Raw genomic sequence first — 57671 nt, 5'->3', positions numbered from 1 at the left:
CGCCACCACCTCGCTTCCCAGGCGAGCGCCGAAAATGGTCAGCGACGCAAAGCACAGTTGCAGCAGTAATGAACGCAACATGATGTCGCGGTTAAGCGCCAGCAGCCGACGCAGGTCGCCACGCCAGGCCTGACGCAGCATCAGCAGGGTGATACCGCGCAGGCGCATCACCCGCCACGCCAGCCACAGGCCGAGCAGCAGCGTGGCGTATTCGGCGATGGCGGTTGCCGCCGCTGCCCCCCGCACGTTCCAGCCCAGGCCCATCACCAGCCAGATATCCAGCACGATGTTCAGCAGGTTGCCGACGATCAGCAGGATCACCGGCGCACGCACGTACTGCACGCCGAGCAGCCAACCCAACAGCACCAGATTGGCCAGCGCCGCCGGGGCGCTCAGCCAGCGGATTTCAAGAAAACGCCGCGCCTGTTCCAGCACCTCGCCATCGCCACCGACGATCCGCAGCGCCAGTTCGATCAGCGGATAGCGCAGCAGGACGATCGCCACCCCGGCCAGCAGCGCCAGCACCAGCGGTTGCATAAAGGCGCGCGCCAGCGCCTGCGGGTTCTGTGCCCCCAGCGCCTGCGCCGCCAGACCGGTGGTGCTCATGCGCAGGAACAACAGCAGCATGAACAGGAAGCTGGTCGCCACCGCGCCGATCGCGACGCCCCCCAGGTAGATCGGGCTGTCGAGGTGGCCGATCACCGCGGTGTCCACCAACCCGAGCAGCGGTACGGTGATATTGGAGAAAATCATCGGCAGGGCCAGGCGCCACAGGGCTTTATCGGTGTCGCTGGTGAAGGCGGAAATCATGCGCATGATGAGACGTTCCCGTAGCAGTGGCGAAGGGCAAAATCAGAAACAAAAACGCCCCAAAACAGGGGCGATTGATACAAGAGGCGGCACTGAGAGGGCGGCGATTAAATCCAGTCGCCGTTGCGGATCACGCCGACCGCCAGCCCTTCGATAGTGAAATTCTGCTGACGCAGATCGACCACGATCGGTTGGAATTCGTTGTTCTCCGGCAGCAGCTCGACCACGTTGCCGTGTTTTTTCAGGCGCTTGACCGTCACTTCGTCTTCGATGCGCGCCACCACGACCTGGCCGTTGCGCACGTCTTGCGTTTTGTGCACCGCCAGCAGATCGCCGTCCAGAATGCCGATGTCGCGCATCGACATGCCGTTCACCCGCAGCAGGAAATCGGCGCTCGGTTTAAACAGGGAAGGATCCACCTGGTAGTGCCCTTCGATGTGCTGCTGCGCCAGCAGCGGCTCGCCGGCGGCGACGCGGCCAATCAGCGGCAGCCCTTCTTCTTCTTCCATCAACAGACGGATACCGCGCGAGGCACCGGAGACGATTTCGATCACGCCTTTGCGTGCCAGCGCCTTCAGGTGTTCTTCGGCGGCGTTAGGCGAACGGAACCCCAGACGCATCGCGATCTCGGCACGCGTTGGCGGCATGCCCGTTTGCGAAATATGATCGCGAATCAGATCGTAGACCTCTTGCTGTCTGGTAGTTAGTGCTTTCATTCCGCCCCCTGTTTGTTTATACAGTCTTGCTGTGAGTATATACAGGTAAGCGCGGATTGGGAACCGAAGAATAAATAAAAATCAGTCAGTAGGCGCCTTTCATCAGCCAAAATGCTGCCATAAGACCGTGCCCCAAACGAACAGTGCCAGCACGATCGCCAGTGACACCGCCGCCGATCCCATGTCCTTGGCCCGGCCGGACAGCTCGTGATGTTCGCTGCCGATGCGATCCACCACCGCCTCGATCGCGCTGTTCAGGATCTCGACGATCATCACCAGCGCTACCGATCCGATCAATAAAATGCGCGCTATCGCACCCACATCCAGCCAGACAGCCAGTATGATAGCCAGAAGGGTGACCACCAGTTCCTGGCGGAACGCCGCTTCGTGCTGCCAGGCGGCGGAAAGCCCTTTATAGGAATAGCCGGCGGCCTTGATGATGCGGGTCAGTCCGGTTGCTTGGTTTGCCATGTTTTCGTGCCTTTCTCAGAGGTCGGTCATAATAAAAAGAGTCTAGAACAGTCCGCGCTGACGGCTCTCGGTTTTCGAACACCACAGATCTGCTACCCGGTTTCTGGTATGCTTGCGGCGCATTGCTAACAAGAGGCTTCACGTTGTTATGTCAGGTTGGCGTAAAATTTATTATAAAATATTGAATTTACCACTTAAATTGTTGGTAAGAAGTAAGGTCATCCCTTCAGATCCGGTTACCGAGCTAGGGTTGGATCCCTCACGGCCGATTTTGTATGTTTTACCTTACAATTCCAAGGCGGATTTGCTGACGCTGCGCACCCAGTGCCTGGCGCAGGATCTGCCCGATCCGCTCAACTCGCTGGAGATCGACGGCACCGTGCTGCCGAGCTACGTGTTCATTCACGACGGCCCGCGCGTGTTCCGCTACTACACCCCGAAAGAAGAGTCGGTAAAGCTGTTCCACGACTATCTGGATCTGCATCGCAGCAATCCGGATCTCGACATTCAGATGCTGCCGGTTTCGGTCATGTTCGGCCGTTCGCCGGGCCGCGAAGGCCACGGCACGCCGCACCTGCGTCTGTTGAACGGCGTGCAGAAATTCTTCGCCGTACTGTGGCTTGGCCGCGACAGCTTCGTGCGTTTCTCCAACACCGTTTCGCTGCGCCGCATGGCGACCGAACACGGCACGGATAAAACCATCGCGCAGAAACTGGCGCGCGTGGCGCGCATGCACTTCTCGCGTCAGCGCCTGGCCGCGGTAGGCCCGAGCCTGCCGGCCCGTCAGGACCTGTTCAACAAGCTGTTGGCGTCCAAAGCGATCGAAAAAGCGGTCGAGGACGAAGCGCGCAGCAAGAAGATCTCGCACGAGAAAGCCCAACAGAACGCCATCGCGCTGATGGAAGAGATCGCCGCCGATTTCTCCTACGAAACCGTGCGCCTGTCCGACCGCGTGCTGAGCTGGACCTGGAACCGGCTGTATCAGGGCATCAACGTCACCAACGCCGAACGCGTGCGCCAGCTGGCGCAGGACGGCCACGAGATCGTCTACGTGCCCTGCCACCGCAGTCACATGGATTATCTGCTGCTGTCCTACGTGCTGTATCACCAGGGCCTGGTGCCGCCACACATCGCCGCCGGCATCAACCTCAACTTCTGGCCGGCCGGCCCGATCTTCCGTCGCCTGGGCGCGTTCTTCATCCGCCGCACCTTCAAGGGCAACAAGCTCTACTCGACGGTGTTCCGCGAATACCTCGGCGAGCTGTTCACCCGCGGCTACTCGGTGGAATACTTCGTGGAAGGCGGCCGTTCCCGCACCGGGCGTCTGCTGGAGCCGAAGACCGGCACCCTGTCGATGACCATCCAGGCGATGCTGCGCGGCGGCACCCGTCCGATCACGCTGGTGCCGATCTACATCGGTTACGAGCACGTGATGGAAGTGGGCACCTATGCCAAAGAGCTGCGCGGCGCCACCAAGGAAAAAGAGAGCCTGCTGCAAATGCTGCGCGGCCTGCGCAAGCTGCGCAATCTGGGCCAGGGTTACGTCAACTTCGGCGAACCGCTGCCATTGACGGCTTACCTCAACCAGAACGTGCCGCAGTGGCGCGAGTCGATCGATCCGATCGAAGCACAGCGCCCAAGCTGGCTGACGCCGACGGTCAACGATCTGGCCGGCCAGATCATGGTGCGCATCAACAACGCCGCCGCGGCCAACGCCATGAACCTGTGTTCCACCGCGCTACTGGCTTCGCGCCAGCGTTCGCTGACCCGCGAACAGCTGGTCGAACAGCTGGAGTGCTACCTGCAGTTGATGCGCAACGCGCCTTACGCGCGTGACGTCACTGTGCCGACGCAAACGCCGGACGAGCTGCTGGATCACGCGCTGAACATGAACAAGTTCGAGGTGGAAAAGGACAACATCGGCGACATCATCATCCTGCCGCGTGAGCAGGCAGTGCTGATGACCTATTACCGTAACAACATCCACCACTTGCTGGTGCTGCCGTCGCTGATCGCCAGCATCGTAATGCATCACCGCCGGGTGTCGCGCGCCGAGCTGCTGCGCCAGATCGGCATGATCTACCCGATGCTGAAAGCCGAGCTGTTCCTGCATAACGACAAGGAACAGCTGCCGGAGGTGCTGCGGCCGATGATTGACGAGCTGATCCGCCAACAGCTGATCTGCGACAAAGGCGACGAGCTGGTGCTGAACCCGGCGCGCATTCGCCCGCTGCAGCTGCTGGCCGCCGGGGTGCGCGAAACCCTGCAACGCTACGCCATCACCATGTCGATCCTCAGCGCCAACCCGAGCATCAACCGCGGCGCGCTGGAGAAAGAGAGCCGCATCATGGCGCAACGTCTGTCGGTGCTGCACGGCATCAACGCGCCGGAGTTCTTCGACAAGGCGGTGTTCTCCACCCTGGTGGCGACGCTGCGCGAAGAAGGCTATATCAACGACAGCGGCGATGCGATCCGCGAGCACACCCTCGAGGTGTACAACATGCTGAGCGATCTGATCACGCCGGAAATCAAGCTGACCATCGAAAGCGTCAACATGCCGGAAGAGACCAACGTCCTGCCGCAGGCCGATGCGGAAGAAGAGCAAGACGAGTGATTTCACCCGGCGCGGAAATACAAAAGGCACCCCACGGGGTGCCTTTTTTCTTGCGAAGAGGAATCGTTACGCCGGCAGATAGCTCAGCGCGATGCCGATGAACACCACCAGCCCGACATAGTTGTTCTGCAGGAAGGCCTTGAAGCAGGCCTCGCGCCCGCGCCCGGCGATCTGTTTCTGTTGGTGAATGAACAGCGCGCCCGCCAGCAGCAGCGACCAGTAAAACGCCCCGCCGAGCTGCGCCAGATAACCGACCCACACCAGCAGCAGCAGCGTCGCAAACTGCAGCAGCCCGACGATCAGCTTGTCATAACGGCCGAACAGAATAGCGGTGGATTTGATGCCGATCTTCAGGTCATCGTCGCGATCGACCATCGCATACAGCGTGTCGTAGGCCACCGTCCAGCAGATGTTGGCCAGCAGCAGCAGCCAGCAGCTGAGCGGCAGCGATTCGCTGACCGCCGCGTAGCCCATCGGAATGCCCCAGCCGAACGCGGCGCCCAGCACGAACTGCGGCAGGTTGGTCACCCGCTTCATGAACGGATATACCCAGGCCAGCGCCAGCGCCGCCAGCGACAGCCAGATGGTCATCGCATTGAGCGTCAACACCAGGCAGAACGAGATCAGCACCAGCACCGCGAACAATACCTTGGCCTCTTTCGCGCTCACCCGGCCGCTCGGCATCGGCCGCCCGGCGGTGCGTTTCACATAGCCGTCCACCGCGCGATCGGCGTAGTCATTCACCACGCAGCCGGCGGCGCGCATCAGGAACACGCCGAGCACGAACACCAGCAAAATCGACAGCGACGGCACGCCTTTCCCGGCCAGCCACAGCGCCCACAGCGTCGGCCACAGCAGCAACAGCGTGCCGATCGGTTTATCAATGCGCATCAAATGGCTGTAAGCCCGCCATTTACTTTGAGTCACGCTTCCCTCCAAGGTCTTGCTCTCCTCTTTTATGCAGGAACCGCTGAATACAGCGGTGAAGCCGGTAAAAACAGTTCGGTCAGCAACAGCGGTTTGCCCGCCAGCCGCAGCCGTGAACGGCGCGCCCACAGCGCATCCTGTCGGCCGATATGGATATAGTCGCGGGTCAGCTCGCCGCTGCTGAACAGGTAGCGCCCCAGCGGCAGCGTGCCCAGATCCACCAGCGCCTGGTCGGGGCCGGTCAGCGTATTTTCCGGGATCACCGTGCGCCCCAGCAGCCAGGGCTGGTTGTCGCCCAGCAGCACCACTTCGCGCAGCCAATAGCGCGGGCTGTCGGGCAGGTGGTTCGCCTCGTCGCCCAGCGCCTCGCGCGTGACGAAGCATTCGCGCTGCGGTTCGACGCGCACCTGGGCGCAATGGCGTTCAAATCGGCGGGTCATGGAGCCTAACTCCATCAGCCAGTCGCTGACGGCGGCGGGCGCCGGAGGATCCTGTTCGGATAACCACTCCAGCGGCGGCAGGATGGAATCCCTGATGCCAGACATTGCTTTACTCCTCGCCTGAACCGCAGCCGGTACGGCGCGCCAGACGATACAAACTGTTAACAGGCCCCCATTGTAGCGCAGAAATACGAAAGCGGCAGGCTGATTCGTGGCGAAAACGGCGGTGGCTTTCGTCGGAAAAATCGGGTTCCTGTCATCTTTTTGCCATCCGCGTTCTCTATCTTCGTTCCCCGGCACGATGACGATTCTGTGATCGCCTGCAAAGTTTCATCTTTGTCGCGTTGTTTTATCTACGCGCGTAGATACTCTGACACCGCAGCGTTGAATCGCCATGCGTCCGACATCATTTGTCGGCACACCTTTGTTGCCGGCACCAGGGAAACCATCTTTAACCGCGCCCCTCAAAGCGCAGAACAAAAGAGGATAGCACTGCCATGAGCGAAACAACGCTTGCCACTCCACAGACCGCCGACACGCTGGCGGCCGATGAACGCCTGGCAACCAAAGAGGGGCGCAGCCAATTTTGGCGCGCCACCTTCTCCTGCTGGCTCGGCACCGCCATGGAATACGTCGATTTCGCGCTGTACGGCCTGGCGGCCGGCATGGTGTTCGGCGACGTGTTCTTCCCCGAGGCCACGCCGCTGGTCGCCCTGCTGGCCAGCTTCGCCACCTACTCCGTCGGCTTCGTCGCACGGCCGATCGGTGCGCTGATGTTCGGCTGGATCGGTGACCGCAAAGGCCGCCGCGTGGTGCTGATCACCACAGTGGCGCTGATGGGCCTCTCCACCACGCTGATCGGCCTGATCCCGTCCTATGCGCAAATCGGCGTCTGGGCACCCACCTGCCTGGTGATCCTGCGCTTCGCGCAGGGGTTCGGCGCCGGTGCGGAACTGTCCGGCGGCGCGGTGATGCTGGCGGAATACGCGCCGGCCAAACGGCGCGGGCTGGTGGCGTCGATCATCGCCATCGGCTCCAACAGCGGCACTCTGCTGGCGTCGCTGGTATGGCTGCTGGTGCTGCAGTTGGACAAGGAAGACCTGATGAGCTGGGGCTGGCGCATTCCGTTCCTCGCCAGCATTCTGATCGCCGGCGCGGCGCTGTACCTGCGTCGCCACGTGCGGGAAACGCCGGTCTTCGAACGCGAGCTGCAGCAAAACCACCAGCGCATGCTGGACGCCGCCCAGGCCGCGCCGGATACGCGCAGCTACCTGCAGCGCACCAAGGCGTTCTGGGTGATGCTCGGCCTGCGCATCGGCGAAAACGGCCCTTCCTACCTGTGCCAGGGCTTTATCGTCGGCTACGTCGCCAAGGTGCTGATGGTCGATAAATCGGTGCCGGCGCTGGCGGTGCTGATCGCCTCGCTGTGCGGTTTTCTGGTGATCCCGCTGGCCGGTTGGCTGTCCGATCGCTTCGGCCGCCGCGTCACCTACCGCGGGTTCTGCCTGCTGCTGGTGCTATACGCTTTCCCGGCGTTCTGGCTGCTCGACAGCCGTGAACCGGCGATCGTCATCTCGGTGATCGTGGTCGGCATGTGCATCGCATCGCTGGGGATCTTCGGCGTGCAGGCGGCCTACGGCGTCGAACTGTTCGGCGTGAAGAACCGCTACTCCAAAATGGCGTTCGCCAAGGAACTCGGTTCGATCCTCTCCGGCGGCACCGCGCCGCTGATCGCCACCGCGCTGCTGTCCGGTTTCGGTCACTGGTGGCCTGTCGCCTGCTATTTTGTTGTAATGGCGGCCATCGGCTTAATCACCACCTTCTTTGCTCCCGAAACCCGCGGCCGCGATCTCAACCTGCCGCAGGATGCCGCGTAGCGAGAAGGCGAACAGGACCTCAATGTGGATAATCACTCCGCGCGACGCGTTACCCGCGCCGACGTGGCCCGCGTAGCGGGCACCTCCGTCGCCGTGGTCAGCTATGTGATCAACAACGGCCCACGCCCGGTGGCGGAAGCCACCCGGCTGCGCGTGCTGGCGGCGATCGAGCAGACCGGCTACCGGCCGAACGACATCGCGCGGGCGCTGGCTTCCGGCAGCACGCAAACCTACGGGCTGGTGGTGCCGGATATTTCCAACCCGTTCTTCGCCACGCTGGCGCGGGCGCTGCAGCAAGAGGCCTTCAGCCGCGGCCGCGTGCTGCTGCTAGGCGACGCCGGCGACGACCGGCAGCGCGAGTACGAGCTGATCAATAACCTGCTGCGCCGCCAGGTCGACGGCCTGCTGTATACCAGCGTCGATCGCCACCCGTGGTTCGATTTGATCCGTGCTTCCGGCACGCCCTGCGTAATGATAGACACCATCGACAGCCAAGCCGGCGTCTGCGCCATTCGCGTCGACGAGCGCGACGCCGCCTGCCAGGCGACCCGCCATCTGCTGCAGCACGGCTATCGCGACATCGGCATTTTTATCGGCCCGCTGACCATGCTCAACGCGCAGGATCGCCTTAACGGCTGGCGTGATGCGCTGCTGGAGGCGGGCATCGCGCCGCGCGACGAGTGGATTTTCGAGGTGCCCTACACCCGCCAGGGCGGTTACCAGGCCACCCAGCGTCTGGTGCAAGGCCCGCGCCCGCGCGCCGTTTTCACCTCTAACGAGCAACAGGCGCTTGGCTGCCTGTCGGCGCTGGCGGAGCATGGGCTGCGCGCGCCGGACGATCTGGCACTGATCTGTTTTAACGGCACGCAGCAATCCGAATTCAGCGTGCCGCCGCTCAGCGCGGTCGAGCAACCGATCGACGCCATGGCCAAGCGGGCCATCGCCATGCTGGCCGCCGGTGCCGCGCCCGCCGAGCTGCATGAATTCGCTTTTCAACTGCGCATCCGCCGTTCGTGCGGCTGTTAGCGGTTTTTCAGGACACCTTACTATGCGTTTAATCATTGATTGCGATCCCGGCAACGGGGTTCCCGGCGCCAACGTCGACGACGGCCTGGCGCTGGCCCTGGCGCTGGCGGCCAAACCGCAGCTACAGCTGGAGCTGATCAGCATCGTGGCCGGCAACACCCCGCGTGAAGTGGGCTTCGCCGTCGCCACCGACCTGCTGGCGCAGAGCGGCTATCAAGTCCCTGTCGCCCTCGGCGCGGCGCGCGCCCTGAGCGAGCCGCCGGAGCCGTGGCGCGCACATCTGGATCGCCCGATCGCCGATCCGAAGCTGGCGGCGCTGTGGCATGACCTGCCCGCGCCCCCGCTGGCCAATGCGCCCGCACCGGACGCCGCCATCGCCATCGGCGAACTGATCTGCCGGCATCCCGGCGAGATCACGCTGGCGGCGATCGGCCCGCTGACCAACGTTGCGCACGCCATGCAGCTTTACCCGCAGATGGCGCAGGCGGTGAAAGAGATCGTGATCATGGGTGGCGTGTTCAACGTCGACGGGTACATCAAGGACACCAATTTCGGTTTGGATCCGGAAGCGGCACGGCTGGTGTTGAACAGCGGCGCCGCTATCACGCTGGCACCGCTGGACGTCACCACCCAGACCATGCTGACCCAGGCGGATCTGGCCGCGTTGACCCAGCCGGATACCCCGCTGTGCCGCTACTTACGAACCACCACCCAGCCGTGGATCGACTATTCGCGCCATACGCGGCACCTGCCGGGCTGCTGGATCCATGATGCGTTGGTGATCGCCTGGCTGCTGGCGCCGCAACTGGTCACGACCGAGATGTTCCATGTGGATGTGGCGCTGGAAGGGGCGTTGACGCGCGGCAGCTCGCGCCGCTGGCGGCCGGACAGCCTGCGCCTGACGGTCGGCATGCCGCCGCTGCAGGGCAAGCCGGTGCGTGTCATGCAGCAGGTAGACAACGCCCATCTGTTGGCGTTGATCGGCGCAACGCTGGCCCGCGGATGAAAAAAGGTGCGCCAAAGCGCACCAATCATCGAGCCAGCATCGGCAGCGCCGGGTGTTACCCCTTGCCTTTAACGCTGCTGATAAACGTTTTACGCGCGGTGGTCGAGCCCAGTTTCTCGGCCTCATTCATCAGTTTCAGCGCCTTGTCGATATCGCCCGCCTTCACCGCCTGTTTGATGCCGTTATTGAAGTAACTTTCGGTATCGTTGAGCATCGGCTCCGCCGGTTTCTCCGGCGCCGGTGCAGCCACGGCGGCCGGTGCGGTCGAGCCCACCACCACCGGCGCCACGGTCGGCGCAGGCTGCAGCATGCCGATCATCACGTTGCCGGTACCCTGTTCAGCGGTGACCTTAAGCTTCAGCGTGCCGGTCGTCGCGTGGCCGGCGATCGGATCCGGGATATCCGGCACCGCGTTGCCCACGCCCTGCGCATAGGCCTTGGCCGGGTTGGTCAGCTGCGTGGTTTTCGTCAAATCCTGACGGGTGGTGTACACCAGCAGGTAAATCTGTTTTTGACCGAGCGCCGGGGTCAGTTTCAGCGTGCCTTCGAGGCGATCGGAGGACATCGCCCCCGGCGGCTGGTAAGGGAAGTAGCTGCTCGGATAATACGCCGCCGGGCGCAGATGCTCGTCCAGCACCAGCACGCTCGGCGCATACAGCGAATTGTTTTTGGCAAGGCTGCTCAGCGTCACTTCCAGCGAACCGCGATCGGCCGGCAGCGTATAGGCGGCGATCGCCCCCTGAATCTCGCCCTGATTGAGCTGCGGGCTGACGGCGTCGAGCTTCACCTCTTGCGACACCGGCGGCTGCAGCGGCTGCCACGGCAGGCTTTGCAGCGTGGCGGCGCTGATGGCCGGCGCGACGGAAACGTTGGCCGGCGTCTCGGCGTTGGCCGCCAAAGGCGCGCCGACGGTCAGCGCCAGCGACAGGCAGAGTGACAGCAGATTCTTTTTCATCGTTATATCCTCTTTCAGCGCCACGGCGGATCAGGCAAGAGATCCGGCCGTGGCGAATGCGGTTGGGGGAGAGCCTGCGGCCCTCCCCGTCCTGTCGTCGTTACCACCAAATTTCCATCTGGGCGCCGAAGGTGACTTCGTCATCCTTGCCGCGGCTGAAGGTATGCATGCTGGTGTCGTTGTAAGCGGTGCCTGCGTTATACCCGGTGTCGTCGCCGGTGGCGTAGCCCCACTTCTCATCCCACTTGGCGTAGGTGGCGAACAGACGGATGGCCGGACGCGACCAGATGCTGTTGCCCGCCTGCCACTGCTGCGCCAGGGTCACTTTATACTGGCCGTTGCGATCGCCGGTGCGCTGGGATTTGACGTTGTCATAGCCGGCTTCCAGCAGAGTGCTCATGATCGGCGTCCACTTGTACATCGGGCGCACACCCACGGTGTACCAGGTGGTGCCGTTGTTGTTGTCGCGGTCGATGTCCTGGAACATGGCGACATACATCAGCGCCCATTGATCGTTGAAGTCGATGGCGCCGTGATCCAGCACGCGGATCATCTTGCCGTTGTTATCGATGGTGGCGCCTTCGTTGCGGCCGTTATTCTGCGAGGTCATCGAGTCGGTGGCGTACTGCAGCACGAACTTGTTGTAACCGTTCAGGATGCTCTGCGTGTGTTCCGCGGTGAACATCCAGCCGTCTTTGCTGGCGCCGTCGGCCAGGCGATAGTTATCCTGCGCATTGGCGCGGCCGTAGTCCACGCCCAGCTCCAGGGTGCCGCCCGGGTTCAGCTCCAGGCCGGCCAGACGCAGGTCGAAAGTGTCGTTGACGGTCGGACGCTGTTTCCATTCGTTATCCAGGTAGCCGTAAGAACCACCGGATTCGGAGTTGCGGGTCACGGCGGCGGACAGCTTGCCGAAGCCCAGATCGATGTTTTCCAGACCGGCGCCCGGGCCGGAGATATCCCAGTAGTAGAAGTCGATCATGTGAACGTCATGACGCTGATAGAAGCGCTTACCGGCCCACAGCGTGGAGCCCGGCAGCCAGTCGATCAGGTTTTTACCCTGCACGTTGACTTCGCGGAAGCCCGGGGTCACGTCTTCCCAGTCGGAACGTTGCGAGACCGAATAGGCCAGGTTGGTGTCGAAATAGAAGCTCTTGTCGCCTTCTTTCCACACTTCCTGCCCCAGCTTCAGCTCGGCATAGGTTTCGCATTCGTTGCCGAGACGGTATTTGCTCGCGGCGCCGGTGGCCTTGAAGCACTGTTGCTCACCGCCGCTGCCGGTCCAGCCGATGCCGGAACGGGCATAACCGTGAAAATCTACGGCCAGCGCCTGAGTAGAGAGAACACCGGCGGCGACAGCCAGTGCCAGAGGAAGTTTGCGCAGAGTAGTCATCATTATTCTCCTGTTATACCGACTTTGATGCTTTAAACGCCCGGCTCCTGGTGCAGCCGTTTACATGCCGTACCGTCTTCACGGAACAGGTGGCAGCGGTGAGGCGGCAGGCCGATGGCGAATGTGGCACCTTCTTCTACCAGCACCACGTCATTCTGGCGGTACACCAGGTTTTGACGGATGGCCGGGATTTGGATGTGGATTTGCGTCTCGTTACCGAGCTGCTCCACCACCTGTACGTCGCCGGTAAGCCGCACTTCTGAGGCTTCGCCGGGCAGCAGATGTTCAGGGCGAATGCCCAGGGACAGGTTGGCGCCGGGTTGAACGCCCGCGCCTTCCACCGGCAGCCAGACCAGCTGGCGGTTGGGCAGTTCGACCTGCACCTGTTGCGGCTGCGCCGCGGTCACCTTGACCGGCAGGAAGTTCATCTTCGGCGAGCCGATAAATCCGGCGACGAAGCGGTTGGCCGGGTAGTGGTACAATTCCAGCGGCTTGCCGACCTGCGCCACGCGACCGGCGTCGAGCACCACGATCTTGTCGGCCAGCGTCATCGCTTCGACCTGATCGTGGGTGACGTAAATCATGGTGCGCTGCAGGCGCTTGTGCAGACGGGAGATCTCGATGCGCATCTGCACCCGCAGCGCGGCGTCGAGGTTGGACAGTGGTTCGTCGAGCAGGAACACGTCCGGCTCGGCCACCAGCGTGCGGCCGATCGCCACGCGCTGACGCTGCCCGCCGGACAGCGCCTTCGGCCGCCGATCGAGCAGGTGCGCCAGCTGCAGCACCTCAGAGACCTGGTTTACCCGTTGATTGATTTCCGCTTTCCTGGCGCCGGCCAGCTTCAGGCCGAACGACATGTTGTCCGCCACCGACAGGTGCGGATACAGCGCATAGGACTGGAACACCATGCCGATGCCGCGCTCGGAAGGCGGCACCTCATTCATGCGTTTCTCGCCGATCAGCAGCTCGCCGGAGGTGATATCCTCCAGCCCGGCGATCATGCGCAACAGCGTCGATTTACCGCAGCCCGACGGCCCGACAAACACCACAAACTCGCCGTCCTCGATGGTCAGATTGACGTCTTTGGAAATCACGGCCTCACCGAAGGCCTTATAAACGCTGCGCAGTGTCACGCTAGCCATGCGTTACTCCCCTGCTTTCGCAGTTAACATGTCGTGTGAAAATGGCGGAGGCAAAGCCCGCCAAAACCCATTGATGACCCTCTTGCTGCGCGCCGTGCTGCCATGCCAACGGCAAGGTCGCCTCAGACGGCGCGGCCGCCTGAGTATAAGGCTGCAGGTTTATCAGCGCTTCAAGGCATTGATCCTGATGGGTAATAAGTAAGCGCACCATGCCGTCCCGCTGGCTGACCGCATTCAATTCGCCGCGCTGGATGAGCGGCGAACGGCGCAGGGCCAACAGCGCCTGGCAGTAACGTAAGGTGGAGTGGCTGTCGTGCTGTTGGCGGCTGATGGCCAGCGCACGGTGTTCGATCGCCACCTGTTGATACCAGCTGATTTCGCCGGCGGTGACCTGTTCGGGGGCTTCATGCCACGGCATCGGCGTTTGCGCGCCGCGCGGATCCTGCAGCCCGGCGGCATGCGGCAGCCCCAGCTCTTCGCCCTGATACAGGCAGATCGGCGCCGGCAACATCGCCAAAAGCGTCAGAAAGGCGGCGGCAGAGCGCAAATCGCCCTGCCCCCAGCGGCTGACCACTCTTGGCTGATCGGCGTCGCCGGTGCTCCACAGGCTGTCCGCCAACGTGGCGCGGCGGGCGTGCAGCACCGCCACCAGCTTCTCCGCGCTAAACGGCATCACGTCCAGCGCCAATGCACCGTGGGCGAACCGCTGCGGCGCGACGGCATTGCGAACGCGGTTGGCTTCATCGGCGTACCACAGCGTCAGCCCTTCGCCCTTCACCGTCGCCTCGGCCTCCGGCACCAGCGTCTGCGGCAGCAACAGACCGTCGATCGACAGCGCTTTCAGGTACGGCAGCGCCGCCAGCATGCCATGCGCGTCGCCCACGCCGTCCCCGTTTCCGTCACGGAAACTGGCCGGATGGATCCGGTACAGGGTGGGCTGGGTGGCGATAGGCATTGACGACATAAATCCGGTATCCCTGCTGCGCGTGGCGTTGAAAATCAATGGGCCGATAGTGCGGGAGTCGCCGGAAAGGGTAATCATCCGTAACAGGATTTTTCATGGGGGAGGAGGCGGGAGGATGAGAGAACGACTGCGGCGATGAGAAGTTCCGCGCTTAAGGCAAATCTGTGATCCGGCTGGCAAAAAACGCCCCCCCATTTTGTGCCGGACGCCACAGAATAGAGCGCAACGTTAACTGGATCACACTCCTCATCTCAGGGGCGTAGAGGGGGGGAGGATGAGAATATGTCGCGTTGTGACCCACTATTACCGCGAAACGTCTCTCCTTGATTTATGTGCCCACAAAAAGAAGGACTGGATTATGACTCGCAGCATTACCCTCGCCCGCACGCTGGCGCTCTCGGCACTGGCCACCCTGGTGCTCTCTTCTTCCGCCTTCGCCAAGATCGAGGAAGGCAAGCTGGTTATCTGGATCAACGGCGACAAGGGCTATAACGGCCTGGCCGAAGTCGGCAAGAAATTCGAAAAAGACACCGGCATCAAGGTCACCGTCGAGCATCCGGACAAGCTGGAAGAAAAATACCCGCAGGTGGCCGCCACCGGCGACGGCCCTGACATCATCTTCTGGGCCCACGACCGCTTCGGCGGCTATGCGCAGTCCGGCCTGCTGGCCGAAATCCACCCGTCCAAAGCCTTCCAGGACAAGCTGTTCCCGTTCACCTGGGACGCCGTGCGTTATGACGGCAAGCTGATCGGCTACCCGATCGCCGTCGAAGCGCTGTCGCTGATTTACAACAAAGACCTGGTCAAACAGCCGCCGAAGACCTGGGAAGAGATCCCGGCGCTGGACAAGCAGCTGCGCGCCAACGGCAAGAGCGCCATCATGTGGAACCTGCAGGAACCCTACTTCACCTGGCCTATCATCGCCGCCGACGGCGGTTATGCCTTCAAGTATGAAAACGGCAAATACAACATCAAGGATGTCGGCGTCGCCAACGCCGGTTCGCAGGCCGGCCTGCAGTTCATCGTCGATCTGGTGAAAAACAAGCACATCAACGCCGATACCGATTACTCGATCGCCGAAGCCGCGTTCAACAAAGGCCAGACCGCGATGACCATCAACGGGCCGTGGGCCTGGAACAACATCGAGCAGAGCAAAATCAACTACGGCGTGACGCTGCTGCCGACCTTCAAAGGCAAACCGTCCAAGCCGTTCGTCGGCGTGCTGACCGCCGGCATCAACGCCGCCAGCCCGAATAAAGAGCTGGCGACCGAGTTCCTCGAGAACTACCTGCTGACCAACGAAGGGCTGGCGGACGTCAACAAAGACAAGCCGCTGGGCGCGGTGGCGCTGAAGTCCTATCAGGAAGCGCTGGCCAAAGATCCGAAGATAGCGGCCACCATGCAGAACTCGCAAAACGGGGAAATCATGCCGAACATCCCGCAGATGAGCGCCTTCTGGTACGCCGAACGCAGCGCGGTGATCAACGCCGTCAGCGGCCGTCAGACGGTGAAAGCCGCGCTGGACGACGTGCAGACCCGTATCACCAAGTAACGACGTCGTGCGGGGTGCCACGGTGCCCCGCCGTTGCTTCACAGAAAGGAACGCCCTATGCAATTCGCTCACGCCGGGACGCCCGCGCGTAAAAAATCGAAGTGGTGGCAAAGCGACGCGCTGAAATGGCTGGTGGTCGGCCTGTTCAGCCTGGTGACCTGCTACCTGATTGTGTTGATGTATGCACAGGGTGAATACCTGTTCGCCATCCTGACGCTGATCCTGGTCAGCGCCGGGCTTTACGTCTTCGCCAACCGCCGCGCCTACGCCTGGCGCTATGTGTATCCCGGCGTCGCCGGCATGGGGCTGTTCGTTCTGTTCCCGCTGATTTGCACCATCGCCATCGCCTTCACCAACTACAGCAGCACCAACCAGCTGACCTTCGAGCGCGCGCAATCGGTGCTGATGCAGCGCCAGTTCCAGAGCGGCCAAACCTTTACCTTCGGCCTCTACCCGACGGAAAACCAGCAGTGGCGCCTGCAGCTGACGCCACCGGACAGTGAACAGCCGCTGATCTCCGAGCCTTTCCGCCTCGACGCCGCCGCGCCGCAACCCCTGAAGCTGACGGCGCAGAGCGCCGCGCCGCAGGGCGAACGTGCCACGCTGCGGGTGATTACCCAGAACCGGCAGGCGCTGAGCCAGCTGGTGGCGCAACTGCCCGACGGCGGAGAATTGCGCATGAGCTCCCTGCGCCAGTTCTCCGGCACCCGTCCGTTGTATGCGCTGGACCAAGACGGCAGTACGCTGACCAACAACCAGACCCAGGTGCGTTACCGGCCGAATGGCGACATCGGCTTCTATCAGGCGATCAACGCCGACGGCGGCTGGGCGCAGGAAACCCTGAGCCCGGGCTATACCGTCACCACCGGCTGGAAAAACTTCCTGCGGGTGCTGCAGGACGAGGGCATCAAGAAACCGTTCGTGTCGATCTTCATCTGGACCATCGTGTTCTCGGTGATGACGGTGATCCTCACCGTGGCGGTCGGCATGGTGTTGGCCTGCGTGGTGCAGTGGGAGGCGCTGAAAGGCAAGGCGATCTACCGCGTGCTGCTGATCCTGCCCTATGCGGTGCCGTCATTCATCTCGATCCTGATCTTCAAAGGTTTGTTCAACCAGAGCTTCGGCGAGATCAACATGATGCTCAGCCATCTGTTCGGCATCAAACCGGCCTGGTTCAGCGATCCGCTCACCGCCAAGAGTATGATCCTGATCGTCAACACCTGGCTCGGCTACCCGTACATGATGATCCTGTGCATGGGGCTGCTGAAGGCCATCCCGGACGATCTGTACGAGGCCTCGGCGATGGACGGCGCCAACCCGTGGCAAAACTTCTTCCGCATCACCCTACCGCTGCTGATCAAGCCGCTGACGCCGCTGATGATCGCCAGCTTCGCCTTCAACTTTAATAACTTTGTGCTGATCCAGCTGCTGACCAACGGCGGCCCGGACATGATCGGCACCACCACGCCGGCCGGCTATACCGATCTGCTGGTCAGCTACACCTACCGCATTGCCTTCGAAGGCGGCGGCGGGCAAGACTTCGGGCTGGCGGCCGCCATCGCCACGCTGATCTTCCTGTTGGTGGGCGCGCTGGCGATCCTGAATTTGAAAGCCAGCAAGATGAACTTCGATTAGGGAGAATAACGATGGCCATGGTTCAACCCAAATCCCAGCGCCTGCGCCTGTGGATCACCCATATTTTGATGCTGTGCTTTATCGCCCTGATCATGTTCCCGCTGCTGATGGTGGTGGCCATCTCGCTGCGCTCCGGCAATTTCGCCACCGGCAGCCTGATACCGGAAACCCTCTCCTGGGATCACTGGCGGCTGGCGCTCGGCTTCAGCGTCACCCACGCCGACGGCAGCGTGACGCCGCCGCCGTTCCCGGTGCTGCTGTGGCTGTGGAACTCCATCAAGATCGCGGCGATCACCGCCATCGGCATCGTGACGCTGTCCACCACCTGTGCCTACGCCTTCGCCCGCATGCGTTTTCGCGGCAAGAGCACGCTGCTGAAAAGCATGCTGATCTTCCAGATGTTCCCGGCGGTGCTGTCTCTGGTGGCGCTGTACGCGCTGTTCGATCGCCTGGGTCAGTACATTCCGTTTATCGGCCTGAACACCCACGGCGGCGTGATCTTCGCCTACATGGGCGGCATCGCGCTGCACGTCTGGACCATCAAGGGCTATTTCGAAACCATCGACAACTCGCTGGAAGAGGCGGCGGCGCTGGACGGCGCCACGCCGTGGCAGGCGTTCCGTCTGGTGCTGCTGCCGCTGTCGGTGCCGATTCTGGCGGTGGTGTTCATTCTGTCGTTTATCGCCGCCATCACCGAAGTGCCGGTGGCCTCGCTGCTGCTGCGCGATGTGAACAGCTACACGCTGGCGGTGGGAATGCAGCAATATCTCAACCCGCAGAACTACCTGTGGGGCGACTTCGCCGCCGCCGCGGTGCTGTCGGCGATACCGATTACCGCCGTGTTCCTGCTGGCGCAGCGCTGGCTGGTGGGCGGCCTGACGGCCGGCGGCGTGAAGGGGTAATTTGTGCCACTGCAGTGCGTTTGATGTCTTTCCGCAATAGCGGTAATCCTGTGTCTTTGGCGGCCATTGGCCGCCATTTTTATCGCTACTCCCGTTTCAGCCGATCGGTGTTGGCCAGATAGAGCGTCACCACCAGCACCAATATCGCCGCAGCGTAGATCAGGGTATCGATGGGGTTTTTGTGGTCCACGATAATCAAACGAATAATCGCGGTAATGCCAATGTAAATAAAATAGCGCAGCGGGAAATGATAACCCGACTCAAAATACTTGACGATCAAGGCGATAAATTCAAAGTACAAAAAATAAATCACGATGCCTTCAATCAACAGGTAAGAGGATGACTCTTCGTTGTTGATAAATAACACCTTCGCCAGGTGGAGGGTCTCCTTGACCAGAAACACCACCAGAATTGCCGCCAGCAGCAACAAGCCCACGTTCAGCACCCGCTGCAGCCCCTTCGCTATCATGATCGAACGCGACGTTTTCGCCATAAAACCTCTCTCTGAATACCGCTAATATGATTCAACCGTGCCAATATAGGCATTGTCCTAAAAATTCCGCCCCGCGCGAAAGCACTTTAAACCCCATTTAATTCATCACGTTATAATAAGATGTTTCTGACTTATAGATTTGTAGCAAATCGAAATGTCAACTATCATGGGTCACAGAGATCTTTACATAAAACCAATAACCTCGAATTAACAAGGGAATTCTTTATGCGCGCTAAACTTAACGGACTGGTCGCTGCGGGCCTGTTTACCTGTGCATTGTCCGGCCATGCCGCCGGCCTGGTAGCCCCTGACAACGATCTGCGTAACGATCTCGCCTGGTTGTCTGACCGCGGCGTCATCAACGTCAGCCTGTCCACCTGGCCGCTGAGTCAGGAAGAGATCAGTTCCGTTATCGCGCAAGCCAAGCCGGTGACCAACACCGAGAAAAACGTCATCGACCGCGTGCAGCGCCGTGTCGATGCCTTGAAAGCCAACATCCGCGTCAGCGGTTACGCGTCGACCGATAAACCCGGTACCCCGCAGGGCTTCGGCCAAAATGAGTACGCCGACGATCGTCTGACCATCGGCGCCGGCGCCAACGGCGAATTCTGGGACGTGCGTCTGCAGGGTTCGGTGGAAGGCGATCAGCGCGTCAGCGACGGCTCCAAATTCAATATGAACGGCTCCTACGGCGCGGTGAAAATCTGGAACCAGTGGCTCTCCTTCGGCGAAGTTTCCCAGTGGTGGGGCCCAGGCTACGACGGCAGCCTGATCCGCTCCGACGCCGCACGCCCGGTGGCGGGCTTCATGCTGCAGCGCGCCGACCAATCGCCGTTTGAAACCCCGTGGCTGTCGTGGATCGGCCGCTGGCAATATCAATTATCCGCCGGCCAGCTGTCGCAGTACGCTGCCGTGCCGGACACCAAGCTGATCGGTGGCCGCCTGACCATGATGCCGACCGACTTCCTGGAGTTGGGCGCTTCACGCGTCATGATGTGGGGTGGTGATGGCCGTCCGCACTCCTGGAGTTCCTTCTGGGATGGCGTAACCGGCAACGACAATACCGGCGATCCGAAAAACGACCCGGGCAACCAGTTGGGCGGTTTTGACTTCAAACTCAAGCTGCAGCCGCTCATCGGCATGCCGGTCAGCCTTTATGGCCAGATCACCGGTGAAGATGAAGCAGGCATGTTGCCTTCGCATAACGCTTACATGCTGGGGCTTGAAGGCCATCCGGAATGGGGCCCGACCACGATCAACTGGCATATCGAAGGTTCTGATACCCGCTCTAACGGTAACGCCAACAACGTGATGTACAACCACTACATCTATCGTGGCGGTTACTACCAGCAAGGTTATCCACTGGGCCATGCGATGGGCGGCGACGGTCAGATGCTGTCCGGCCGCGTGGAAATGGTGCTGGACGACGGCCAGCGTTGGAGCACCCGCCTGGTGTACGCCAAGGTGAATCCGAACAACCAAAGCATCAACCGAGCGTTCCCGCGTTCCGATACGCTGAAAGGCATTCAGCTCGGCTGGGGTTACAGCTTCGATTCTCAGGTTAAATTCGATACCAGCCTGTGGTACACCGACAGCGATCACAGCACCGCCGACGACGTGGGTGCAGGCATCAGCTTCGAAGTGCCGATCAACCTGTAATTTTTTGCAGACGTAAAAAAACCCGCCGCGGCGGGTTTTTTTATTGGCTTCAGCTCAGGCGATTAGCGCCATTCCTTGAAGCGGTTGATCAGCGCATTGGTCGAGCTGTCGTGGCTGCTGATTTTCTCGCTGCCAGCCAGTTCAGGCAGGATACGGTTAGCCAGCTGTTTGCCCAGCTCCACGCCCCACTGATCGAAGGTGAAGATGTTCAGGATCGCACCCTGGGTGAAGATCTTGTGCTCGTACAGCGCGATCAGGCTGCCCAGGCTGAACGGCGTGATTTCGCGCAGCAGGATCGAGTTGGTCGGGCGGTTGCCTTCAAACACTTTGAACGGCGCCACGTGTTTGACCTGCTCAGGAGTTTTACCCTGCGCCGCGAACTCGGCCTCCACCACTTCCAGCGACTTGCCGAACGCCAGCGCTTCGGTCTGGGCGAAGAAGTTGGACAACAGTTTGGCGTGATGATCGCCCAGCGGGTTATGGCTGATGGCCGGCGCGATGAAATCGCACGGCACCAGCTTGGTGCCCTGGTGGATCAGCTGGTAGAACGCATGCTGGCCGTTGGTGCCCGGCTCGCCCCAGATGATGGGGCCGGTCTGATAATCCACCGGATTGCCGTTGCGATCGACGTATTTGCCGTTGGATTCCATGTTGCCCTGCTGGAAGTAAGCGGCAAAACGATGCATGTACTGATCGTACGGCAGAATGGCTTCGGTTTCAGCGCCGAAGAAGTTGTTGTACCAGATACCGATCAGCGCCAGCAGCACCGGCAGGTTTTTCTCCACCGGCGTTTCGGCGAAGTGCTTATCCATGGCGTGCGCGCCGCTCAGCAACTGCTCGAAGTTGTCATAACCGATGGACAGCGCGATCGACAGGCCGATCGCCGACCACAGGGAGTAACGGCCGCCCACCCAGTCCCAGAACTCGAACATGTTGTCGGTATCGATACCGAACTCTGCCACCGCTTTGCCGTTGGTGGACAGCGCGGCGAAGTGCTTGGCCACGTGCTGTTGATCGGCGGCGCTGCTCAGGAACCAGTCGCGCGCGCTGTGGGCGTTGGTCATGGTTTCCTGGGTAGTGAAGGTTTTGGAGGCCACCAGGAACAGCGTGGTTTCCGGGTTCAGCGGCTGCAGCGTTTCGGCGATATGGGTGCCGTCGACGTTGGAGACGAAGTGCATGTTCAGGTGATTTTTATAAGGGCGCAGCGCTTCGGTCACCATGTAAGGGCCGAGATCCGAACCGCCGATGCCGATGTTCACCACGTCGGTGATCGGCTTGCCGGTGTAGCCTTTCCACTCGCCGCCGATGACGCGCGCGCAGAACTGTTTGATCTTGGCCAATACCGCGTTCACTTCCGGCATCACGTCTTTGCCGTCGACCAGGATCGGGCTGTTGCTGCGGTTGCGCAGGGCAATGTGCAGCACCGCGCGATCTTCGGTGCGGTTGATTTTCTCACCGGCGAACATCGATTTGATGGCGCCTTGCAGATCGGTTTCTTTCGCCAGCGCCTGCAGCTTCTCCAGGGTTTCCTGCGTGATACGGTTCTTGGAATAGTCCACCAACATTTGGTCGTTGAAGGTCGCGGAGAACCTGGAGAAACGATCGCTGTCCTGGGCGAACAGGTCGGCGATCCGTACGTCTTTCATCTGTGCATAATGTTGCTGCAGGGCTTGCCAAGCAGCGGTTTGACTAGGATTGATATTTTTCATAGCAACACTCTTAGGCTTGAGAATAAAAATGACGCGTTTGTCCGATTGTAGCCTGTTCGACTGTGATTATGATCTCTTTTCTTGCGATAGGCGCTAACTGTCAACGCATTGCCGCCTCGTTTCAGCTTTCACTCTATACTTTGGGCTAACGGCCTGTTATCGGGGTTGCCGAATTGTCATCAGGCTGTGTCATCGTTGCTTATTTCGTCATTTGAAAGGGATCTCGCTTATGGAATTATCCGCCCCGCTTATGTTGGTGCTTATCGGCCTGGCGTCGCTGCTGGCGCAGTGGCTGGCCTGGCTGCTGCGCCTGCCGGCCATTTTGCCGCTGTTACTGTTCGGCATCGTGCTCGGCCCGACGGTGCATCTGGTGCAGCCGGATCTGCTGTTCGGCGATCTGCTGTTTCCGCTGGTGTCGCTGTCGGTGGCGATCATCCTGTTCGAGGGGGCGCTGACGCTGCGCTTCGAGGAGATACGCGGCCTCGGCGGCGTGGTGCGCAATCTGGTCACCGTCGGCATGCTGGTCACCTTTCTGGTCATCAGCCTCGCCAGCTGGTGCCTGCTGGATTTCCCGCCGGAGCTGGCGGCGCTGATCGGCGCGGTGACGGTGGTGACCGGGCCGACGGTGATCGCCCCGCTGATGCGCGTGGTGCGGCCGAACGCCAACATTAACCAGGTGCTGCGCTGGGAAGGGATCGTTATCGATCCGGTCGGCGCCATCTTCACCCTGCTGGTGTTCGAGTTCATCGTGCTGAAACAGAATGCGGAGTCCTATACCCACCTGTTTTGGACGCTGGGCGTGACCGCCGCCGTCGGCCTGATCGCCGGCGCGGTGTTCGGCTACCTGCTCGGCCTGGCGCTGCGCCGTGTCTGGCTGCCGCGCTACCTGCAGAACCTGGCGGTGTTGGCGATCATGCTGACCGCCTTCGGCGTTTCCAACGCCATCGCCGACGAATCCGGCCTGCTGACCGTCACGGTAATGGGCATCTGGCTGGCCAACATGCGCGACGTGGACACCAGCGATATTCTGGCGTTCAAAGAGGAGCTGTCAGCGATCCTGATCTCGGCGCTGTTCATCATTCTGGCGGCGCGGCTCGATATCCAGGCGCTGTGGAACATGGGCTGGCCGTTGCTCCTGCTGCTGCTGGCGGTGCAGTTCATCGCCCGGCCGCTGTGCATCGCGGTATCGACCTGGCGCTCTTCCCTGCACTGGCGCGATCGGCTGCTGCTGTGCTGGATCGCCCCGCGCGGCATCGTCGCCGCGGCGGTCAGCTCGCTATTCGCGCTGACGCTGCAGCGCAGCGGCTATCAGGGCGCCGACCGACTGGTCACCGTGGTGTTCGCCATCATCATCGGCACTGTGGTGCTGCAAAGCCTGACCAGCGGCATGATGGCGCGCTGGCTGCGGGTGCAGCAGCAAAAGCCGCGCGGCGTGCTGATCGTCGGCGCCAACAGCGTGGCGCGCATGCTGGCGCAGGCGCTGATCAAGCTAAACGTGCCGGTGATCGTCACCGACAGCAGTTGGGAGTACTACCGCCAGGCGCGCATGGACGGCATTCCGGCCTACTATGGCCACGCCTACTCCGAACACGCCGAGAACTATCTCGATCTGAGCAATATCGCCCAGGTGTTGGCGCTGTCACCCAATCGCCACCAGAACGCGCTGGCGGTCTACCATTTCGGCCATCTCTTCGGCGAGGATCACGTGTTTGCCATCCGGTCGGGGGCGCCGCTGAAAGGGCGCGGCGCCAGCGCGGAAAGTTCGCGTTTCCGCCGGCATGAAATTTTATTTAATCAGGAAGCCACCTACGGCCGCCTGAGCAGCTTGCTCGCCAGGGGGGCCACCATCAAAGCGACCAAATTGAACGAAAATTTCGGTTGGCTGGAGTATTTGGAAAAACATCAGGGCGTTATCCCGTTATTCAGCCAAAAGGAAGACGGTTCTCTGCACCCGATTGGCGCCGGTTCCACGCCCGCGATGCCCTGTACGCTTATCGCGCTGGTACAAGATGAAAATCCCTCACCGTCTGTACGTTGACAGAATGGCGATAACCGGCTATTCCTAACAGCCTACTTGCGCACCCGGTGCGCAAGCCAGAAGAGGCGCGTCGCCCAGGTAGAGTGTCAGAGGAGCCGTTTCTCCGTTGACGGCACCCGAGGGGGAGCGACGCCGAGGTACGATAATGGCCGGCCATTATCGTATCGACTACAGGGGCTGAATCCCCTGGGTTGTCACCAGGGGATCGCCCGCAGGGCGATCGACAAGGTGGGGCGCTTCTGGGTGTATCGTAGCCTGACCTCTACGCCTGCCCCCTGTTTACCGCTCTCCCCTTGTGCCAAGGCTATGGAATTACAGTGCCCCCAAACGGGCATCCCTGACACGAGGTTTCTAGATGAACCAAGCAGCACCCCAGAATTCCACCGTGGTAGCCAAGTTCGGCGGCACCAGCGTCGCCGACTTTGAAGCCATGAACCGCAGCGCCGACGTCGTGCTGGCCAACCCGCTGGTCCGCCTGGTGGTGTTGTCCGCTTCGGCGGGCGTTACCAACCTGTTGGTCGCCCTGGCCGAGGGTTGCGAGGCCGACAAGCGCAATTACCAGCTTGATGAGATCCGTCGCATCCAGTACGCCATCCTCGATCGCCTCACGGCGCCGGCGGTGATCCGCGAAGAGATCGACCGCCTGCTGGAAAACATCGCCATGCTGTCGGAGGCCGCGTCGCTGGCCACCTCGACGGCGTTGACCGACGAGCTGGTCAGCCATGGGGAGCTGATGTCCACCCTGCTGTTCGTTGAGATCCTGCGCGCCCGCAACGTGCAGGCCGAATGGTTCGACGTGCGCAAAGTGATGCGCACCGACGATCACTTCGGCCGCGCCGTGCCGGACAGCGCCGCGCTCAGCGAACTGGCCCGGGCGCAGTTGCAGCCGCGCCTGCAGGAAGCGCTGGTCGTCACCCAGGGCTTCATCGGCAGCGAGCCGAAAGGCCGCACCACCACGCTCGGCCGCGGCGGCAGCGACTATACCGCCGCGCTGCTCGGCGAAGCGCTCGGCGTTGGCCGGGTGGATATCTGGACCGACGTGCCGGGCATTTACACCACCGATCCGCGCGTAGTGCCGGCGGCCAAGCGCATCGACAAAATCGGTTTCGAAGAGGCGGCGGAAATGGCCACCTTCGGCGCCAAGGTGCTGCACCCGGCCACCCTGCTGCCGGCGGTGCGCAGCGACATTCCGGTGTTCGTCGGCTCCAGCAAGGATCCGGCGGCCGGCGGCACGCTGGTGTGCAACACCACCGAGAACCCGCCGCTGTTCCGCGCGCTGGCGCTGCGCCGCAAGCAAACGCTGCTGACGCTGCACAGCCTGAACATGCTGCACGCGCGCGGTTTCCTGGCCGAGGTGTTCAACATTCTGGCGCGCCACAACATCTCCGTCGATCTGATCACCACCTCGGAGGTCAGCATTGCGCTGACCATGGACACCACCGGCGCCACCTCCGTCGGCGGCAGCCTGCTGACCACCTCGCTGCTGACCGAGCTGTCGTCGCTGTGCCGGGTGGAAGTGGAAGAAAACCTGGCGCTGGTGGCGATCATCGGCAACCAGCTGTCGCGCGCCTGCGGCGTGGGCAAAGAGGTGTTCGGCGTGCTCGATCCGTTCAATATCCGCCTGATCTGCTACGGTGCCAGCAGCTATAACCTATGCTTCCTGGTGCCGGGCGAAGAAGCCGAACAGGTGGTGCGTACCCTGCACCGCAACCTGTTCGAATAAGTCATTATCCCCGATTGCGGGCGCAGCACGCTGCGCCCCTGCGTCAAAAAAATCCGTTCAAAACCTGCAGGGGTTCAGCATGTTGAACCCGCATAAAACACAACCCCACCCACCGTTCTCAATCTGGCTAAGGAAAACCTGCATGTTGGCACTATTCACACGCTTATTCCCCCTGTGGGCGATACTGCTGTCCGTCGCCGCCTATTACACGCCGACCACCTTTACCGGCATCGGCCCCTACGTCAGCCCGCTGCTGATGCTGATCATGTTCGCCATGGGCGTCACGCTGCGGCTGGACGACTTCAAACGCGTGCTGGCGCGCCCCGGCCCAGTGGCGGCCGGCATCTTCCTGCACTATTTGATCATGCCGCTGGCGGCCTGGATCCTGGCGATGCTGTTCCGCATGCCGCCGGATCTGTCCGCCGGCATGGTGCTGGTGGGCAGCGTGGCCAGCGGCACCGCCTCCAACGTGATGATCTATCTGGCCAAGGGTGACGTGGCGCTGTCGGTCACCATCTCGGCGGTCTCAACGCTGGTGGGAGTGTTCGCCACGCCGCTGCTGACCCGCCTGTACGTCGACGCCAAGATCAGCGTCGATATCATGGGCATGCTGCTGAGCATTCTGCAGATCGTGGTGATCCCGATCGGCCTGGGCCTGATCGTCCACCATACCCTGACCAAGGCGGTGAAACGCATCGAGCCGCTGCTGCCGGCGCTGTCGATGGTGTGTATCCTGGCGATCATCAGCGCGGTGGTGGCGGGCAGCCAAAGCCACATCGCCTCGGTCGGTCTGGTGGTGATCGTCGCGGTGATCCTGCACAACGGCATCGGTTTGCTCAGCGGCTACTGGGGCGGCAAGCTGTTCGGCTTCGACGAATCCACCTGCCGCACGCTGGCGATCGAAGTCGGCATGCAGAACTCCGGGCTGGCGGCCACGCTGGGTAAAATCTACTTCTCCCCGCTGGCCGCGCTGCCGGGCGCGCTGTTCTCGGTCTGGCACAACCTCTCCGGTTCGCTGCTGGCGGGGTATTGGTCCGGCCGCCCTATCAAGAAAAAATAAACCGCCTGTAGGGACGCAAACAATTGCGTCCCCGTTCTTCTCTGCGAAATTTCGTATTTCCCACTGGTCGGATTGTCATAATTCCTCTCATCCCCTATCATCCGTGAAAAATAAAAATTCAGATTCTTCCTAACCATGCCGATAATGTTGGCAAGAGGAAGAGACGTTCTACTTTTTTTAATTAATTAAGTCGCCAGGGTTGCCCACCATAAAAGAAGCAGCCTAATTATTATTTAGATCTATACCCACCGTCTTATTTGCTGCGGCAAATCAAGATACCTCGCAATGTGCATGTCGCTCATTATTTCGGGCCGGCCGTCGGCCGCCCGTGGTTAACCTCATGGATTGGGCTGGCTGCCCCGGCGGCCTCTCATAATGGATTACAATGATAAAAAAAATCACCGCCTTGACGCTGCTGGTCAGCACGGCCCTTTCCGCTGAAACTCTGCCGGATTCCCACATGATGCGGGATATGTCGATGGGGGAGTCGCGCCGTGCGTTGCAAGACAGCACGCGTGAAGTCAACCAGTTGATTGAGCAACGCCGTTACCAGCAGCTGAAGCAGCAACGCTTGCTGGCGGAGCCGGAACCGGCCGCGCCCGCCCTGCCGCAGTCCGCGCAGTGCCTGCCGATCGCCGGCGTTTATCTGCAGGGCGTCACCCTGCTCTCGCCGACCGATTTATCCGCCCTGAGCGCGCTGCCGGAAAACTGCATCAGCAGCAATGATATCAATCGCCTGACCCGCGAATTAACGCGCCTTTATGTGCAAAAAGGCTATATCACCGCGCGTGTGCAAATTGTTCGCCCTAATTCACGGGGAGAATTGGGGTTAAGCGTCACCGAAGGATTTATCGAGAAAATAGAAGGCGGCGATCGCTGGGTCAACAGCCGTTTATTATTTCCGGGGCTGGAAGGCAAGCCGTTGAAATTAACCGAGCTCGACCAGGGATTGGATCAGGCCAACCGTTTGCAATCGAATACCACCAAGCTGGATATATTGCCCGGCCACCAGGTTGGCGGTTCGGTCATTCGTTTGCGCAATCAACATGCCAAGCCCTGGCTGATTACCGCCGGCACGGATAATTACGGCCAAAAAAGCACCGGCCAGTGGCTGGCGCGCGCCACCGCCACGCTGGACAGCCCGTTCGGCCTGTCGGACTTCGTCAGCCTGAACGCCAGCAGCACGCTGGAAAACCCGGCTCATCGCTATAACCGCGCCTATACCCTGCTCTATTCGCTGCCGTACGGCGCGTTCACCTTCAGCGGGTTCGCCAGCTTCTCGTCCTATGAGAACCACCAGCAGCTGCCGCACAACGTGGTCAAACTGCACGGCCAGACCCAACAGTACGGGCTGCGCAGCGACTATGTGTTTTACCGCGATCACGATCAGATAGACAGCCTGAGCGGTCAGTTGACCTACAAGCGCATCGACAACTACTTCGAAAGCGTGCGCCTCGAGGTCAGCAGCCCCACCCTGACCCTGGCCGAACTGAGCGCCAGCCACCTGCAAATTCTGCCCAACGGGGTGTTCAGCGCCAACCTCAGCGTCGAACAGGGCCTGCCGTGGCTGGGGGCCGGTCGCCACCCAAGCTCGGTGCACCTCGACAGCCAGTTCACCAAAGGCAAGCTGTTCGCCAACCTCAGCCAGCGCCTCCAACTGGGTGACGCCACCTATCAGCTCAACAACCTGTTCTACGGCCAGTACAGCCGCGATCCGCTGCCCGGCGTGGAATGGCTGAGCCTTACCGATCGCAGCGCCGTACGCGGCTTCAGCCGCAGCACCCAGTCGGGCGACAACGGCTGGTATCTGCAGAACACGCTGTCGCGCAGCTTCAATCTGGGCGCCACCACGCTGACGCCGCGCCTCGGCGCCGACGTCGGCCGCATTTTGCCGCGCCAGGACAGCTCGGGGTGGCGCAGCAGCGCCGGCCTGAGCAGCGGCGCCACGTTGCGCTATCGGCAGGCGCTGGTCGATCTCGAAGTCAGCCGCGGCTGGATCTTGTCGAATCACGCCACACCGGAAGACCCCGTTCAGATACTGGCGCGCTTTTCTTACACCTTTTAATTAATCAGCAGTTTTGCAGGACCCCACGGCAATAAACGGAGAGACATGGATGAAAAATAATAACTTCAGGCTTTCAGCAGCGGGCAAACTGGCCGCCGCACTGGCGATTATTCTCGCCGCTTCCGCCGGCGCCTACGCCGCGGAGATCGTGGCAGCCAACGGCGCCAACGGCCCCGGCGTTTCCACCGCCGCGACCGGCGCGCAGGTGGTCGACATCGTCGCGCCGAACGGCAACGGGCTGTCGCACAATCAATACCAGGACTTTAACGTCAACCAGCCCGGCGCGGTGCTGAACAACTCCCGCGAGGCGGGGCTGTCGCAGCTGGCCGGCCAACTGGGCGCCAACCCCAATCTGGGCGGACGCGAAGCCAGCGTCATTCTCAACGAAGTGATCGGCCGTAACCCTTCTCTGCTGCACGGCCAGCAAGAGATCTTCGGCATGGCGGCCGACTACGTGCTGGCCAACCCGAACGGCATCAGCTGCCAGGGCTGCGGATTCATCAACACCAGCCGCTCCTCGCTGGTGGTCGGCAACCCGCTGGTGGAGAACGGCCTGCTGCAGGGCTACAGCACTCTGGACAACCGCAATACCCTGAGCCTCAACGGCACCCTGAACGCCAGCGGTGTGCTGGATCTGATCGCACCGAAGATAGACAGCCGCGGTGACGTGATCGTGCAAGACTTCACCCACCGCAACGGCAGCGTGACACCGGCGGCGATCAACGCCATCAGCGGCCTTAACCGCGTGGCGCGCGACGGCAAGGTGCTGGCCAGCGTACAGCCTACGACCGCGCTGGACAGCTACTACCTCGGCAGCATGCAGGCCGGGCGCATCAACATCATCAACACCGCACAGGGTAGCGGCGTGAAGCTGGCCGGCACGCTGGCCGCCCGCGACGATCTCAAGGTGAAAGCCTACGATATTCGCAGCGAAAGCCGCGTTGACGACGCCAGCAGCAACCGCAACGGCGGCGAGAACTACCAGAACTACCGTGGCGGCATCTACGTCAACGACCGCAGCAGCAGCCAGAAGCTGACCCGCACCGAGCTGAAAGGCAAGAACATCAGTCTGGTGGCGGATAACCATGCGCACCTCACCGCCACCGATATTCGCGGCGAAGACATCACGCTGCAGGGTGGCAAGCTGACGCTCGACGGTCAGCAGCTGAAACAGACCCAGGGCCACACCGACGACCGCTGGTTCTACTCCTGGCAATACGACGTCACCCGTGAACGCGAGCAGCAGCAGCAGGCGGGCAGCACCGTCGCCGCCAGCGGCAGCGCCAAACTCGTCAGTACCCGGGAAGACGTGAACCTGTTGGGTGCCAACGTCAGCGCCGACCGTGCGCTGAGCGTCAAAGCAGCGCGCGACGTGCACCTCGCCGGGCTGGTGGAGAAGGATAAGTCCACCGAGCGCGGCTATCAGCGCAACCACACTTCCAGCCTGCGCACCGGCAGCTGGAGCAGCAGCGACGAAAGCGAAAGCCTGAAGGCCAGCGAACTGCGTAGCCAGGGCGAACTGACGTTGAAAGCCGGTCACAATGTCTCCACACAGGGCGCCAAGGTCCACGCCCAGCGCGATCTGACGATCGATGCAGACAACCAGATCCAGGTCGGGGTGCAGAAAACCGCCAACGCCAAAGCGGTGCGCGATGACAAAACCTCCTGGGGCGGCATCGGCGGCGGCGACAACAAAAATAACAGCAACCGTCGCGAGGTCAGCCACGCCTCCGAGCTGACCAGCGACGGCACCCTGCGCCTGAACGGCCAGCAGGGCGTCACCCTCACCGGCAGCAAGGCGCGCGGCAAGGAAGGCGGCCTGGTCACCGCCACGCAGGGCGGCCTGCGCATCGATAACGCGCTGAGCACCACCGTGGACAAAATCGACGCGCGCACCGGCACCGCCTTCAACATCACCAGCAGTTCGCACAAGGCCGACAACAGCTACCAGAGCAGCACCGCCAGCGAGCTGAAGTCTGATACCAACCTGAAGCTGGTCAGCCGTAAGGATACCGACGTCATCGGCAGCCAGGTCGCCAGCGGCGGCGAACTGAGCGTGACGTCGCAGACCGGCAACATCAACGTCAAGGCCGCCGAACAGCAGCAAAAACTCGATGAGCAGAAGACCGCGCTGACCGTCAACGGCTACGCCAAAGAAGCCGGTGACAAGCAATACCGCGCCGGTTTGCGCATCGAACACACCCGCGACAGCGAGAAAACCACCCGCACCGAGAACCACGGCGCCACCCTCAGCGGCGGCAGCGTGAAGCTCGAGGCAGACAAGGACGTGATCTTCAGCGGCTCCAAACTGGTCGCCGACAAAGGCGACGCCAGCGTCAGCGGCAACAAGGTTTCGTTCCTGTCGGCCGAAGATAAAACCACGTCGAACACCGAGCAGACCAAGATCGGCGGCGGTTTCTACTACACCGGCGGCATCGACAAGCTCGGCAGCGGCGTGGAAGCCGGCTACGAGAACAGCAAAACGCAGGCGCAGAGCAGCAAGGCGGTCACCTCCGGCAGCGACGTCAAAGGCAACCTGACTGTCAACGCCCGCGACAAGCTGACCCAGCAAGGCGCGCAGCACAGCGTCGGCGGCGCCTATCAAGAAAACGCCGCGGGCGTCGATCACCTGGCCGCTGCCGACACCGCCAGCACCACCACCACCAAAACCGACGTCGGCGTGAACATCGGCGCCAACGTCGATTACAGCGCCGTGACCCGCCCGGTCGAGCGCGCGATCGGCAAGGCGGCCAAGCTGGACGCCACCGGCGTCATCAACGACATCGGCGGCATCGGCGCGCCTAACGTCGGCCTGGATATCAGCGCTCAGGGCGGCAGCAGCGAAAAACGCAGCAGCAGCTCGCAGGCGGTGGTCAGCTCGGTGAAAGCCGGCAGCATCGACATCAACGCCACAGGCGAAGTGCGCGATCAGGGCACACAATATCAGGCGAGCAAAGGCGCGGTCACGCTGACGGCGGACAGCCACCGCAGCGAAGCCGCGACGAACCGCCAGGAAGAGCAGAGCCGCGACACCCGCGGCAGCGCCGGCGTGCGCGTCTACACCTCCACCGGCAGCGATCTGACCGTGGACGCCAAGGGCGAAGGCGGCACCCAGCGCAGCAACAGCAACGCCAGCCAGGCGGTGACCAGCTCGATCGATGCCGCGAGCGGCATCAACGTCAACGTGAAACAAGACGCGGTCTATCAGGGCACCGCGCTGAACGGCGGCAGCGGTAAAACCACCGTCAACGCCGGCGGCGATATCCGCTTTGATCAGGCCAGCGATAAGCAGAGCGAAAACCACAGCGGTTTCAACGTCAAAGCCTCCGCCAAGGGCGGTTTCACCGCCGACAGCAAAAACTTCGGCGCCGGCTTCGGCGGCGGCACCAACAACGGCGAAAGCAACAGCAGCACCGCGCAGGTCGGCAACGTCAGCGGCCAACAGGGCGTGGAGCTGAAGGCGGGCCGCGATCTGACGCTGCAGGGCACCAACGTCAAGAGCCAGGGCGACGTCACCCTGAGCGCGGGCAACAAGGTTGCGCTGCAGGCGGCGGAATCGACCCAAACGCGTAAGGAAAGCCAGCTGTCCGGCAATATCGATCTGGGCGCCGGCAGCAGCGACAGCAAGGAAAAAACCGGCGGCAGCCTCTCCGCCGGCGGCGCCTTCGACATCGCCAAGGTGAATGAGTCCGCGACCGAACGCCAGGGTGCCACTCTCGCCTCAGACGGCAAGGTCACCCTGTCCGCCGGCGGCAAAGGCGATGACGCGCTGCATCTGCAGGGCGCCAAGGTCAGCGGCGGCAGCGCCGCGCTCGAGGCGAAAAACGGCGGCATCCTGCTGGAGTCCGCCAAGAACGAGCAGCATAAGGACAACTGGAGCCTGGGCATCAAAGCCAACGCCAAAGGCGGCCAAACGTTCAACAAGGACGCCGGCGGCAAGGTCGATCCGAACACCGGCAAAGACACCCATACGCTGGGCGCCGGTCTGAAGGTCGGCGTGGAACAGCAGGATAAAACCACCCACGCCAACACCGGCATCACCGCGGGCGACGTGGCGCTCAACAGCGGCAAGGACACCCGCCTCGCCGGGGCACGCGTCGATGCCGACAGCGTACAGGGCAAGGTGGGCGGCGATCTGCGCGTTGAAAGCCGCAAGGACGTCGAGAAAAGCGTGAAGGTGGATGTGGATGCCGGGCTGAGCCACAGCAACGATCCGGGCAGCAGCATCACCTCCAAGCTGTCGAAGGTGGGCACGCCGCGCTACGCCGGGAAAGTGAAAGAGAAACTGGACGCCGGGGTGAACAAGGTGGCCGACGCCACCACCGACAAATACAACAGCGTGGCGCGTCGCCTCGATCCGCAGCAGGACACCACCGGCGCGGTCAGCTTCAGCAAGGCCGACGGCAAAGTGACGCTGCCGGCAACGCCGGCCGGCGAGAAGCCACAGGGCCCGCTGTGGGATCGCGGTGCACGCACCGTCGGCGGCGCGGTGAAAGACAGCATCACCGGGCCGGCGGGTCGCCAGGGACAGCTCAAGGTCAATGCCGACGTGGTGAACAACAACGCGGTCGGCGAGCAGTCGGCGATTACCGGTAAGCACGGCGTGGCGCTGCAGGTCGGCGGCCAAACCCAACTGACCGGCGGCGAGATCCGCAGCCAGCAGGGCAAGGTGGAACTGGGCGGCAGCAAGGTCAGCCAGCAGGACGTCAGCGGCCAACGCTATCAGGGCGGCGGCCGCGTCGATGCGGCGGCCACGGTAGGCGGGCTGTTAGGCGGCGCGGCGAAGCAAAGCGTCGACGGCAACGTGCCGTTCGTCAGCGGCCATGCTTCAACTCAGCAGGCGGACGCCAAAGCCGGCGTGTTCAGCGGCAAATAACGCGCCTCTCCTGCACAACGCCCCCGATGAAAACCGGGGGCGTTTTTTTACAGCGTGCTTGGGGTGTCTTCCCAGTCGCGATCGTCATCCTTGGCATCCTGGTCCAACACGTTGTAAGCCACGGCGCAGAACAGCGAGTTCAAACGCTTCATGTCCCCCAACAATCCCAAATGCAACGAACTGGTCTCGATGCTCTGCACGTTTTGCTGGTGCAAACGATCGACGTGCGCGTGCGCGTAGCGGCGATCCAGAATACGGAAGCGGTGCTTGGAACGGCGCAGGCGCTTGGCGCTGGTGACGTCGCCGGACAGGAACACCGACAGCCCCAGACGCAGGTTGCCGATCAGCCGTTCGTGCAACCCGTCCAGCTCCGCCAACCCTTCCGCCGAGAAGGCGCGGCGCGCGGCGTGCGACTTGGCACCCACGTCGCCGGCCATGCGTTCGATGATGTCGCCCGCCTGTTCCAGGTTAAGCGCCATTTCGATGATCTCCGCCCAGCGGCGCGAGTCTTCCTCACCCAGATCTTCCTTCTGGATCTGCGCCAGATACAGCTTGATGGCGGTATACAGCACGTCGACATCATCGTCGAGGCGCCGTACTTCTTTATCCACGCCTTGCTTGCCGTGCAGCACTTCGCGCTGCAGGATCATCATGTGTTCCACCACGTCGCCCATCCGCAGCGTTTCGCGCGCCGCATTGGCCAGCGCCAGCGTCGGCGTGTCCAGCGCGCTGGCGTCCAGATGACGCGGCCGCATGCGCGGATCGTCGGCCGCCACGTCGACGATCAGCCGCTCGCACAGCGTCGCCATCGGCCCGGCCAGCGGGATCATCACCAGACAACGGATCAGGTTGTAGAACACGTGGAAGTAGATCACCAGCTCTTCGCTGCCGCCCGGCAGTTGCGCCATCACGTCTGCCAGATAGGAGACGAACGGCAGCACCAGCACGCAGCCCACCAACTTGAACAGCAGGCTGCCGAGCGCCACGCGCCGCCCGGCGGCATTCTGGCCGCTGGCGTTGATCATCGCCAACAGGCCGCTGCCGAGATTGGCGCCAATCACCAGGCAGAGCGCCACCTTCAGCGAGATCACGCCGGTGGCAGTCAGGGTGGCGGTCAGCAGCACCGCCGCCAGGCTGGAATAGCTGACGATGGCGAACAGCGCGCCGGTCAGGGCGTCCAGCATCACGTCGCCGGTCAGCGACGAGAACAGCACTTTTACCCCGGCCGCCTGGGTGATCGGCGTGGCGGCGGCCACGATCAGCTCCAGTGCCAACACGATCAGCCCAAGGCCGATCAGGACGCGTCCGATCTGGCCGATCCGCATCTGCTTGCGGCTGAGGAACAGGAAGACGCCGACCAGGATCAGCAGCGGTGACAGCCAGGAAAGATCGAAGGTCAGCACGCGCGCCATCAGTGCGGTGCCGACGTCGGCACCGAGCATGATCACCAGCGCAGGCGCCAGCCCCACCAGCCCCTGCGCGACAAAAGAGGTCACCAGCAGCGCCGTGGCGTTGCTGCTTTGCACCAGCGCGGTCACGCCGATGCCGGCAACGAACGCCAGCGGCTTTTTCTCAACGCTGTCGCTCAACACACGCCGCAGATTGGCGCCGTAAACCCGCATGATCCCGGTGCGCACGATGTGGGTACCCCACACCAACAGCGCCACGGAGGAAAGCAGGTGAAGAAGGGTCAGCACGGAAGATACGCTCCATTAACGCCCGGCCAAAGGAGGCTGATACCCGATGCCTGTCAGGCGGTGCGGACGGACGGAACGGTTCTGTTCGCCTTAGCCGCAGCCGGTAGGCCAAAAGATGACGGGTACAGCGCGCGGTCCCGCCTGCCGGGCGTAGGTCTGGCAGGACAGCGGGCGGGCGGCAGACCGCAGAAGAGAAGGGTTAATGCGGCGGCGGAAAGGCCCCGGCGCCGCGCTGCGAAGTCATGCAACTTCCCGCAATACAACAGGTTCCAAGTGTAGCCCAATTTCCGCGCCGTCGGGCCGCAGGTCGGCCACCGACCGGTTGAGCACGTCAACCAGCAATTCTACACCGCGAACCTGAATCCGATAGCGTACCACATTCCCGAGCAAACTGTGGCCCAGGATCACCCCGTCGATCCCCTGCCCGGCCGGCAACAGGCCGATCGATTCAGGGCGGATCGCCACCTTGCCGGCATAGCTGCGCCCGGTCAGCTGGGCGGCCTGTTCGGCGGTCAGCAGGTTATAGTTGCCGATAAACCCGGCGGCGAAGGCGTCCGCCGGCTGGGTATACAGGGTTTCCGCATCGCCGCTCTGCACGATCTGCCCCTTGTTCATCAGCACGATGCGATCCGACAGGGTCAACGCCTCTTCCTGATCGTGGGTGACGAAGATCGCCGTCAGGTTCAGCTCGCGCTGAATGCGCCGGATCTGCTCGCGCAGGTGTTTGCGGATGCGCGCATCCAGCGCCGACAGCGGTTCGTCGAGCAGCAGCAGCCGCGGGCGGGTGACCAGCGATCGCGCCAGCGCCACGCGCTGACACTGGCCGCCCGACAGCTGATGCGGATAGCGCTTCGCCAGATCGCTCAGCTCCACCAGCGCCAGCACCTCCCGCACCCGCTGGCCGATCTGCACGGCCGCCAGCTTCTGCATTTTCAGGCCGAAGGCCACGTTGCCTTCCACCGTCATATTGGGAAACAGCGCATAGCTTTGGAACACCATGCCGATGCCGCGCTTTTGCGGCGCCAGCGGCACCAGATCCTGGCCCTGCAGCAAAATGTGCCCGCTGTCGACCGGGGTCAGGCCGGCCAGGCAGCGCAGCAGCGTCGATTTGCCGCAGCCGCTCGGCCCCAGCAGGGTGACGAATTCCCCCTCTTCGGCGGTGAAATCGATATCCTGAAACACCTGGGTCTGGCCATAGTGTTTGTTCAGGCGGGTGACGTTGAGATAAGCCATCGGGTTAACCCTTGTTTTTATTCAGCAGGTTCGCCAGCCAGGTGACGAGCAGCACCACGGCGAAATAGGAGATGACCAGCGCGCTGGTGAAATGCCCGCTGCCGTTGCGCATGTTGAACAGGTAAACCTGCAGCGTTTCATACTGGCTGCCCACCAGCAGGTTGGCGAACACGAACTCGCCGATCAGGAACGAGAACGACAGCAGCACGGCGATCGTTCCGCCCTTGCGCAGGTTCGGCAGCACCACCCACAGCGCCGCCTGCCAGGTGCTGGCGCCGAGCAGATGCGCGGCGTCCATCAGATCACGCAGGTTGATCGCCTGCATGTTATTGCTGATGGCGCGGTAGATAAACGGCAGCGCGATGGTGAAATAGCAGCCCACCAAAATCCAGGGAGTGCCGAGCAGCGGCAGCGGATCGGCGGCGAACAGCTGCATCAGCCCCACTGCCGACACTACCGGCGGCACGGCGAACGGCAGCAGAATCAGCACGTTCATCACCGCGTCCAGCTTGGGAAAGTAGTAAGCGATCACAAACATCGCCGGCAGGATCACCACCACCGACAGCAGCAGCGTGCCGAAGCAGATCAACAGCGAGTGCCACAGCGCCTGCAAAAAGCGCGGGTCGCTCCACAGCGCCGTCAACCACTTCAGGGTAAAACCGTCCGGCAAAATGGTGGCGCCCCACTGGGTGGCCAGCGCATAAATCAGCGTCGCCGCCAGCGGCAACAGCAGGATCAGCAGCAGCAGGCCGGTCACCGTGCGATGGTACAGGCGTTCAGCACGCGACATGAGCATTCTCCATCCGATTATGAACGCGCATTGAGGTAGCTCCTGCGCAGCATCCATTGGTGGATCACCGTGATAAACGCCATCATCACCACCAGCAGCATCGCCAGCGCGCTGGCCAGGTTCGGATCGAGGGAGATGTCCCCCGCCACCAGCGCCGAGATGCGGATCGGGATCACGTTGAAGTTGCCGGTGGTCAGCGCGTAGACCGTAGCGTAGGCGCCCAGCGCGTTAGCCAGCAGAATGACGAAGGTGCCCATCAGCGCCGGTGCCAGCACCGGCAGGCCGATATGCCGCCAGTAGCGCCAGGGGCCGGCGCCGAGCAGCGCCGCCGACTCGCGCCAGTCGGCGCGCAGCGCATCGAACGCCGGATAGAGCAACAATACGCCCAGCGGGATCTGGAAGTAGGTATACAGCACGATCAGGCCGCTCTTCGAATAGAGGTTGAAACTCTCCATCAGACCGTATTTGCGCAGCAGCAGCGTCAGGCAACCGTTCAGCCCCAGCAGGATGACGAAGGCGAACGCCAGCGGCACCCCGGCGAAGTTGCTGGTCATGTTGGTGAACGACATCACAAAGTCATGAAATCGGGTCTGGCCGAGCTGGCGCAGCGAGTAACTGCCCACTAACGCAATCAGCAAGCCGTAGACGCTCGACCACAGCGAGATCTCCAGCGAGAACTGAAAGGCCTGCAGGTAGAACGGCGAGGTGAGGATATCGACATAATTGCCCCAGCCCCAGCCGCCAGTCTCGCTGAAAAAGCTGTGAACGGCGATCCACACCAGCGGGGCGATCTGAAACGCGCCGAACAGCACGATAAACGGCAGCAGGCACAGTGCGGCGATCCATTTGGTTTTGCCGTTCATCGCGCATCCTGCGCCAGCAGCGCCCGACAGCGCGGCTTGTCGTGCGGTGCCTGCAGCAGATCGCAAATCGTGCCGCACAGCTCGGTTTGCTGCGGATCGGCGTCGTCCAGGCTGAAACCCGTGCCGAACACGAACAGCGGCACCTGGCGCTCTTCCGGTAACACGCCGCCGTGGCTGCGATCGTCGTTCATGCCGTGGTCGGCGGTAACCAGCACCTGATAACCGGCCGCCAACCACTCGGGCAGATAGCGCGACAGCGAACCGTCGGCGCGCCGCGCCGCATTGCGGTACTGCGGCGAAGAGAGGCCGAAGCGGTGCCCGGCGTCGTCGATGTTCATCGGGTGGACCAGCAGGAAGTCCGGCTGATGACGCTGGCGCAGGCTTTCGGCGTCGTCGAACAGATGACTGTCGGGATAGCCGTCGTCGTAATAGAAATGCCCGTGCTGGATCGGCAGCTCGGGGGCGTCGGTATGGCGGTCGCGCGCGGCGTCGAACGGCGTGCGGTTATACAATTCGCTGAACCAGTGGTAAGCGGCGGCGGCGGTGGTCAACCCGGCGGCGCGCGCGTAATGAAACACGCTTTGTTGATGAGAAAGGCGCGAGACGTGATTGTGCACCACGCCGCTCTCCACCGGCGTGACGCCGGTGAGGATGCATTCATACAGCGGCCGGGAGAGCGAGGGCAGCTCGCTCTCCAGCAGGTACAACCGTCCGCGTCCCGCCGCGCATTCGGCCTGCAGATAGCCCATGGCGTCGTGCGCCACCCGGTAGTTGAGGCCGTCCAGCAGCACGAGGATCGTTTTCATGGTGCGTTAACTCACTGCTGCATAAACATAATGACGTTTTCCTGCCACAGGCGCGGCAGCGCTTTGGCGCTCTGTTCCCAGGCCGCCGGATCGGCGATCGGGTGCGCGTTCTTGTACTGCTCGGCCGGCAGCAGCTTGGCCTTGACGTCGTCCGGCAGCGTCAGATGTTCGGCGCGGATCGGGCGGGCATAGCCGCGCGCCAGGTTGATCTGGCCGGCGTCGGAGAAGATGTATTCGCGCGCCAGCTTGGCGGCGTTCGGGTGCTTGGCGTATTTGTTGATGATGGTGGTGTAGCCGGAGGTGATCGAGCCGTCCGACGGGATCAGCACTTCAAAGCGGGTTTTGTCGATCTGGTCGCGGTAATTCAGGCCGTTGAAGTCCCACACCACGCCAACCTGCACTTCCCCTTTCTCCAGCGATGCGATCACCGGGTTGCTCAGGCTCAGGCGGCCGGCCTTGGCCAGCTTGCCGAAGAATTCCAGGCCCGGCTTGAGATTTTTCTCGTTGCCGCCCATGGCGTAGGTGGCCGCTAGCACGCCGCTGGCCGCCTGCGATGCGGTGCCGACGTCGCCGATGGTGACCTGATAGCTGCCCTTCAGCAGATCGGCCCAGCTGTGCGGGATATCTTTCACCTGCTGTTTATTGATGATGAAGGCGATGGTGCCGGTGTAAGCCAGCGCCCAGTGGCCGTCTTTGTCTTTCGCCCAGTCCGGCACCTGATCCCAGGTAGAGGGTTTGTACGGCTGCGTTACGCCCTTCTGCACCGCCACCGGGCCGAAGGCCGCGCCGACGTCACCGATGTCCGCCGTGGCGTTGTTCTTTTCCGCATCGAATTTGGCGATCTCCTGTGCGGAGCTCATGTCGGTATCGACATGCTTCAGGCCATATTTGCTCAACAGATCTTGCCAGGTGCCTTTCCAGTTGGCCCAGCTGTCCGGCATGCCGACGCTGTTGACTTCGCCTTCTTTTTTAGCGGCCTGCTCCAGCGCCGCCAGATCGGTATCCGCGGCCCAGCTCATCTGGCTGGATAACACGATGGCACTGGTTAACACAGAAGCGCACAAACGTTTCATAACTGATGCTCCAGGTGGTAGTGTGGGGATGGCTGGACTAGTCCAGCAAGGACCAAACCAATCTAACGGACGAATGTGATAATTATATGTCAGCTTAAAAAAGCGACAGTTTTATCACCCATTGCAACGGCGAAAACGCGACGCTGGTCTACCTTAAGGGAGGCCAAACGCACTGAAACGGGACACCCGCTGTATGAGTGAAGCACCGACGACCGTCGCCACCATCTGCCAAACGCTGAACGCCCGCATCACCGCAGGCGAGTTCGCCGAAGACGGCAAGCTGCCCTCTGAACGCGCCCTGAGCGAAGCGTTCGCCACGACCCGCATTACCTTGCAGGAGGCGCTCGGTCAGTTGGAGGCGCAGGGCGTCATCTACCGCCAGGTGCGGCGCGGCTGGTTCATCTCGCCACCGCGTCTTATCTACAACCCGCTGCAGCGCAGCCATTTTCACGCCATGGCGCAGCAGCAGGGGCGCGCCGCCCATACCGAAGCGATCGACAGCGCGGTAGTCACGCTCGACGCGCCGCTGGCCGATCGCCTGACGCTGCCCCCCGGCGCCGAGGCCTATCGCATTCGCCGGCTGCGCTACATCGATGGGCGCGCGGTGCTGTACTGCGAGCACTACCTCAACCCGGCCTATTTCCCCGGCATTCTGGACGAAGATCTGACCCAGTCGCTGACCGCACTGTACGCCGCGCGCTATGGCATCCACTACGGGCGGGTGCGTTTCGACATGCTGCCCACCCTGCTGCCGCAGCAGGCCGCCGCCATGCTGAAGGTGACCTACGGCAGCCCGGCGCTGTTCATTACGCGGGTGAACCGCGATCAGCACGACCGGGTGATCGATTGCGACCTGGAGTATTGGCGTTACGATGCGCTGCACATCGACGTGGAAGCGCAGTAAATGACAAGGGCGCATCGCTGCGCCCTTAAAGAGGAAATCAGTCGGCGTCGTAGCCGAGGTTAGGCGCCAGCCAGCGTTCGACCTCGCCCACGCTCATCCCTTTACGCACCGCGTAGTCTTCCACCTGATCGCGCTGGATCTGCGCCACCGCGAAGTACTTGCTTTCAGGATGGCTGAAGTACCAGCCGGACACCGCCGCCCCCGGCCACATGGCGAAGGACTCCGTCAGCTCCATGCCGGTGTGGCGGTTGACGTCCAGCAGCTGCCAGATGGTCGCTTTCTCGGTGTGTTCCGGGCAGGCCGGGTAACCCGGCGCCGGCCGGATGCCCTGATAGTTTTCGCGGATCAGCTCCTCGTTGCTCAGGCTCTCGTCGGCGGCATAGCCCCAGTGCAGCTTGCGCACCTGCTCGTGCAGGTATTCGGCGAAGGCCTCCGCCAGGCGATCCGCCAGCGCCTTGACCATGATTTTGTTGTAATCGTCGTGCTGCGCGTCGTACGCCGCCGCCAGCGCGTCCTCCTCCAGCCCGCCGGTCACCGCGAAGGCGCCGAAGTAGTCGGCCTTGCCGCTGCTTTTCGGCGCCACGAAATCCGCCAGGCAGTAGTTCGGGAAGTCGGTTTTTTCCGTCTGCTGGCGCAGATGGCGGCTCACCGCCAGCACCTCGTCACGCCGTTCGTCGCAGTACACCTCCACGTCATCGCCGACGCGGTTGGCCGGGAACAGACCGTAAACGCCGCGCGGGTTGAGGCTGCGCTCGGCGGCCAGCCGATCCAGCATCTGATTGGCGTCGTGGAACAGGCGCTTGGCCTCTTCCCCCACCACCTCGTCTTCCAGGATGCGCGGATATTTGCCCGCCAGCGACCAGGTCATGAAGAACGGTGTCCAGTCGATATAGTGGCGCAGCGTCTCGATGCCAGCCACCACCGGGAACACGCCGAACTGCCGCGGTGCAGGCGGCTGATAATCGGCCCAGTCCAGCGCCATTGCGTTGGCGCGCGCCTTCTGCAAATCGACCGGCGGCGTGCGCGGCTTTTTGCGCGCATGCTGAATGCGCACCGTTTCATACTCTTTGCGGGTGCGCGCCACAAACTCGTCGCGCTGGGTGGCGGACAGCAGCGCCGACACCACACCCACGGTGCGCGAGGCGTTTTGCACGTAGGTGGTCGGGCCGCTGTAGTTCTGCTCGATTTTCACCGCGGTGTGCGCCTTGGAGGTGGTGGCGCCGCCGATCAGCAGCGGCAACGTAAAGCCCTGGCGCTCCATCTCTTTGGCCACGTTGACCATCTCGTCCAGCGACGGCGTGATCAGGCCCGACAGGCCGATGATGTCCACGTTCTCCTCGCGCGCGGTGCGCAGGATTTTCTCCGTCGGCACCATCACGCCCAGATCGACGATTTCATAGTTGTTGCACTGCAGCACCACGCCGACGATGTTCTTGCCAATGTCGTGCACGTCGCCCTTCACCGTCGCCAGCAGGATTTTGCCCGCCGTGGAGCCTTTCTGCTTGCTGGCCTCGATATACGGTTCCAGGTAGGCCACCGCCTGCTTCATCACGCGGGCGGATTTCACCACCTGCGGCAGGAACATCTTGCCTTCGCCGAACAGATCGCCGACCACGTTCATTCCCGCCATCAGCGGCCCCTCGATCACTTCGATCGGGCGTTCGGCCTGCTGCCGCGCTTCTTCGGTGTCCAGCTCGATAAACTCGGTGATGCCCTTCACCAGCGAATATTCCAGCCGTTTTTCTACCGGCCAGCCGCGCCATTCGGCCTGCTGCACCGCCACGTCATTATCTTTGCTGCCACGGTATTTTTCGGCCAGCTCCAGCAGGCGTTCGGTGCCGTCCTCGCGACGGTTGAGGATCACGTCCTCTACCGCGTCGCGCAGCTCGGCGCTTAAATCGTCATAAATCGCCAATTGCCCGGCGTTGACGATGCCCATGTCCATGCCGTTGCGAATGGCGTGATACAGGAACACCGCATGGATCGCTTCACGCACCGGATCGTTGCCGCGGAACGAGAACGACACGTTGGACACGCCGCCGGAGATCATCGCGTGCGGCAGGTGGGTTTTGATGTCGGCGCAGGCTTCGATAAAGTCGACGGCGTAGTTGTTGTGCTCCTCGATGCCGGTAGCGACGGCGAAAATGTTCGGGTCGAAAATGATGTCTTCCGGCGGGAAGCCGACGCGTTCGGTCAGAATGTTATAGGCGCGGCGGCAGATCTCGAACTTGCGCTCGCGGGTGTCCGCCTGGCCCACTTCGTCGAACGCCATCACCACCACCGCAGCGCCGTAGCGGCGCACCAGTTTGGCGTGATGGATAAAGGCCTCTTCACCCTCCTTCATCGAGATCGAGTTGACGATGCCCTTGCCCTGAATACACTTCAGGCCTTTTTCGATTACCGACCACTTGGAGGAGTCGATCATGATCGGCACTCGGGCGATGTCCGGCTCACCGGCGATCAGGTTGAGGAAGCGCACCATCGCCGCTTCGGCGTCAAGCATCCCCTCGTCCATGTTGATGTCGATGATCTGCGCGCCGCTCTCGACCTGCTGGCGCGCCACGTCGAGCGCCTCGTTGTATTTCTCTTCTTTGATCAGGCGCTTGAATCGCGCCGAACCGGTGACGTTGGTGCGCTCGCCGACGTTGACGAACAGGGTGTTGGCGTCGATGGTCAGCGGCTCCAGGCCCGCCAGGCGGCAGGCGACCGGGATCTCCGGCAGCCGGCGCGGCGGCACGCCCTCGACCGCGTTGACCATCGCGGCGATATGTTCCGGCGTGGTGCCGCAGCAACCGCCGATGATATTGAGGAAGCCGGCCTGCGCCCATTCCCCGACCTGGCACGCCATCTCGGCCGCATCCAGATCGTACTCGCCGAAGGCGTTCGGCAAACCGGCATTCGGGTGCGCGGTGACGTAGGTCTCCGAGATGCGCGCCAGCTCGGCGACGTACTGACGCAGTTCGTCCGGGCCCAGGGCGCAGTTCAGGCCAAAGGTCAGCGGCTTGACGTGGCGCAGCGAATTGTAAAACGCTTCGGTGGTCTGGCCGGACAGGGTGCGGCCGGAGGCGTCGGTGATGGTGCCGGAAATCATGATCGGCAGTTCCACCCCCAACGCTTCGAATTCGGTTTCCACCGCAAAAGCGGCGGCCTTGGCATTCAGGGTGTCGAAGATGGTTTCGATCATGATCAGATCGACGCCGCCCTCCACCAGCGCACGCGTCGATTCGCGGTAAGCCGCCACCAGCTCATCGAACGAAATGTTGCGGAACGCCGGATCGTTGACGTTCGGCGAGATGGACGCAGTGCGGTTGGTCGGCCCCAGCACGCCGGCGACGTAGCGCGGTTTTTCCGGCGTGCGCGCCGTCCATTCGTCGGCGCAGGCGCGCGCCAGGCAAGCGGCCTGATAGTTAATCTCGGCGGACAGCGACTCCATGTGGTAGTCGGCCATGGCGATGGAGGTCGAGTTAAAGGTATTGGTCTCAAGGATATCGGCGCCCGCCTCAAGATAGGCGTAATGAATGGCGGTGATCACTTCCGGCTTGGTCAGCACCAGCAGATCGTTATTGCCTTTCAGATCGCTGCGCCAGTCGGCGAAGCGCTCACCGCGGAAATCGCGCTCATCCAGACGGTAGCTCTGGATCATGGTGCCCATGCCGCCGTCCAACACCAAAATGCGCTGCGCTAACTGGCGGCGCAGTTGTTCTACTCGATTCGTCACTGTAACCCCTTCCATTGCCATCCAGCCCATTGCTCAACTGCCGCAAAAACCAACGAGTCATCCTAGCACAGCTTGTAGGGACAAAGGGCCAGGCGACAATTGAGAGTTTTTCAGGTTGTGCGCCAACACCTCCGATGAGCTGACGGCGACTTGCAATTCATCGACAAAAAACGAAAATGAATTCCATCATACGGAAAAAGGAATCTCACCCATGGCCACCCCTGCTCCCGCCAAACGCGGCAAGAAGCCCCGCGCAGCAGCCCCGGCCGCCAGTGCGGCGACCGGCCAGGTACAATCGTTGACCCGTGGCCTGAAGCTGTTGGAATACATTTCGGAAGCCCAGGGCAACGTGGCGCTGACCGATCTGGCCCAGCAGGCCGGCCTGCCGAATTCCACCACTCACCGCCTGCTCACCACCATGCAGCAGCAGGGATTCGTGCGCCAAGTCGGCGATCTCGGCCTGTGGACCATCGGCTCGCACGCCTTTGTGGTCGGCAGCAGCTTCCTGCAAAGCCGCAACCTGCTGGCGATGGTGCATCCGACGCTGCGCCGCCTGATGGAAGAGTCCGGCGAAACCGTCAACCTGGCGGTGCTGGATACCAGCGAGTACCAGGCAATCATCATCGATCAGGTGCAGTGTACGGCGCTGATGCGCATGTCGGCGCCGATCGGCGGCAAACTGCCGATGCACGCCTCCGGCGCCGGCAAAGCGTTCCTCGCCACCCTGCCGGACGATCAGGTGACCAAACTGCTGCACAAGAAAGGCATGCACACCTACACGCCGCACACTCTGACGCCGCACAACCTGAAAGAGGGGCTGGCGCAGATCCGCAAACAGGGCTTCTCCTTTGACGACGAAGAACACGCGCTCGGCCTGCGCTGCGTGGCGGCCTGCATCTTCGACGAGCACCGCGAAGCCTTCGCGGCCATCTCCATCTCCGGCCCGGTGTCGCGCATCACCGATGACCGCGTGATCGAACTGGGGGCGCTGGTGATCCACGCGGCGAAAGAGATCAGCCTGGCCTACGGCGGCGTGCGCTGATCCCCCCTCCGAGGGGCGCCCCTGCGCGCCCTCTCTCCTGATTCCTTGCTCTGTTGTCAGCATGTAACAGGCTATCGGCATCCTGTTTAGCACACGGGAAAAAAGCTTGAAGCCGATCACAGTTAACGATCCTCACGGCGAAAGCCCATTGCAACCGCTCACACTTCCTTCGACAATGTTACCGATAACATGTTACCGGTAACAATCAAGTTGAACGAAGGTAACGTCACCCGGTGTTTTGGAGCCAAGCCATGACCAACAATCAAAATCGCATTTACGTCGTTATGGGCGTTTCCGGCAGCGGCAAGTCCGCCGTCGCCGCCGCCGCGGCCCGCCAACTCTCCGCCGGCTTCCTCGACGGCGACTTCCTGCATCCGCGCAGCAACATCCTGAAGATGGCCGCCGGCGAAGCGTTGAACGACGACGATCGCGCCCCATGGCTGGCCGCGCTCAACGATGCCGCCTTCGCCATGCAGCGCACCAACAACGTGTCGATCATCGTCTGCTCGGCGCTGAAAAAGCAGTATCGCGACCGCCTGCGCGCCGGCAACGGCAACCTGTCGTTTATCTACCTGCACGGCGAGTTCCCGGTGATCGAATCCCGCCTGGCGGCGCGTAACGGCCACTTCTTCAAACCGCAGATGCTGGTCACCCAGTTCGCCGCGCTGGAGCAACCGGGCGCCGACGAAAGCGACGTGATGGCGATCGACATCAACCAGCCGCTGGACGCGGTGATCGCCGATACCGTGCGCCATATCCAGAGCTTCCTGCCGCAGGACGTGTGCGCGTGAGTACCGTAACGCTGGTCGGTACCGCAGTCGGCTCGGTTTTACTGCTGTTATTCTTGGTGATGAAGGCGCGCATGCACGCCTTCGTCGCGCTGATGCTGGTGTCCATCGCCGCCGGCATCTTCTCCGGCATGCCGCTGGACCATATCGCCGACACCATGCAAAAAGGCATGGGCGACACGCTGGGCTTCCTGGCGATCGTCGTGGCGCTGGGGGCGATGTTCGGCAAGATCCTGCATGAGGTCGGCGCGCTCGATCAAATTGCGGCGCAATTGCTGAAACGATTCGGACAAAGCAAGGCGCACTACGCGCTCGGCATCGCCGGCCTGATCTGCGCGCTGCCGCTGTTCTTCGACGTGGCGGTGGTGCTGCTGATCGGCATCGTATTCGCCGTGGCGCGCCGTACCGACGGCAATATCGTCAAGCTGGCGATCCCGCTGTTCGCCGGCGTGGCCGCCGCCGCCTCCTTCCTGCTGCCGGGGCCGGTGCCGATGCTGCTGGCTTCGCAGATGAAGGCCGACTTCGGCTGGATGATCGCCATCGGCCTGGTGGCGGCGGTGATCGGCATGCTGATCGCCGGCCCGCTGTACGGCAGCTTTATCAGCCGCTTCGTCAACTGGCCAATGCCGCCGGAAGAGAACGAGCCGACGCTGACCAAGGGCAATCTGCCGTCGTTCGGCTTCAGCCTGGCGCTGGTGCTGTGCCCGCTGGTGCTGGTCGGCATGAAAACCATCGGCGCGCGGCTGGTCACTCCGGGTTCGCAGCTGCAGCAGTGGCTGGAGTTTATCGGCCACCCGTTCACCGCCATCCTGCTGGCCTGCCTGATCGTGATTTACGGCCTGGCGAAACCGCGCGGCATGAGCAACGAACAGACGCTGGCCATCTGCTCCGCCGCGGTGCAACCGGCCGGGATCATCCTGTTGATGACCGGTGCCGGCGGGGTATTCAAACAGATCCTGGTGGATTCCGGCGTAGGGCCGGCGCTGGGTGACGCCATGATCGGCGCCGGCCTGCCGATCGCCGTGGCCGCGTTCGCGCTCTCCGCCATGGTGCGGGTGATTCAGGGCTCGGCCACCGTCGCCTGCCTGACCACCGTCGGCCTGGTGTTGCCGGTCACCAGCCAGCTCGGGCTGAACGGCGGGCAGTTGGCCGCGCTGGCAATCTGCATCGCCGGCGGCTCCATCGTGCTAAGCCACGTCAACGACGCCGGTTTCTGGCTGTTCGGCAAATTCACCGGCGCCAACGAACTGCAAACGCTGAAAACCTGGACGGTGATGGAAACGATTCTGGGCAGCGTCGGCGGCGCCATCGGCATGATTGCATTCACGATGTTTTAAATCCTAAATCGCCCCCGGCCTTGCACACCAGGGCTGCAAATTACCCCCGGGGGCACCGCCACAGGCGGCGACTATAACAACAGCAATGTGAGGAAGGCATGATTAACCCAACCTTGTCCCGTGTCACACAGCGCATCACCCACCGTTCCCAGGCCAGCCGTGCCGCCTATCTGGCGCGTATCGAAGCGGCCCGTTCCCAAACCGTCCACCGCGCGCAGCTGGCCTGCGGTAACCTGGCCCACGGCTTCGCCGCCTGTCAGCCCGATGACAAGACGGCGCTGAAAAACATGGTGCGCAGCGATATTGCCATCATCACCGCCTACAACGACATGCTGTCGGCCCACCAGCCGTACGAACACTACCCGCAGCGGCTGAAACAGGCGCTGCAGGCGGTGGGCGCCGTCGGCCAGGTGGCCGGCGGCGTGCCGGCGATGTGCGACGGCGTGACGCAGGGGCAGGACGGCATGGAGCTGTCGCTGATGAGCCGTGACGTGATCGCCATGTCGGCCGCCGTCGGCCTGTCGCACAACATGTTCGACGGCGCGCTGTTCCTCGGCATCTGCGACAAGATCGTGCCCGGGCTGGTGATGGCCGCCCTCTCCTTCGGCCACCTGCCCGCGCTGTTCGTGCCGGCCGGCCCGATGAGCAGCGGTTTACCCAACAAGGAAAAGGTGCGCGTGCGCCAGCTGTACGCCGAGGGCAAGGCCGACCGCCTGGCGCTGCTGGAAGCCGAGGCCGCGTCCTATCACGGCATCGGCACCTGCACCTTCTACGGCACCGCCAACACCAACCAGATGGTGATGGAAGTGATGGGCCTGCACCTGCCGGGCGCCTCTTTCGTGCATCCGGACACGCCGCTGCGCGACGCGCTGAACGACGCCGCCGCGCGCCAGGTGACGCGACTGACCGACACCGCCGGCAACTACCTGCCGATCGGCCGCCTGGTGGACGAGAAAGTGGTGGTAAACGGCATCGTCTCGCTGCTGGCCACCGGCGGCTCCACCAACCTGACCATGCATCTGGTGGCGATGGCGCGCGCAGCAGGCATCATCATTACCTGGGACGACTTCTCGGAGCTGTCGGAGGCGGTGCCGCTGCTGTGTCGCATCTATCCGAACGGCCCGGCCGACATCAACCAGTTCCAGGCCGCCGGCGGCGTGCCGCTGGTGGTGCGCGAGCTGCTGCAACACGGGCTGCTGCACGAAGACGTGCACACCGTGGCCGGTTTCGGCCTGCACCGCTACACCCAGGAACCCTGGCTGGATAATGGCCAGCTGGCGTGGCGCGAAGGCGTGGCCGGCTCGCTCGACGCCAGTGTGATCGCCAGCGTCGCTCAGCCGTTTGAGCATCACGGCGGCACCAAAGTGATGGCCGGTAATCTGGGCCGTGCGGTGATGAAAACCTCGGCGGTGCCCGCCGACAACCAGATTATCGAAGCGCCGGCGGTGGTGTTCGACAGCCAGCACGACATCGTGCCGGCGTTCGAAGCCGGCAAGCTGGATCGCGATTGCGTGGTGGTGGTGCGCTTCCAGGGGCCGCAGGCCAACGGCATGCCGGAGCTGCACAAGCTGATGCCGCCGCTGGGCGTGCTGATGGATCGCGGCTTCAAAGTGGCGCTGGTGACCGACGGCCGCCTGTCAGGCGCCTCCGGCAAGGTGCCTTCCGCCATCCACGTCACCCCGGAAGCCTATACCGGCGGCCTGCTGGCGAAAGTGCGCGACGGCGATCCGATCCGCGTCAACGGCCGCAGCGGCGAGCTGCAGGTGCTGGTCGACGCCGACGAACTGGCCCAGCGCACGCCATGCCAACCCGATCTGAGCGCAGAACACATCGGCTGCGGCCGCGAGCTGTTCGGCGCGCTGCGCAGCCAGCTGTCCGGCGCCGAGCAGGGCGCCTGCTGCATCAAATTTTAATCGATAGCCTGGCCGCATCGCCGCCTGGCGGCGGCCACAGAGGAGAACGTCATCATGAACAAGTGGAAAACAAGCGCCGAGCAGATCCTGACGGCGGGGCCGGTGGTGCCGGTCATCGTGATCAACAAGCTGGAGCATGCGGTGCCGCTGGCGAAAGCACTGGTCGCCGGCGGCGTGCGGGTGCTGGAAGTGACGCTGCGCACCGCCTGCGCCATGGACGCCATTCGCGCCATCGCCCAAGAAGTGCCGGAAGCGATCATCGGCGCCGGTACAGTGATCAATCCCCAGCAGCTGCGTGAAGTGACCGAGGCCGGTGCACAGTTCGCCATCAGCCCGGGGCTGACCGACGAGCTGCTCAAGGCGGCCACCGCCGGGTCCATTCCGCTTATTCCGGGCATCAGCACCGTTTCCGAGCTGATGCTGGGCATGGATTACGGCCTGCGCGAGTTTAAATTCTTCCCGGCGGAAGCCAACGGCGGCGTAAAAGCGCTGCAGGCGATCGGCGGCCCGTTCCCGCAGGTGCGCTTCTGCCCGACCGGCGGCATCTCGCCGGACAACTACCGCAGCTACCTGGCGCTGAAAAGCGTACTGTGCATCGGCGGCTCCTGGCTGGTGCCGGCGGACGCGCTGGAAAGCGGCGACTACGCCCGCATCACCGAACTGGCGCGCGCCGCCGTCGCGGGCGCCCAGGCCTGATTTACATCGCGGCGGTGGCGGCCGGCAGCGCCGCCCCGCTGCGCTGGCTGAACCGCTGCTTCTTGCGGTAAGCGAACACGTCTTCCACGTGCCCCTCGCGAATGCGCTGCTGCAACCCGCGCCAATACTCAGCGGTAAACAGATCGCTGTGCAGCTCTTCAAACACCTGCCGAATGCGTCGATCGCCGCACAGGAAGTGGCGGAACTCTTCCGGAAACACGTCGTTGGGCGCGATGCTGTACCACGGCTCACTGGCCAGCTCGTCCTCCGGATAGCGCGGCGGCGGAATGTCGCGGAAGTTAACCTCGGTCATGTAGCAAATTTCGTCGTAGTCGTAGAACACCACCCGCCCGTGGCGCGTCACGCCAAAGTTCTTGAACAGCATGTCGCCGGGGAAGATATTGGCGGCGGCCAGCTGCTTGATGGCATTGCCGTACTCTTCGATCGCATCGCGCATCTGCTGGTCGTTGGCCTGCTCCAGATACAGGTTCAGCGGCGTCATGCGCCGCTCCATATACAGGTGCTTAATCACGATGCGGTCGCCGAGATCCTCCAGCTTGCCCGGCACTTCGCGCCGCAGTTCCGCCAACAGCTCTGGGCTGAGGCGCGCCTTGTCGACGACAAAATTCTCGTACTCCTGGGTATCCGCCATGCGTCCGACGCGATCGTGCTCTTTCACCAACTGATAGCAGGCCATCACCTGCGCCTGCGTCACCTCTTTTTGCGGGGCGAATTCGTCTTTGATCACTTTGAATACCCGGTCGAAAGACGGCAAGGTGAACACCAGCATCACCATGCCCTTCACTCCCGGCGCAATGATGAATTGCTCCTGCGACTGCGCCATAAAGGTCAGGTATTCGCGATAGCATTCGGTTTTGCCGTGCTTCTGGCAGCCGATCGCCATGTACAGCTCGGCGGTGGTCTTGCCCGGCAGGATCTCGCGCAGCCACTCCACCATCGCCGCCGGCAGCGGCGCGTAGACCATGAAATAAGAACGAGCGAAGCCGAAGACGATGCTGGCCTCGGCCTTACCGGTCAGGCAGGCGTCGATAAACAGCGCGCCCGATTCGCTGTGGTGGATAGGCAGCAAGAACGGATAAACACCGTCGGCCAGGCGCAGCTTGCCGACCAGCCAGGCGGCCTTGTTGCGATAGAACAGTTCGTTGGCGATCTGGAAGGTCGCCCCCGCCAGCTGCGGTGCGCTGAAGGCGCGTTGCAGCGCCTGAGTGATGTAGCGAATATCGCGCGTCAAATCCTCCCACGGCAGCCGCAGCGGCAGATCGCTCAGCACGCTGCGCAGCATCGCCGGCAGATCGCCATTGGGCATGAAATCGCGCGCCAGCGGACGCGGGATGTCGCGAAAGCGCCGCTCCGGCTGCGAACTGAAGACGAACAGCTTGTCCGGCGTCAGATCGCGGTGCTTGAACAGCCGGCAGTAGACCGAGTTAAAGAAGCTTTCGGCGATCTCGAAACGCGGATAGTCCGGCAGCAGGTCGATATAGACCGCTTTGACCCGGCTGGGGAAGTCGGCGTCGAAGTATTTCTGCCCGGTGATGCATTTGAGCTGCTCCACCACCAGGCCGACGTGATGGTCGTACAGATGGATGCGCTTTTTCATCGCCTGCTGCACCGCCGGCCAGTCCGCCTGCTCGAAGCGCTGCTGCGCGCCGGCGGTCACTTCCAGAAAGCGGCCGTACTGCGCATCGAAGCCCTGCAGGATCGTCTGTGCGATCAACAACTCCAGTTTTGCCGCCATCCTTACCCCCGCCAGAAAAAGAAGCCTGCGCGTGCAGGCTCCGGGTGAAACGTCTTCAAGCTTGCCGCATCAGAACTGCTGTTCTTCCGTCGAACCGGTCAGCGCGGTGACCGAAGAGGCGCCGCCCTGAATGATGGTGGTGACCTTGTCGAAGTAGCCGGTGCCCACCTCTTGCTGGTGCGACGCGAAGGTGTAGCCGCGATCCACCGCGGCGAACTCCGCCTGCTGCACCTTCTCGACGTAGTGTTTCATGCCCTCGCCCTGCGCATAGGCGTGCGCCAGGTCGAACATGTTGAACCACATGCTGTGGATGCCCGCCAACGTAATGAACTGATACTTGTAGCCCATGTCCGACAGCGCCTGCTGGAAGCGGGCGATGGTCTGGTCGTCGAGGTTCTTCTTCCAGTTGAACGACGGCGAGCAGTTGTAGGCCAGCAGCTTGCCCGGGTATTGGGCGTGGATAGCATCGGCGAAGCGCTGAGCGGCATCCAGATCCGGCGTTGAGGTTTCACACCACACCATATCCGCGTAAGGGGCGTAAGCCAGGCCGCGGCTGATCGCCTGCTCGACGCCGGCATGGGTGCGGAAGAAGCCTTCCGCCGTGCGCTCGCCGGTGACGAAGGCGCTGTCATACGGATCGCAGTCAGAGGTCAGCAGGTCGGCCGCATCGGCGTCAGTGCGGGCGATCACCAGCGTCGGCACGCCGAGCACATCGGCCGCCAGGCGCGCGGCGACCAGTTTCTGGATCGCTTCTTGCGTCGGCACCAGCACTTTGCCGCCCATATGGCCGCATTTCTTCACCGCCGCCAGTTGGTCTTCAAAGTGCACCCCGGCAGCGCCGGCGGTGATCATCGCTTTCATCAGCTCGAAGGCGTTCAGCACGCCGCCGAAGCCGGCTTCCGCATCGGCGACGATCGGCAGGAAATAATCGGTGTAGCCTTTGCTGCCCGGCTCAATCTGGTTAGCCCATTGGATCTGATCGGCGCGGCGGAAGGTGTTGTTGATGCGCTCGACGACCTTCGGCACCGAGTCCACCGGATACAGCGACTGGTCAGGGTACATGGCCGCCGCGCTGTTGGCATCCGCCGCCACCTGCCAACCGGACAGGTAGATAGCTTCGACGCCGGCTTTGGCCTGCTGCAGCGCCTGGCCGCCGGTCAGCGCGCCCAGGCAGTTCACGTAGCCTTTGCGCGCCTTGCCGTTCAACAATGCCCACAGTTTAGCAGCGCCGTTTTGCGCCAGGGTGCATTCCGGGTTGACCGAACCGCGCAGGTTGATCACGTCTTCGGCGCTGTAAGGGCGGGTAATGCCTTCCCAACGGGCCGATTTCCATTCCTGTTCCAGCTGCTGGATCTGTTGAGAGCGAGAGGTAGACATAATTTTTATCCTTTCAGTCGTGTAGGGTTAATTGGGAAAACTCAGGCCAGCAGCTCATAGCCGGGCAGCGTCAGGAAATCGATTAATTCATCTTGCGTGGTGATGCGCTCCATCAGGCGCGCCGCCTCTTCGAACCGGCCGGCGTTAAAGCGCGCTTCCCCCACTTCTTCACGCACCACCAACATCTCTTCTTGCAGCATCTGGCGGAACAGCGCCTTGGTAACCGGACGCCCGTCGCTCAGGCTCTTCTCGTGGTGGATCCACTGCCAGATTGACGTACGGGAGATCTCCGCCGTCGCCGCATCTTCCATCAAACCGTAAATCGGCACGCAGCCGTTGCCGGAGACCCAGGCTTCGATGTACTGCACCGCCACGCGGATATTGGCGCGCATCCCTGCTTCGGTACGCTCGCCGTCGCACGGTGCCAGCAGCTGTGCGGCGCTGATCGGCGCGTCTTGCTCACGCAGCACCTCCAGCTGGTTTTGGCGATCGCCCAATGCTTTGCCAAATACCTCCATCACCGTATCCGCCAGCCCCGGGTGCGCCACCCAGGTACCGTCGTGGCCGTTGCTGGCCTCCAGCTCTTTGTCCGCCCGTACCTTATTCAACACCCAGTCATTTTTCTCGGCGTCTTTGCTCGGAATAAACGCCGCCATGCCGCCCATGGCGAACGCGCCGCGCTTGTGACAGGTTTTGATCAACAGACGCGAATAGGCGCTGAGGAAAGGTTTCTCCATGGTCACCGACTGACGATCCGGCAGCACGCGATCGCCGTGATTCTTCAGCGTTTTGATGTAGCTGAAGATGTAATCCCAGCGGCCGCAGTTCAGGCCGACGATGTGGTCGCGCAGGTGGTAGAGGATTTCGTCCATCTGGAACACCGCCGGCAGGGTTTCGATCAGCACGGTCGCTTTGATGGTGCCGCGCGGCAGATCGAAACGATCCTCGGTAAAGCTGAAGACATCGCTCCACCAGGCCGCCTCTTCCCAGGACTGGGTTTTCGGCAGGTAAAAATATGGGCCGCTGCCCTTGGCCAGCAGCTGACGATAGTTGTGATAGAAGTACAGCGCGAAATCGAACAGGCCGCCGGGAATGGCTTCATCACGCCACAGCACGTGTTTTTCCGGCAAATGCAGGCCGCGCACGCGGGCGATTAACACCGCCGGGTTCGGTTTCAGCTGGTAGATCTTGCCGGCTTCATTGGTGAAGGAAATGGTGCCGTTAACCGCATCGTGCAGGTTGATTTGGCCGTCGATGACTTTGTCCCAGCTTGGCGCCAGCGAGTCTTCGAAGTCCGCCATGAAGACTTTTACGTTGGCGTTCAGCGCATTGATCACCATCTTGCGCTCGACCGGCCCGGTGATCTCCACGCGACGATCGCGCAGGTCTTGCGGAATACCACGGATTTGCCAGTCGCCTTCACGAATGGAATCGGTTTCCGAAATAAATCCCGGCAGTTCACCGCGATCGATATTTTGCTGCCAGCGGACACGCGCCGCCAGCAGCTCGTTGCGCCGCGGCGTGAATTTCCCCACCAGTTCCGCCAGAAATTCAACCGCTCCATCCGTTAACACCTGGCGCTCCGCTGCGGCGAAACCCTGCGTAAACCTTAATTCCGTGCCTGCTATCTGTTGCGTCATGACCTTGCTCCTTCCCATCGTTGCGCCCGAGCGACCGGCGCATTTTCATCAGAAATCACTGTGGATCAGGGCGGATGAAACGATCCTCAACTGGTCAGATCTCATCCCGATAGAGTTAAGAATACTCAACAAAAAATAAAAATCAAAAACCATTTCCATTTTATTATTAAATATTTTATTAACACTTTATTATCAATTGGTTAGGATAAATAACACAATCATCAGGTAAGGAAACCGCTTCCAGTAACTTAATAAAGACGCACTAACGCCTTGTTGGACAATAGATTTTTTGGAGAAGTGACGGATAAAAAGAAGGGCGTGCAGAGGATCAACAGTGCGGCGGCCTCGATTCAGCCGCCGGCAAGCAGAAAAGATCAGTCGAGCGTCGGATTCATATGGCGCAGATCGTACGGCGTGATCTGGTAGACGTAATAGTTGAGCCAGTTGGAAAACAGCAGATGCCCGTGGCTGCGCCAGGTGGCTTTCGGTGTCAGTGCGGGGTTGTCGTCGGGGAAGTAGTTGAGTGGAACGGCAGGATCGAGACCGGCTTCGTTGTCGCGACAATACTCTCCCGCCAGGGTCAGCGTATCGTATTCCGGATGGCCGGTGACAAACGCCAGGCGCTTGTCCCTGCTGGCGAACAGGTAAGCGCCGGCCTGTTCGGATTCGGCCAGAATATCCAGGTCGGTGTATTGGCGAATCACCTCGGTCGGGAAATCGGCATAGCGTGAATGCGGCGCCAGGAAGCTTTCGTCGAAGCCGCGCGTCAGCAACGCATGCTGCTGCAGCGTTTGGTGCGGATAAACGCCGGAGAGCTTCACCTCGCGCGTCATCTTGGGAATGCCGTACAGGATGTTCAGCGCCGCCTGTACCGCCCAGCACACGAACAGCGTGGAGGTCACGTGGTTCTTGGCCCAGTCGATCACCCGTTCGATCTGCGGCCAGTAGGCAACATCGCAGAAATCGACCAACCCCAGCGGCGCGCCGGTAACGATCAAACCATCGAAGTTCTCGTTCTGGATGTCTTCAAAATCGCAGTAGAAGTTGTTCAGATGCTCGGCTGGCGTGTTCTTCGATTCGCGGCTATCGATACGCAGCAGCTGGATATCGATCTGCAGCGGCGAATTGGACAACAGGCGCAGAAACTGGTTTTCCGTTTCGATCTTCTTCGGCATCAGGTTGAGGATCAGCACTTTCAGTGGCCTGATTTCCTGTGTTTTTGCCCGCGAGGATGTCATCACGAAGACATTCTCACCGCGCAAGAAATTGACCGCAGGTAACTCATCAGGAACACGAATCGGCATTGCTTAACCCTCACACATCCATTTATACGTTTAGACTTCTAGATGCCCGAAGATAGCGTTTTTTTCCGTCGATGTCGAGCATTCGGCGGAAAGGTGAAAATGTTTCATTGCGCGCTCTGCGCCAAGATATGAGGAGGGGGAGTAAAGGGGCTGAAAAGCAAAAAGGCCATCCTTTCGGATGGCCTCTTGGCTTATTTGATGCTTGGCAGTGTCCTACAGTATTCGTCTCATCCTGAGACTCTCCCCTGCGGGGCCGCCGCAAGCGGCGTTAAGGCCCGTTCCCGACGGGCCTTTCGCATGCCCATGCTCGAGCAGAACACCAAATAACAGACAAAACAAAAAGCCCCATGCTTTCGCATGAGGCTTTTTGCTTTATTTGATGCTTGGCAGTGTCCTACTCTCGCATGGGGAGACCCCACACTACCATCGGCGCTACGGCGTTTCACTTCTGAGTTCGGCATGGGGTCAGGTGGGACCACCGCGCTATTGCCGCCAAGCAAATTCTTTTTTCTGCCGAACTTCTAAACCCACTTTAAATAAAGTGGTGCTGATACCCAGAGTCGAACTGGGGACCTCACCCTTACCAAGGGTGCGCTCTACCAACTGAGCCATATCAGCACGCTTAATTTGATGCCTGGCAGTGTCCTACTCTCGCATGGGGAGACCCCACACTACCATCGGCGC

41 protein-coding genes, 1 tRNA gene, 1 rRNA gene and 1 riboswitch (1 of these 44 running past the window's edge) are annotated in these 57671 nt (G+C 62.0%); of the genes, 19 read left to right on the top strand and 24 right to left on the bottom strand.

Going from position 1 to position 57671, the window contains the following annotated elements:
• The 3 genes from dinF to ACUTSC_RS00205 all read right to left on the bottom strand — a co-directional run.
• Nucleotides 1-816, bottom strand: the 5' portion of a protein-coding gene (gene dinF, locus ACUTSC_RS00215; RefSeq protein WP_197767584.1) for an MATE family efflux transporter DinF. It extends 522 nt beyond the left edge of the window; only the first 816 of its 1338 coding nucleotides appear in the window; it begins with the start codon at nucleotides 814-816; the stop codon falls past the left edge of the window.
• Between the two features lie 101 nt (nucleotides 817-917).
• On the bottom strand, nucleotides 918-1526 hold the full coding sequence (gene lexA, locus ACUTSC_RS00210) for a transcriptional repressor LexA (protein ID WP_025160136.1): 609 nt from the start codon (nucleotides 1524-1526) through the stop codon (nucleotides 918-920).
• A gap of 102 nt (nucleotides 1527-1628) precedes the next feature.
• Nucleotides 1629-1997, bottom strand: a complete 369-nt coding sequence (locus ACUTSC_RS00205) for a diacylglycerol kinase (RefSeq protein ID WP_015379225.1) — start codon at nucleotides 1995-1997, stop codon at nucleotides 1629-1631.
• 148 nt (nucleotides 1998-2145) lie between these two features.
• Here ACUTSC_RS00205 and plsB point away from each other — a divergent pair, with 148 nt between their 5' ends.
• Entirely contained in the window at nucleotides 2146-4611 is a 2466-nt protein-coding gene (gene plsB, locus ACUTSC_RS00200) for a glycerol-3-phosphate 1-O-acyltransferase PlsB (RefSeq protein WP_107227113.1), read from the top strand.
• Between the two features lie 66 nt (nucleotides 4612-4677).
• Here the strand turns inward: plsB and ubiA are convergent, their stop codons facing one another.
• Both ubiA and ubiC read right to left on the bottom strand, forming a co-directional pair.
• The gene (ubiA, locus tag ACUTSC_RS00195) at nucleotides 4678-5550 is read right to left on the bottom strand and encodes a 4-hydroxybenzoate octaprenyltransferase (protein WP_197767585.1); all 873 of its coding nucleotides are present in this window, start codon (nucleotides 5548-5550) and stop codon (nucleotides 4678-4680) included.
• Nucleotides 5551-5567: 17 nt separating this feature from the next.
• Nucleotides 5568-6083, bottom strand: coding sequence for a chorismate lyase (gene ubiC, locus ACUTSC_RS00190; protein WP_060423780.1), 516 nt, complete (start codon nucleotides 6081-6083; stop codon nucleotides 5568-5570).
• 392 nt (nucleotides 6084-6475) lie between these two features.
• Here ubiC and ACUTSC_RS00185 point away from each other — a divergent pair, with 392 nt between their 5' ends.
• Genes ACUTSC_RS00185 through ACUTSC_RS00175 form a run of 3 tightly spaced genes read left to right on the top strand, consistent with a single transcriptional unit; the run spans nucleotide 6476 to nucleotide 9887 of the window.
• Nucleotides 6476-7855, top strand: a complete 1380-nt coding sequence (locus tag ACUTSC_RS00185) for an MFS transporter (RefSeq protein WP_197767586.1) — start codon at nucleotides 6476-6478, stop codon at nucleotides 7853-7855.
• A gap of 24 nt (nucleotides 7856-7879) precedes the next feature.
• Nucleotides 7880-8881: a LacI family DNA-binding transcriptional regulator gene (locus ACUTSC_RS00180; protein ID WP_060425151.1), complete on the top strand. Its 1002-nt coding sequence runs from the start codon at nucleotides 7880-7882 to the stop codon at nucleotides 8879-8881.
• Nucleotides 8882-8903: 22 nt separating this feature from the next.
• On the top strand, nucleotides 8904-9887 hold the full coding sequence (locus ACUTSC_RS00175; protein ID WP_197767587.1) for a nucleoside hydrolase: 984 nt from the start codon (nucleotides 8904-8906) through the stop codon (nucleotides 9885-9887).
• A gap of 55 nt (nucleotides 9888-9942) precedes the next feature.
• On the opposite strand, the gene malM is transcribed toward ACUTSC_RS00175, so the two are convergent.
• The 4 genes from malM to ACUTSC_RS00155 all read right to left on the bottom strand — a co-directional run bounded on the left by malM (nucleotide 9943) and on the right by ACUTSC_RS00155 (nucleotide 14338).
• Entirely contained in the window at nucleotides 9943-10842 is a 900-nt protein-coding gene (gene malM, locus ACUTSC_RS00170) for a maltose operon protein MalM (protein ID WP_445653023.1), read from the bottom strand.
• A gap of 100 nt (nucleotides 10843-10942) precedes the next feature.
• On the bottom strand, nucleotides 10943-12232 hold the full coding sequence (locus ACUTSC_RS00165) for a maltoporin (RefSeq protein ID WP_015379233.1): 1290 nt from the start codon (nucleotides 12230-12232) through the stop codon (nucleotides 10943-10945).
• Between the two features lie 32 nt (nucleotides 12233-12264).
• Nucleotides 12265-13374, bottom strand: coding sequence for a maltose/maltodextrin ABC transporter ATP-binding protein MalK (gene malK / locus ACUTSC_RS00160; protein ID WP_038874339.1), 1110 nt, complete (start codon nucleotides 13372-13374; stop codon nucleotides 12265-12267).
• Nucleotides 13367-14338: an alpha-amylase family glycosyl hydrolase gene (locus ACUTSC_RS00155; RefSeq protein WP_197767590.1), complete on the bottom strand. Its 972-nt coding sequence runs from the start codon at nucleotides 14336-14338 to the stop codon at nucleotides 13367-13369. The genes malK and ACUTSC_RS00155 overlap by 8 nt, the downstream gene beginning before the upstream one ends.
• Before the next feature lie 358 nt (nucleotides 14339-14696).
• On the opposite strand from ACUTSC_RS00155, the gene malE reads away from it, so the two are divergent.
• The 3 genes from malE to malG are packed head-to-tail and all read left to right on the top strand — an operon-like array spanning nucleotide 14697 to nucleotide 18427.
• Entirely contained in the window at nucleotides 14697-15890 is a 1194-nt protein-coding gene (malE, locus tag ACUTSC_RS00150) for a maltose/maltodextrin ABC transporter substrate-binding protein MalE (protein ID WP_025304464.1), read from the top strand.
• A gap of 57 nt (nucleotides 15891-15947) precedes the next feature.
• The gene (gene malF / locus ACUTSC_RS00145; RefSeq protein WP_197767591.1) at nucleotides 15948-17525 is read left to right on the top strand and encodes a maltose ABC transporter permease MalF; all 1578 of its coding nucleotides are present in this window, start codon (nucleotides 15948-15950) and stop codon (nucleotides 17523-17525) included.
• 11 nt (nucleotides 17526-17536) lie between these two features.
• A complete protein-coding gene (gene malG / locus ACUTSC_RS00140) occupies nucleotides 17537-18427 on the top strand; it encodes a maltose ABC transporter permease MalG (RefSeq protein ID WP_004936696.1) in 891 nt (296 codons plus the stop codon).
• A gap of 85 nt (nucleotides 18428-18512) precedes the next feature.
• Here malG and psiE read toward each other — a convergent pair whose 3' ends face one another.
• Nucleotides 18513-18920 carry a phosphate-starvation-inducible protein PsiE gene (gene psiE / locus ACUTSC_RS00135; RefSeq protein WP_004936694.1) on the bottom strand — a complete coding sequence of 136 codons (408 nt, stop codon included), beginning with the start codon at nucleotides 18918-18920 and terminating at the stop codon, nucleotides 18513-18515.
• 225 nt (nucleotides 18921-19145) lie between these two features.
• On the opposite strand from psiE, the gene ACUTSC_RS00130 reads away from it, so the two are divergent.
• The gene (locus ACUTSC_RS00130) at nucleotides 19146-20579 is read left to right on the top strand and encodes a capsule assembly Wzi family protein (protein WP_197767592.1); all 1434 of its coding nucleotides are present in this window, start codon (nucleotides 19146-19148) and stop codon (nucleotides 20577-20579) included.
• A gap of 62 nt (nucleotides 20580-20641) precedes the next feature.
• Here the strand turns inward: ACUTSC_RS00130 and pgi are convergent, their stop codons facing one another.
• Nucleotides 20642-22288, bottom strand: coding sequence for a glucose-6-phosphate isomerase (gene pgi, locus ACUTSC_RS00125; protein ID WP_142110603.1), 1647 nt, complete (start codon nucleotides 22286-22288; stop codon nucleotides 20642-20644).
• Nucleotides 22289-22517: 229 nt separating this feature from the next.
• Between pgi and ACUTSC_RS00120 the strand changes: the two genes are divergently transcribed.
• The 5 genes from ACUTSC_RS00120 (at nucleotide 22518) to ACUTSC_RS00100 (ending at nucleotide 34050) form a co-directional block, all read left to right on the top strand.
• On the top strand, nucleotides 22518-24326 hold the full coding sequence (locus tag ACUTSC_RS00120; protein ID WP_197767593.1) for a cation:proton antiporter domain-containing protein: 1809 nt from the start codon (nucleotides 22518-22520) through the stop codon (nucleotides 24324-24326).
• Nucleotides 24327-24378: 52 nt separating this feature from the next.
• A riboswitch (Lysine riboswitch) is annotated at nucleotides 24379-24573 on the top strand.
• A gap of 108 nt (nucleotides 24574-24681) precedes the next feature.
• Nucleotides 24682-26049: a lysine-sensitive aspartokinase 3 gene (gene lysC, locus ACUTSC_RS00115; protein WP_197767594.1), complete on the top strand. Its 1368-nt coding sequence runs from the start codon at nucleotides 24682-24684 to the stop codon at nucleotides 26047-26049.
• A 142-nt stretch (nucleotides 26050-26191) separates the two neighbouring features.
• On the top strand, nucleotides 26192-27109 hold the full coding sequence (gene panS, locus ACUTSC_RS00110) for a ketopantoate/pantoate/pantothenate transporter PanS (protein WP_060706862.1): 918 nt from the start codon (nucleotides 26192-26194) through the stop codon (nucleotides 27107-27109).
• A gap of 385 nt (nucleotides 27110-27494) precedes the next feature.
• A complete protein-coding gene (locus ACUTSC_RS00105) occupies nucleotides 27495-29174 on the top strand; it encodes a ShlB/FhaC/HecB family hemolysin secretion/activation protein (RefSeq protein WP_197767595.1) in 1680 nt (559 codons plus the stop codon).
• A gap of 49 nt (nucleotides 29175-29223) precedes the next feature.
• Nucleotides 29224-34050: a hemagglutinin repeat-containing protein gene (locus ACUTSC_RS00100; RefSeq protein ID WP_197767596.1), complete on the top strand. Its 4827-nt coding sequence runs from the start codon at nucleotides 29224-29226 to the stop codon at nucleotides 34048-34050.
• Between the two features lie 47 nt (nucleotides 34051-34097).
• Here ACUTSC_RS00100 and ACUTSC_RS00095 read toward each other — a convergent pair whose 3' ends face one another.
• The 6 genes from ACUTSC_RS00095 to ACUTSC_RS00070 form a co-directional block, all read right to left on the bottom strand.
• Nucleotides 34098-35747 (bottom strand): Na/Pi cotransporter family protein, encoded by a 1650-nt coding sequence (locus ACUTSC_RS00095; protein WP_063988517.1) that lies wholly within the window; start codon nucleotides 35745-35747, stop codon nucleotides 34098-34100.
• Between the two features lie 240 nt (nucleotides 35748-35987).
• Nucleotides 35988-36980: an ATP-binding cassette domain-containing protein gene (locus ACUTSC_RS00090; protein WP_197767597.1), complete on the bottom strand. Its 993-nt coding sequence runs from the start codon at nucleotides 36978-36980 to the stop codon at nucleotides 35988-35990.
• A 4-nt stretch (nucleotides 36981-36984) separates the two neighbouring features.
• Nucleotides 36985-37770: an ABC transporter permease gene (locus ACUTSC_RS00085; RefSeq protein ID WP_025304475.1), complete on the bottom strand. Its 786-nt coding sequence runs from the start codon at nucleotides 37768-37770 to the stop codon at nucleotides 36985-36987.
• Between the two features lie 17 nt (nucleotides 37771-37787).
• Nucleotides 37788-38633, bottom strand: coding sequence for an ABC transporter permease (locus ACUTSC_RS00080; protein ID WP_033649696.1), 846 nt, complete (start codon nucleotides 38631-38633; stop codon nucleotides 37788-37790).
• Nucleotides 38630-39439 carry an alkaline phosphatase family protein gene (locus ACUTSC_RS00075; RefSeq protein WP_064290475.1) on the bottom strand — a complete coding sequence of 270 codons (810 nt, stop codon included), beginning with the start codon at nucleotides 39437-39439 and terminating at the stop codon, nucleotides 38630-38632. Before ACUTSC_RS00075 ends, ACUTSC_RS00080 begins: the two co-directional genes overlap by 4 nt.
• An 11-nt stretch (nucleotides 39440-39450) precedes the next feature.
• Nucleotides 39451-40512 carry an ABC transporter substrate-binding protein gene (locus ACUTSC_RS00070; protein ID WP_004936660.1) on the bottom strand — a complete coding sequence of 354 codons (1062 nt, stop codon included), beginning with the start codon at nucleotides 40510-40512 and terminating at the stop codon, nucleotides 39451-39453.
• A gap of 193 nt (nucleotides 40513-40705) precedes the next feature.
• Here ACUTSC_RS00070 and ACUTSC_RS00065 point away from each other — a divergent pair, with 193 nt between their 5' ends.
• Nucleotides 40706-41416: a UTRA domain-containing protein gene (locus ACUTSC_RS00065; RefSeq protein WP_197767598.1), complete on the top strand. Its 711-nt coding sequence runs from the start codon at nucleotides 40706-40708 to the stop codon at nucleotides 41414-41416.
• A 37-nt stretch (nucleotides 41417-41453) separates the two neighbouring features.
• On the opposite strand, the gene metH is transcribed toward ACUTSC_RS00065, so the two are convergent.
• The gene (gene metH / locus ACUTSC_RS00060; RefSeq protein WP_445653022.1) at nucleotides 41454-45149 is read right to left on the bottom strand and encodes a methionine synthase; all 3696 of its coding nucleotides are present in this window, start codon (nucleotides 45147-45149) and stop codon (nucleotides 41454-41456) included.
• A 196-nt stretch (nucleotides 45150-45345) separates the two neighbouring features.
• Between metH and iclR the strand changes: the two genes are divergently transcribed.
• The 5 genes from iclR (at nucleotide 45346) to ACUTSC_RS00035 (ending at nucleotide 50910) form a co-directional block, all read left to right on the top strand.
• Entirely contained in the window at nucleotides 45346-46176 is an 831-nt protein-coding gene (gene iclR / locus ACUTSC_RS00055) for a glyoxylate bypass operon transcriptional repressor IclR (RefSeq protein WP_004936648.1), read from the top strand.
• 251 nt (nucleotides 46177-46427) lie between these two features.
• Nucleotides 46428-46967, top strand: coding sequence for a gluconokinase (gntK, locus tag ACUTSC_RS00050; RefSeq protein ID WP_033636235.1), 540 nt, complete (start codon nucleotides 46428-46430; stop codon nucleotides 46965-46967).
• Entirely contained in the window at nucleotides 46964-48301 is a 1338-nt protein-coding gene (gene gntU / locus ACUTSC_RS00045; RefSeq protein WP_033649721.1) for a gluconate transporter, read from the top strand. Before gntK ends, gntU begins: the two co-directional genes overlap by 4 nt.
• A 98-nt stretch (nucleotides 48302-48399) precedes the next feature.
• Nucleotides 48400-50214: a phosphogluconate dehydratase gene (gene edd, locus ACUTSC_RS00040; RefSeq protein ID WP_197767600.1), complete on the top strand. Its 1815-nt coding sequence runs from the start codon at nucleotides 48400-48402 to the stop codon at nucleotides 50212-50214.
• A gap of 54 nt (nucleotides 50215-50268) precedes the next feature.
• Nucleotides 50269-50910 (top strand): bifunctional 4-hydroxy-2-oxoglutarate aldolase/2-dehydro-3-deoxy-phosphogluconate aldolase, encoded by a 642-nt coding sequence (locus ACUTSC_RS00035; protein WP_033649689.1) that lies wholly within the window; start codon nucleotides 50269-50271, stop codon nucleotides 50908-50910.
• Between the two features lies 1 nt (nucleotide 50911).
• Here ACUTSC_RS00035 and aceK read toward each other — a convergent pair whose 3' ends face one another.
• The 6 genes from aceK to ACUTSC_RS00005 form a co-directional block, all read right to left on the bottom strand.
• On the bottom strand, nucleotides 50912-52666 hold the full coding sequence (gene aceK / locus ACUTSC_RS00030; protein WP_445653021.1) for a bifunctional isocitrate dehydrogenase kinase/phosphatase: 1755 nt from the start codon (nucleotides 52664-52666) through the stop codon (nucleotides 50912-50914).
• A 69-nt stretch (nucleotides 52667-52735) separates the two neighbouring features.
• A complete protein-coding gene (aceA, locus tag ACUTSC_RS00025; protein ID WP_197767602.1) occupies nucleotides 52736-54043 on the bottom strand; it encodes an isocitrate lyase in 1308 nt (435 codons plus the stop codon).
• Between the two features lie 41 nt (nucleotides 54044-54084).
• Nucleotides 54085-55683, bottom strand: a complete 1599-nt coding sequence (aceB, locus tag ACUTSC_RS00020) for a malate synthase A (protein ID WP_197767603.1) — start codon at nucleotides 55681-55683, stop codon at nucleotides 54085-54087.
• A gap of 374 nt (nucleotides 55684-56057) precedes the next feature.
• On the bottom strand, nucleotides 56058-56987 hold the full coding sequence (metA, locus tag ACUTSC_RS00015; protein WP_063988506.1) for a homoserine O-acetyltransferase MetA: 930 nt from the start codon (nucleotides 56985-56987) through the stop codon (nucleotides 56058-56060).
• A gap of 381 nt (nucleotides 56988-57368) precedes the next feature.
• Nucleotides 57369-57484: ribosomal RNA gene (gene rrf, locus ACUTSC_RS00010) — 5S ribosomal RNA — on the bottom strand.
• Between the two features lie 45 nt (nucleotides 57485-57529).
• Nucleotides 57530-57605 (bottom strand) — tRNA-Thr (locus ACUTSC_RS00005).
• Nucleotides 57606-57671: the final 66 nt, after the last annotated feature.

The sequence above is a fragment of the Serratia sp. TSA_105.2 genome, assembly GCF_052692115.1.
This window is presented reverse-complemented; position numbering and strand designations above follow the sequence as displayed.

Excerpts from the sequence above, each read along its gene's own strand:
- lexA (WP_025160136.1), bottom strand. The coding sequence starts at position 1,526 with ATGAAAGCACTAACTACCAGACAGCAAGAGGTCTACGATCTGATTCGC.
- iclR (WP_004936648.1), top strand. The coding sequence starts at position 45,346 with ATGGCCACCCCTGCTCCCGCCAAACGCGGCAAGAAGCCCCGCGCAGCA.
- lysC (WP_197767594.1), top strand. The coding sequence starts at position 24,682 with ATGAACCAAGCAGCACCCCAGAATTCCACCGTGGTAGCCAAGTTCGGC.
- ACUTSC_RS00065 (WP_197767598.1), top strand. The coding sequence starts at position 40,706 with ATGAGTGAAGCACCGACGACCGTCGCCACCATCTGCCAAACGCTGAAC.
- malM (WP_445653023.1), bottom strand. The coding sequence starts at position 10,842 with ATGAAAAAGAATCTGCTGTCACTCTGCCTGTCGCTGGCGCTGACCGTC.
- ACUTSC_RS00085 (WP_025304475.1), bottom strand. The coding sequence starts at position 37,770 with ATGTCGCGTGCTGAACGCCTGTACCATCGCACGGTGACCGGCCTGCTG.
- gntK (WP_033636235.1), top strand. The coding sequence starts at position 46,428 with ATGACCAACAATCAAAATCGCATTTACGTCGTTATGGGCGTTTCCGGC.
- ACUTSC_RS00155 (WP_197767590.1), bottom strand. The coding sequence starts at position 14,338 with ATGTCGTCAATGCCTATCGCCACCCAGCCCACCCTGTACCGGATCCAT.
- ACUTSC_RS00175 (WP_197767587.1), top strand. The coding sequence starts at position 8,904 with ATGCGTTTAATCATTGATTGCGATCCCGGCAACGGGGTTCCCGGCGCC.
- aceA (WP_197767602.1), bottom strand. The coding sequence starts at position 54,043 with ATGTCTACCTCTCGCTCTCAACAGATCCAGCAGCTGGAACAGGAATGG.
- malG (WP_004936696.1), top strand. The coding sequence starts at position 17,537 with ATGGCCATGGTTCAACCCAAATCCCAGCGCCTGCGCCTGTGGATCACC.
- metA (WP_063988506.1), bottom strand. The coding sequence starts at position 56,987 with ATGCCGATTCGTGTTCCTGATGAGTTACCTGCGGTCAATTTCTTGCGC.
- psiE (WP_004936694.1), bottom strand. The coding sequence starts at position 18,920 with ATGGCGAAAACGTCGCGTTCGATCATGATAGCGAAGGGGCTGCAGCGG.
- ACUTSC_RS00205 (WP_015379225.1), bottom strand. The coding sequence starts at position 1,997 with ATGGCAAACCAAGCAACCGGACTGACCCGCATCATCAAGGCCGCCGGC.
- panS (WP_060706862.1), top strand. The coding sequence starts at position 26,192 with ATGTTGGCACTATTCACACGCTTATTCCCCCTGTGGGCGATACTGCTG.
- ubiC (WP_060423780.1), bottom strand. The coding sequence starts at position 6,083 with ATGTCTGGCATCAGGGATTCCATCCTGCCGCCGCTGGAGTGGTTATCC.
- ACUTSC_RS00070 (WP_004936660.1), bottom strand. The coding sequence starts at position 40,512 with ATGAAACGTTTGTGCGCTTCTGTGTTAACCAGTGCCATCGTGTTATCC.
- plsB (WP_107227113.1), top strand. The coding sequence starts at position 2,146 with ATGTCAGGTTGGCGTAAAATTTATTATAAAATATTGAATTTACCACTT.
- aceB (WP_197767603.1), bottom strand. The coding sequence starts at position 55,683 with ATGACGCAACAGATAGCAGGCACGGAATTAAGGTTTACGCAGGGTTTC.
- metH (WP_445653022.1), bottom strand. The coding sequence starts at position 45,149 with ATGGAAGGGGTTACAGTGACGAATCGAGTAGAACAACTGCGCCGCCAG.
- ACUTSC_RS00075 (WP_064290475.1), bottom strand. The coding sequence starts at position 39,439 with ATGAAAACGATCCTCGTGCTGCTGGACGGCCTCAACTACCGGGTGGCG.
- ACUTSC_RS00090 (WP_197767597.1), bottom strand. The coding sequence starts at position 36,980 with ATGGCTTATCTCAACGTCACCCGCCTGAACAAACACTATGGCCAGACC.
- ACUTSC_RS00100 (WP_197767596.1), top strand. The coding sequence starts at position 29,224 with ATGAAAAATAATAACTTCAGGCTTTCAGCAGCGGGCAAACTGGCCGCC.
- aceK (WP_445653021.1), bottom strand. The coding sequence starts at position 52,666 with ATGGCGGCAAAACTGGAGTTGTTGATCGCACAGACGATCCTGCAGGGC.
- ACUTSC_RS00165 (WP_015379233.1), bottom strand. The coding sequence starts at position 12,232 with ATGACTACTCTGCGCAAACTTCCTCTGGCACTGGCTGTCGCCGCCGGT.
- malF (WP_197767591.1), top strand. The coding sequence starts at position 15,948 with ATGCAATTCGCTCACGCCGGGACGCCCGCGCGTAAAAAATCGAAGTGG.
- ACUTSC_RS00035 (WP_033649689.1), top strand. The coding sequence starts at position 50,269 with ATGAACAAGTGGAAAACAAGCGCCGAGCAGATCCTGACGGCGGGGCCG.
- ACUTSC_RS00130 (WP_197767592.1), top strand. The coding sequence starts at position 19,146 with ATGCGCGCTAAACTTAACGGACTGGTCGCTGCGGGCCTGTTTACCTGT.
- pgi (WP_142110603.1), bottom strand. The coding sequence starts at position 22,288 with ATGAAAAATATCAATCCTAGTCAAACCGCTGCTTGGCAAGCCCTGCAG.
- ACUTSC_RS00080 (WP_033649696.1), bottom strand. The coding sequence starts at position 38,633 with ATGAACGGCAAAACCAAATGGATCGCCGCACTGTGCCTGCTGCCGTTT.
- ACUTSC_RS00185 (WP_197767586.1), top strand. The coding sequence starts at position 6,476 with ATGAGCGAAACAACGCTTGCCACTCCACAGACCGCCGACACGCTGGCG.
- ACUTSC_RS00105 (WP_197767595.1), top strand. The coding sequence starts at position 27,495 with ATGATAAAAAAAATCACCGCCTTGACGCTGCTGGTCAGCACGGCCCTT.
- malE (WP_025304464.1), top strand. The coding sequence starts at position 14,697 with ATGACTCGCAGCATTACCCTCGCCCGCACGCTGGCGCTCTCGGCACTG.
- edd (WP_197767600.1), top strand. The coding sequence starts at position 48,400 with ATGATTAACCCAACCTTGTCCCGTGTCACACAGCGCATCACCCACCGT.
- malK (WP_038874339.1), bottom strand. The coding sequence starts at position 13,374 with ATGGCTAGCGTGACACTGCGCAGCGTTTATAAGGCCTTCGGTGAGGCC.
- ACUTSC_RS00120 (WP_197767593.1), top strand. The coding sequence starts at position 22,518 with ATGGAATTATCCGCCCCGCTTATGTTGGTGCTTATCGGCCTGGCGTCG.